A 57,671-nucleotide genomic window follows, 5' to 3' on the forward strand; every position below is an offset into this window, starting at 1 on the left:
CAAAGAAGGTCTGCTTGCTGTGGGCGAGTACGTGGAAAGGAGCAATTTGGATGGACTCGGTCGATTCGACGTTCCAACAGTATTTCTGAAATACTTCGTTGAAAGTCTGGACATTTGCCAGTTTGCTTTCATATTCTTTTAGCCAGCCGGCCAATTCTTCGTTATCTTTCGCTGCTGCTTCCAGTTTGCTTTTCAGCATCCCTCGGTCCACTAGTGCATTTTCCGACACATGGGCATACTGGCTGCTGATCAGTTCCTTCGCTTTTAAATTCCACGGCATGATTTCCGCGTCCAATAAAACATAATCCGTTTCGTGTTGCTCAAAATAATTGATTCGCTCCAATTCATTATTCAACTGATGTACCATCTTAGCTTCGGTTTCCCCGTCAAAAAAGCGTTTGCCGGTGCGTGTATAAATCGTTCCTAAAGAAGCGATGCCGGTATGCTTTTTCGCGGCATCTGTGTCTTTGAACAAAAACAGGATTGCGCGGCTTCCCATGTGTTTTTTCTCGGCCACCAGGCGCTGAACCCCATGGCTCCGGTAATAATCGATTGCTTCTTTCGGGTGCTCCAAATAGCCTGCAAGCGATGACGGTTTTGGCGTCGGGCTCATTGTCGGTGGAATGTAAACCAATTGCTCAATCGGCACAGTGAAATGGGAAACGGCGTCTATCGCCGGTTTAACAATATCCGACGGCACTTTCACTTCCCCGACATCTTCAGTCAAGACGGAGTAGCCATGGAGGAATTTGCTGATATTCGGCGGATTCAGCCGGTTTTTTTCCCATTCTGCCAAGGGATTGTCAACAGTTCCTGTATAAACATCTTTCGCTTTTACGGACACAAAATCCCTTTCCGGGTATCGGTATGCCGTCAATTCGCCGCCGAAAACGACACCTTGGTCAATATTGATGGTGTTGTTGATCAACAATGGCTTCGGTTTTGGATCATGGCCCCAAACAATCAGGAGATTCCGGCTGTGCGAAACGGTCCAATCTTTTCGAACCGGTTTTCCATTTTCATTGAAACCACCGGTATCGCCGTAACGGCAAAAATCACTGATGGCCTGGGATTGCTTGCCGATAAATGCATCTTTAATGCCGGCATGGGCAGCAGCAAGAACCGGTACGCCATTTTTATGAATGACGTAATGAGAAGGAGCGTTCAAAAGAAACTCTTTTAACTGCTGCTTGAGTTCCAATGTTTTCTCGCTTCCCGCCTCTTTTTCATACTGGACAAACTCTTCTTCCACTTTCTCATCCCCGTGGCTGAGAACCACTTGCCGCCCATCCAGCCACCGGGCGATTTTCCATCCGTGATTGCTGTCAATCATATAAGCGAGCCCTTCTTCGACATGCCGAAGGAAAAATTGCAAAGTCCGGACTGATTCCGGTCCCCGGCTCATGACATCGCCGACTGATAAAAACCGCCTGCCGAAAGGATGCACATACAAGCCCTCCGGATTTTCCTGATAGCCGAGCTTTTCCAGTAATTCGACAAACTCTGCAAAGCAGCCATGGATATCCCCAATCACATCAATGCCGTCCTGCAACTCGATGTCCAAAGGATTGACATGCCTGAAAAGCTCCAGCCCTTCCGTCTCCTTGATCGTATACACCGAGGCAAATCCTTCTTTTTTGATAAACCGCTTTTCATTTCTGAATACTTGCGACTGCTGTTTGATCCGCTTTTTCCCTCGCGGCTGGTCGCGCTGCTCATCCCGCTCCAACAGCACCCGCTCCGGAATATCAAAGACAAGTGCGGTAATCGGCACATGATTTTTTTGGGCCAGCGAAATAAACCGTTTCCGGTCGTCTCCCCAAAGATGCGTGGCATCGACCAGGACCAGTTTGTTCAGCCGGCACCGGGCTTCGATCAACGCATCCATCATTTCAAATGCTTCCGTTGAGATTTCCTGGTATTCATCCATCAGCGCTGCAGCTTCATCTTGCGGACGGTTGCGCCAATCGATAAAGTCCTTGTCGCTGACCAGCATGCGGAAGTCATCGGAGCTGATGATTTCAGATGGCAAAATTTCTTTTTGGTCCACAAGCTTTCTTAGTAATGTCGTCTTCCCACTATTGGACGGGCCGACCAATAACACGATACCGGCATGCGGCAAGCCGATTCTCATAGCTGGTTCACCTTCCTTTTAAAAACACACATTTGTGTCGGCTGTCCTTGAAGTTCCTGTTCTTCCCCAATCCCTGAAAACTCCAGTTCATAGTGGCCCTGATGATTTCGTTCGCTGCACCAGTCCTGAAATTCCTTCCGTGTCCACTCAAAACGGTGGTCGTCATGGCGAAAATGGTCGTCCATATCATAAAGTTCGTTGTACTCACGGTTCGGCGTAGTAATGATCAAAGACTCAGGTGCGTAAGCGTGTAAAATCGTGTCCAATGCTTTAGGCAGGCGCTCTGCATCAATGTGCTCAATCACTTCACATAAAATGATCATGTCTTTTCCTTTCAGCCGCTCGTCGTAATAATACAGCGACCCCCACAAAGTTTCCGGTTCTACAAACCCAGCTTGTTCTTTCGCTTTTTCGAAACGGCGGATGGCTTTCAGCGTTTCAGTCTGAGAGGGTTCCACGGCGAGCAGTTCCTGGATGCCGTCCATAAACCCCAGTTGAACGGCCAGTTTCCCTTCGCCTGAACCGAAATCCACTACGCTTTTCGGCTTTAGGCGGCTGGCTGTTTCGATGATTTTTTCGTAGCGCATATCATTCAACCGTGCCTTTTTTACCGGTTCTTCTATCAGTTCATTGGCAGCCGGTTTTTCCACCAGGCTATATACCTCTTTAAACCGGAGAGCCTGGCGGTAAATCAATTCCCGGAGCGGATGCTCTTCCAGCCACCCTTCCCCGTACCGTTCAAGCTTATCGATTTCTTTTTCATCAATAAAGTAATGTTTGTAATTGTCTATGACCGGAATCAGGACAAATAAATGGCGAAGGGCATTTTGCAGCGTTTGATGTCCTGTCAATGTAAGGGTCCGAGCGGAACTTTTTTCTTTTAAATCAAAAGAATAATGAATCTCCGGACGTGAAATTGCGACTTCATATCCCATCGGTTGAAACAGCCCTTCCAATTGCTTATCAGAGAGAGAAGAAGACACCGGACCGAACTCAAGTGCCAGCGGGAATCGATGGCCGACCCATTCGCTGTATTCTTCGTTCGGCTGGCCATTCAGTGCGGTGCCAAGAGCTGAGCGGATAAACGAACAGAAAATGCTTGAAACGGCAAATTCCCGATCGTTGATATAATGCGTGATGTCATAAGAGTTGGATTTGTTTTGAAGCATTTCGAGCGGATCCGGTGTGACAAAGATGGTCGCTTCAAGTTCTTCGTCGTTGAACTTGCTGTAAAACATCCGCACCAAGTGGCCTTTTTGATTTCTTTCATATATATTATTCGGGTTCTTTGCCAACAAATAAGAAACCATTTTGGCATTTTCCCCTGTAGCACGAATCGTCAATTGCATAGTAAACGCTCCTTCTATAAACCAATAGTCCTTTTTAATATTCCAAATATATCATAAGAACAGGGAATAAATTGATATTTTTCAAATCCATTCAATAAATAAATCGGTTTCTTTACAGCGGATTCCATAAAAAAGAGCAGGAAACAGTCTTATCCTGTTCCCCGCTCCTTATCATTTACTTTATCTGCTGTTAATGAGGCCGCTTTTGTAAATAGCAGGTGAAATTCACCTCTTTCACATCTTCTTTTATGGGACCTCTGACAAATTTAACGCTTCTTTTATGACAAGCACCGAGTGTTTTCAAAATCATCTTTTTTTCTGCTTAGCTATTTTTTGGCCTTGCCCCAAGCGCTCTTTCCATTTTCCCAGGACGAATAGCATCTGGATAATTGCTTCGTGCCAATTGGAAGATCTCACTGACCAATTCCTCCAATACCTTTACGCTTTCCTGCGGATCTCCCAGCAATACTAATGCAAAGCGTTCCGAACTATTTTCCGGCAAAATGTTCATTTTCCCGAGTGAATGGTTCTGCCATTTAAAAGCTGGATGGTGGACGAATTCCCCGTTCAGCGCAAACAGAATGCCCATTAGTTTAATTTCCACTGCCACAAAAGTTTGGTACAGCATCAACCAGTCGTGCCGCGCTATGAGTGCTTCGCGGTTCTGCCACCGGCTGCCGAGTTCGGCATTTTCCTGAATCATCGCTGTAGCAAGATCTTTCGGATACTGCTCAATTTGCTGCTTCAGTTTTAAAATCGGCTTTATCCCTTCAATCGGCACACCGTCTTGAAGAGTTGCGAGCAGCACTTGCTTATCATAGTCTGTTTCAAACTTCGCCGTGACATCTTCAATGTATTGAATGGCTGTACTTGATAGGAAACTGCTGATTTCCAGTTTGACAGTTTCAACCGTATAGGTTTCAGCCCATTCATCGTCTTCATAGGGATGAAAGTCAAGAAGCTTGCCGGCGAGCCTGGCAATCGGCTCTTTCCGGTCCCTGTCAGCCGGAGTTTCTTTCCAAAAAATAAACAGTTCGATGTCCGAGAATTCGTCATGCAGCCCGCGCGCAACGGATCCGCCGAGCAAAACAGACTCAACTTTCGGATTTTCTATATAAATTGCAGTTGCTCGCTTTGCCAAATCCATTAACTTCATTTGGTTTTCTCCATTTCTTGTTTATCTCTCTCATCAATTAATATGATTTTGCCCAAATGACGAGCTGCTCCGCTCCTTCGCCGCAGCAGACGCAGGTTTCTGACAGGCGTTCCTGCTCGAACGGAATGCAGCGGGATGTCGCCTGTGTTTCTTCTTTTATGCGGTCTTCACACGCTTGTTTTCCGCACCACATCGCTTCGATAAATCCGCCTTCTTTCGCCAGCATGTCTTTAAATTGTTCCATTGTTTTTACAGCATGAGTTTTCTTGATCCGGTGCTGCAGGGCTTTGTCATACAGATTCTTTTGGATATCTTCCAGCAGCCGCGCGAGCTCCGTCTCCAAATTCTGCTGTTCAACCGTCAATTTCTCGCCGGTGTCTCTTCTGACTAACACCACTTTGTTTTCTTCGATGTCCCGTGGCCCGATTTCCAGGCGGACCGGGATGCCTTTCATTTCCGATTCGTTGAACTTCCAGCCCGGCTTTTTATCGCTGGCGTCGATGCCGACGCGGAATTTCGATTTTAATGCCTGTTGCAGTTCATATGCTGCATCCAAGACGCCTTCTTTGTGCTGGGCAATCGGCACAACCAGCACTTGAGTCGGCGCGACAGCTGGAGGCAAAACCAGCCCTTTGTCATCGCCGTGCACCATAATCATGGCGCCTATGATGCGCGTAGTGAAGCCCCACGAGGTCTGGTGGACCGTCTGCAGTTTGCCTTCCCGGTCCAAAAATTCAATGCCAAAGGCTTTTGCGAAACCGGTGCCTAAATTATGCGAAGTTCCGGATTGCAGCGCTTTGCCGTCATGCATCAAACTTTCAATGGTATATGTGTATTTCGCACCGGCGAATTTCTCTTTTTCCGTTTTCTGGCCTTTAACGACCGGAATGGCCAGCACCCGTTCACAGATGTCCGCATAAACTTCCAGCATTTTTACGGTTTCTTCGTGGGCATCCTGGTCCGTTTCATGGCATGTATGGCCTTCCTGCCATAAGAATTCAAGCGTCCGCAAAAACGGCCGGGTGGTTTTTTCCCAGCGGACGACATTCGCCCACTGGTTGTATAGCTTTGGCAAGTCGCGGTATGAATGGATGATGTTCTTGTAATGCTCGGCAAACAGCACTTCTGAAGTCGGGCGGATGCACAAGCGCTCTGCTAATTCTTCATCGCCGCCGTGCGTCACCCAAGCCACTTCAGGTGCAAAGCCTTCGATATGGTCTTTTTCTTTTTGCAGCAGGCTTTCTGGAATCAGCAACGGCATATACACGTTTTCATGTCCGGTTGCTTTGATTTCCGTATCTAATGCATTCTTGATGTTTTCCCAGATGGCATAGCCATATGGCCGGATGATCATTGATCCCCGCACGCTTGAATAATCGACCAGTTCCGCTTTCAATACCACGTCTGTATACCACTGCGCAAAATCCTCGTCCATATTTGTAATTTGTTCCACCATGTTCTTCGCCATATACATTCTCCTTTTCGATTTATTAACTGAAAATCTTTTTTAGTAAGTAGAAAAGCTCTTCGCTTTTTCCATATATCTGAAAAAATCTTCTTTATAAAATACGTTTAATATACAGGCCTGTTTTTCTTTTGATTCCAGGGCTTTGTGTTCTTCAGGAAAATCTGCTTCCACACTTAATCGGATAAAAGGAAGCTTTTCCTGTGCTTTTTGTGACCGGAGATTCACTTTTCTTGCACCGGCAAAAACATAATCCAACTCGAGTTGTTCAAACGCAATTTCCAAGATGGCTATTTTAGATGCCAAATTGTACCCCAGTCCCCAATACTCGTATCCAATCCATGTGCCCACATGGCAGATTTTTTTCTCCGGATCGATAAACATCAGTTCCGTCAATCCAACTAAATCGTTTTGTTCATTAACTATTACTTTGGAGACGGTTCTACCTTCAAACTCTTCTTTTAGTACTCTTTTAATAAATAATTTCGTATCTTCTACTGTTCCATTCGGCAATCCCAGTGCGTTCTTCACTGCCGGAAAGGAAGATAAGTTAAAGATTTGTTCGCTATATTTTAAATCATGATTCACTAAACGGATTTTTTGCACCTTATTCTCCTCCTCCCCCAAGCTATGATTCATTTGAACAGACAGGAATTTGTAAGACAAAAAAGCCCTGCTCAAAATTAGGGACCCAGAAGGCGGTACCACCCTAATTCAAAGCAAAGCTTTACTCTCGAACATGATAACGGTATGAACCGCTGCATTTTTCAACGCAGGATATGAAAGGCAGGTTCAATAGCTTCCTTTGGGTTCCTCTCACCGACCGGGACCCTCTCTGAAAAAGAAACGTCTATTTACTAATCCTTAAAATTTCTGATTCTGCTATTTATATTTTAATTAGCTTAATTGAAATAGAATATTTAGTCAATAAGATTTAGTATAGGATTAAGAGATATTCTGTTTTCAAGAAAGGAAAGGGGTAAATGATGAAAGCGATACTTTTTGATTTTGATGGCACACTGGCCAATACGCTGCCCGTCTGCGATGTGGCTTTCCAGCATGTCTTCAGAAAATTTGACGGGCGCGAACTTTCTTCTGCTGAAGTCCGGGCGATGTTTGGCCCATCCGAAACGGGCATTATCCGCAAAAACCTCAAATATGCCGATAAAGATGAAGCGATCGAACAGTATTATGCCAAATACTTGGCACACCATACTGAACTGGTCGAGCCCAATCAAGAAATTCACGACTTGCTGCTTTTACTGAAAGAACAAGGGATGAAGCTGGGGATTGTCACTGGCAAAGCGAGAAGAAGCCTCGACATCTCTCTCGAAGCGCTGGGCTGGGAAGGATTGTTTGACGCCATCATTACGGGAGACGATGTGGAAAAGCCGAAACCGGATCCGGAAGGTGTACTGAAAATCTTAGGGCAATTAAATATTGCCAAAAATGAAGCGATTTTCATTGGCGACAGCGATGCGGATATACTGGCGGGCATTGAAGCAGGCGTCCTGACAATCGGCGTCCAGTGGCTGCCGGACTATCAGACTTTGGAATTTTCCGCTGCACCTGATTTTCATTTCAAAACGATTAATGATTTCAAGGAAGCATTAGAAAGGGGATTCAAATGAGTACAAAATGGCTCGAATGGGCGCAAAGAATTCAGTCGCTGTCCCAGGCAGGACTGGCTTATTCCAAAAACGTCTACGATTTGGAGCGCTTTGAAGAATTGCGCGATATCAGTGTGGAAATTTTAAAAGAGCATACCGAAATGGAAATGGAAAAAATCAAAGACTTGTTCGCAACCGACACCGGCTATCAGACACCGAAACTGGATATCCGCGGAGCCGTTTTCAAAGACGGAAAAATTTTGATGGTCCATGAAAAAATCGATGACTGCTGGTCTTTGCCTGGTGGCTTTTGCGACATCGGCCTTTCCCCCGCAGAAAATATCGTAAAGGAAATCAAGGAAGAATCGGGGTTTGACGTAGTACCGATGAAACTTTTAGCCGTTCTGGATATGAAGAAACACCCGCACCCTCCCCATGCTTTCCATTATTATAAAATCTTTATCCAGTGCGAAATTGTCGGCGGAAATGCCGCAAACGGCGTGGAAACCCAGAATGTGGAGTTCTTTGAAGAAGGCAAGCTGCCGCCATTGTCCATCAACCGGAACACCGAATCGCAAATTCAGTTATTATTTGATTTTTGGAGAGATCCGGGCAAGGTAGCGGTGTTTGATTAAGGTGATTTCCATGCAGAAGGAAAATATTTACTTTTCCTTCTGCTGAAATCTCGCTATCCCTTTAATCCAACAGGTTCCCCATTACAAGTGTATGATGGAATTTTCCATCTGAAAGGAGTTTGTCGTTCTTCAATACCCCTTCTGTTTCAAATCCCAGCTTTTCATAAAGCCTCACCGCTTTTTGATTTTCTTCTAGGACATACAGAACGATCTTTTGGATGCCGTTTGATTTGGCCCATGCAATCGATTCGTTCAACAAGTTCTTTCCGATGCCGTAGCCCCAATAGTCGCTCAGTACCCCAACGCCAAACTCCACTTTATGCAAGGAGCGCTTCAAATGGCTGCCTTCACATCTTGAAAAACCCAGAATCCGGCCCTGGCTTTCAGCGACCAAAAACAAATTCCTTGGATGATTCGCATCTTCTTCGATCAACCGTTCAAATCCGGTTGCGTTAATAAACCCTTCCCCCTTTTCCCGGTCCATGTTTTCTGTTTCTCCATCGATTTGCAGCCGAACTAGAGACAATTGCTCCGCATCCCCCACTTGGGCCGGCCGAATTGTATACTTCCTATCCTTCACCTGGAATACCTGCATGTCCATAAACATTTCGCCCCTTTTAATCTTAATAAAAAATAACCACACTCCATTCCTTGATCAGGAACGGAGTGTGGTTAACCGGTTGTTTAATATTTATTGCCTTTATCTCCGTGCCGTTCCAGCAATTCTTCAAACGACAAGTTTTTTTCGCGCTGCTGGCGTTCGAACACTCGTTGCGCTTCCCGTTCTTCTTCGCGCTGCTGTTCTTCTTTCAGCAATTCTTTTTTGGTGGCTTGCAGCTTTGCCAGGATATCTTCCGGCAACTGGCTGTTTGCTTCTTCTTGTTTCTTCGGTGCCGTCTTCTTTGCTGCTTTTTTCTTAGCCATACTGGTTCTCTCCTTAAGGGCGTTTTACGATGGTCGCTACGCCTTGGCCGCCGCCGATGCATAGTGTCGCAAGACCGGTCTTCGCATCGCGTTTCTGCATTTCATGGAGAAGCGACACAAAGACGCGGGCTCCGCTTGCACCAATCGGATGTCCAAGGGCAATCGCGCCGCCGTTGACATTCAGGATGTCGTGGTTGAATTTCAATTCCCGGTCGACCGCAATCGACTGGGCAGCAAATGCTTCGTTTGCCTCGATCAATTCGATGTCTTCAAGCGATAAATCGGCTTTTTTCAAGGCATTTTTCACTGCCTGGACAGGTCCGATCCCCATCACCGACGGATCGACTCCGGCATTGCCGTTCGCAACAATCGTCGCCAGCGGTGTAAGTCCGAGTTCATCTGCTTTCGCTTTTGACATCACGACTACTGCCGCTGCGCCGTCATTGATGCCGGAAGCATTGCCAGCTGTGACGCTGCCTTCTTTTTTGAATGCCGGACGCAATTTGCCTAATTTTTCAGCAGTGGAATCGCGTTTTACGTATTCATCTGTTTTAAAGATTACGGGCTCGCCTTTGCGCTGCGGGATTTCGACCGGCACAATTTCATCGTCAAACTTGCCTGCGTCGATAGCCGCTGCGGCACGAGCCTGTGAGCGGGCTGAAAACTCATCTTGTTCTTCACGCGTTATTTCATAGCGGTCACATAAGTTTTCCGCTGTAATCCCCATATGGTAATCGTTGAACGCACAAGTCAAGCCGTCAACAAGCATGCTGTCGACTACCTTTTGGTCGCCCATGCGGAAGCCGCTTCGTGCATTTTCGAGCAAATACGGTGCCTGGCTCATGTTTTCCATTCCGCCGGCAACCACGATTTCCGCATCCCCTGCATAAATCGCCTGATACGCCAAGTGAACCGCTTTCAGCCCGGAACCGCAGACTTTATTGATCGACATGGCTGGCACCGTGTCCGGAAGCCCTGCTTGGATGGATGCTTGGCGTGCCGGGTTTTGGCCGAGTCCTGCCTGCAGCACATTGCCCATGATCACTTCCGAAACTTGTTCAGGTGCTATTCCCGCTTTTTCAACGGCTTCTTTAATGACAATCGCCCCTAGTTGGGTAGCGGGTACATCTTTTAACGCTCCCTGGAACGATCCGATTGCTGTACGAACGGCACTGACGATAACGATTTCTTGTGACACTTTGTTTTCCCCCTTGTTTGGTTGTTTACCGGTTGCTCTTTTCTCCCTCTACTGGCTAAAATGGTAGCAGGAGGGATACTATGTTCATTTTACCAAATAGTGCAACGATTATCGAGGTCGGACCAAGAGACGGACTTCAAAATGAAGCGAAAGTGGTTTCAACCGAACACAAATTGCAATTTATCGAGAGTTTGCAGCTGGCGGGCGTCCAGGAAATGGAGCTGACGTCTTTTGTTTCGCCAAAATGGGTTCCCCAAATGGCTGACGCCAAAGACATTATGGCCAACGTGGAAAAAACCGGACGGCAATTTGTTCTGACGCCGAATGAAAAAGGCATCAATGCTGCACTCCAATCCGGAGCCCGGGCAGTTGCCGTATTCGTCGGGGTGTCGAATACGTTCAACAAAAAAAACATCAATAAAACGACAGATGAAAGCATGGAAGCGCTTAAACCGCTTATCCTTCAATTAAAACAAGACGGTGTCTTTGTCCGAGCCTGTATATCAACAGCGTTCCACTGCCCTTTTGAAGGGGCGATCAAACCGGAAGACACACTTTCGCTATGCCGGCAGTTTGTCGGCTGGGGCGTGGACGAATTAAGCGTTGCCGATACAATCGGCATGGCAACGCCGGCAGAAAGCTATGAATTGTTTTCACAATTAAAAGAAGCGTTTCCGGACGTATTGATGACGGCCCATTTCCACGACACACGCAAAATGGCATTGGCCAATATTTTTGCGGCGCTTCAAGCAGGCGTGGACCGGTTTGATTCATCTGCCGGCGGACTTGGGGGCTGCCCGTTTGCACCCGGCGCTACCGGAAACGTCGCAACCGAGGATGTCGTCAATATGCTGCACCAGATGGGCATTGAAACGGGCATCGACCTCGACCGATTGTGCGAAGCTGTCCAAAAAATTGAACCTTATGTATCGAATCCGGTTGATACCGGCATGTATCGGCTTTATAAAAATCGGGCCTAAGAGGAGCAAGGGGATATGAACAAACGTTTTTGGCAAGTTTCAGCCATTGTGTCAAGCGGGCTTGCTGTTGCAGTCGCCGGAGTCGGCATTGCCGCCAGCAACCGGTTGATGTACGTGAAGAAAAAAGACGAAAGCCTCATTTTAGAGCGGGAAACTACTGCTAAACGCTACGATGAAGTCTGGTACGCACAGGTTAAAAAAAGCGAACGATGGATCGAGTCGGAAAACGGCTATCCCATCAAAGCGATTTTTCTGGAGCCGCACAACACAAATCGTTATGTCATTATCTGCCACGGCGTTACTGAAACGAAAGTGAACTCGTTTAAATATGCCCGCATGTTCGAACGGCTCGGCTTCAATTCCGTCGTTTACGACCATCGCCGCCACGGCGACACCGGCGGCAAAACCACCAGCTTTGGCCATTATGAAAAACTGGATTTAAAAGCAGTTGTTGAAGCGCTGAAACTGCACGCCGGCCCTGACTTGGTATTCGGTATACACGGCGAATCGATGGGAGCGGCGACAACGCTCCTCTATGCCGGCATGGAAGACAACGCGGCTTTTTACATTGCCGACTGTGCCTATTCGGATATTTCCAAGCAAATTCTGCATGTCATGAAAACGACTACGCCGCTCCGCACTTCACTGGCGTTGAAACTGGCAGCCGTATTCATGAAACTGCGGGACGGCTACTCGATCAGCACAGTATCGCCGATTGATGCTGTTCCGAAAATCGAAAAGCCGGTCCTTTTCATCCATAGCGTCAATGATGATTTTGTCTTGCCGGAAATGTCGCAGGAAATGTATGAGGTAAAAAGCGGTCCCAAAGCACTCAAAGTGTTCGATGAAGGGACACACGCCCAGTCGTTTAACAAGAATCCCGAAGAATACGAAGAAACAGTGGCGGATTTTTTAATGGAAAACGGGCTGTTGTCGCCCGAAACGCAAAAAAGCACTCATTGAGAGTGCTTTTTTCATATCCGCTTTATTTCCTTTTATTGAGCACCAGCTTTAACCCAGCTTCCCCTTCTGCGCCAATGAAAAATTCAACGACCGGTCCGGTTCTGGCTACTCCTTTTACATGCAGTTCAATCGTGTCCAGGCTGTAGCCGGACAATCCCTTCACCATCTCATTGATTTGGTCCATCGACACAGGCAGCACTTTCCCCGCTCCTGCCGTAGTGAAACTTTCTTGTTCTTTGCTGTCTTCTTTTTCAATCACCGGCATGTAAAAGACGAACTCTTCTTGTTCAGGCATACGATTCCCTCCCATTTCTGAAGTTCTTTCAGTCTCCTTTTACCTGTTTGGCGCTCCATTGAAACGTTAAGCGACTTTTAATCGGCCAAATGTCTTGGCGCCCTCCATTTTTGGCCATGAAAAAAAGCACTCTATGTGAGTGCTTTTTATTTTTTAGCTGGTTTTCCAGGTTTAGTTGATGCTTTATTCATTTGAGCCATCATTTGGTTGATTTTTTTCTGAGACGGTTTTTGTCCCATTTGCATCATCATGATTCGCAGCATTTCTTCGTTGATTGGTGGATTGTCTTGCAAATATTTCATCATGTATCGGCGAGCGATATAGAATCCAAGTGCAACACCTGCGAGTAAAGCCACGATTACGATTAAGATCCAAATCCATGTATCCATTCTTGTTACCTCCTTCGTGTTGCGTAAATAAGTAGTGCACCACAATGGATTATACTATAAATCCGTTCCTGTGACCATAAGATGAAAATAATAAAAGCGGAAGCAATCTTCCGCTTCCGCTTTTCTGTCATATTATTGTTCGTTGATCAAATTCTTGACTTTGTTGACCACGTTTTCCGGAGTAAAGCCGAATTCTTTCATGATGCGCTCGCCCGGTGCACTTGCACCGAAGCGGTCGATGGAAAGGATATCGCCTTCGTCGCCTGTGTAGCGTTCCCAGCCGAATGAAGATCCCATTTCGATCGCCAAACGTTTTTTCACTGTTTTCGGGATGACGGACTGTTTGTATTCTTTGTCTTGTTTCTCGAAACGGTCCCAAGACGGCATCGATACAACAGAAACCGAAATTCCTTCTTCAGCCAACTGCTTCTGTGCCGTTACAGCAAGGCTGACTTCAGATCCGGTCGCAAGAAGCAATGCTTGCGGATTTTCTGCAGGAGAAACCACATAAGCACCTTTTTCCACGCCGCTTTCTGAAAGCTCGCCTGAATGCTCAAGCACTGGCAAGTCCTGGCGGGAAAGAACAAGCAAAGTTGGAGTTGTTTTTGCAGTCAATGCCAACTTCCAGGCTGCTTTTGTTTCGTTCGCATCTGCTGGACGGACAACGCTCAAATTCGGCATTGCACGAAGAGATGCAAGATGTTCAACCGGCTCGTGAGTCGGTCCATCTTCCCCAACCGCTACGCTGTCGTGTGTAAATACAAATGTTACCGGAAGGCCCATCAGTGCTGCCAAGCGGATAGCCGGGCGTACGTAATCGCTGAACACGAAGAACGTGCCGCCGAATACGTGAAGGCCGCCGTGAAGCGCCATGCCGTTTAACGCAGTACCCATCGCAAATTCACGCACTCCAAACCAGATGTTGCGTCCGGCTGGGTTTTCAGCGTCAAAGTCGCCTCCGCCTTTGATATTGGTTTTGTTTGATCCTGCAAGGTCCGCACTGCCTCCGAAGAACGAAGGAACCGCTTTGGCAATGGCATTCACCATATCGCCAGAAGACGCACGCGTCGCTTGCTTCTTGCCAACTTCATATGTCGGGAATTCCGCATCGAAGTTTTCAGGAAGTTCACCTTTGATCGCTTTTTGAAGCTGAGCCGCAAGTTCCGGATGCTCGGATTCGTACTGTTTGTAAAGCTCGTTCCAAGCTGCCTCCGCTTTGCCGCCAAGCTCATCAGTTGCTTGTTTGAATGTTTCATAGACTTCTTCAGGAACGTGGAAGTCCTGGTCGAATGTCCACTTGTAGTATTCTTTAGCCAGTTTCATTTCGTCTTCGCCAAGTGGTGCACCGTGCGCATCCGCTTTACCGGATTTGTTTGGAGCTCCGTAGCCGATTACGGTTTTCACTTCAATGATTGTCGGTTTGTCGGATGACTTTTTAGCCTGAGCAATTTTTTCAGACAAATCGTCCAATTCATTGCCGTCGTTAACACGCATATAGTTCCAGCCGTAAGACTCGAAACGTTTTTGAATGTCTTCCGAGAAACTCATGCTCAAGTCGCCATCAAGCGAAATGTCGTTGCTGTCATAAAGGACAACCAATTTGTTTAATTTCAAGTGGCCGGCAAGTGAGATCGCTTCACCAGCAACACCTTCCATCAAATCCCCGTCTCCGCATAAAGCGAATGTGTGGTGGTCAACGATGTCCAGGTTTTCTTTGTTGTATGTAGCTGCTAAATGGCGTTCTGCCATTGCCATGCCGACTGCCATCCCGATTCCTTGTCCAAGCGGGCCAGTAGTGGCTTCTACACCTTTCGTGTGGTGGTATTCAGGATGTCCAGGTGTTTTGGAATCCCATTGGCGGAAGTTTTTGATTTCGTCCAATGACAAGCCATATCCGCTTAAGTGAAGCAAGCTATATAGAAGCATCGATCCGTGTCCAGCCGATAACACAAAACGGTCGCGGTTGAACCAGTCCGGATTGCTCGGATTATGGTGCATGTGTTTCGTCCATAAAGTGTAAGCCATAGGAGCAGCGCCCATTGGCAATCCAGGGTGGCCTGAATTAGCTTTTTCGATAGCATCTATGGAAAGTGTGCGAATCGTAGTCACTGCAAGTTGATCTGCATGGTTTGACATAAAAAAAACATCCTCTCGTATACAAAATTTCATCCCTTTCTAGTGTAGTCAACAATAGAAAAGAATACAAATAAAAAAAGAATAAGTATTAATTTAAATACTTATTCTCGCGGATATTTTTAATTTTGTCAGGCGTTACATCGTCGCCGTTCGGATCGATCACTTTTACGTTTTCAATTGTTCCGCGCATCGTTTTGCGGAAAACCTGCAAATATTCTTCCCGCAAGGAAGATTGCTCTTTTGCTTCTTCAACTGACAAGCCAGCAGTTTTCGATTTACGCGATAATTCGTTGATTCGTTTTAATTTATCTGGAGATAACATCAAATACCACCTTTCTTCTTTCATATCGTACAAAAGAAGAGGCGTTTCTGCAATATATTAGCCCTGTTTCATCTGTTCAAATTCTTTGTAGCGGCGATGGACGGTTGCTTTGCTGGCCTTGTAGCCAAACCCTTGCAAGGTGACCGCAATCTCATGGAAAGTTAATCCGTTTTCTTTTAGGCTGACAATTTGGTCAATCGGCAAATCAAGGCGTTCCCGGCCTTCCGGATTGCCTTTGCCTTTCAAGTTTTTTTCAGGTTTATAGCCGTTTTCGACTGCGCGCTTCATGCCGCGCTTGATTTTGGCATTATGTATTTTCCGTTGATATTCTTCTACAATCGCTAAAATTTCCAGCACCATATCGTCCATATCGTTTAACGCGATCGGACCCCGGTCGGATAAGGTATACACTTCAACCCCATATTTTTTCATGACATGCAAAAGAGCAATGCGGGCATGGCCTCGCCCAAGACGGGTTTCGTCCTGGACAAAGACCGCATCGATTTTTTCAGTCTTGATGCAATTCAGCATTTCGAGCAGACCTTCCCGGTCCATTTCATAGCCGCTATGCTGATCGGAAAAAATTTGGTCAACGATATACGATTGTTCAAATGCAAATTTCAGCAATTCTTCTTCTTGTCTTTCGAGCGAAGTTTCTTGAGTGTCTTTCGTGGTACTGACTCGGCAATAGATTAACGCAGTCTTTTTCATTCTGCGTCACCTGCCAGCTTGATGGTTTCATCTGGGGCATATTTTAGTCGATCACTGGGAATCTTAATCGATTGACCGGCGACGATTTTCGAAGTAGTTAAACCGTTTTCCTTCATAATTTCGTCAATCCATTGCTGATGGGGAGTTTCGCCGCTGAAAGATTCCGCAAGTGTCCATAAAGTATCGCCTTCTTCAATTTGTACATGGCTCATTTGAGCTTCTTCGTTATTGTGGTTCACCACGGTAAAAAGTGAAAATATAAGAATCAATGTAAATAATGCAGTAAAATAAGAATTTTTTTGGATAATTGTCATATGAACCGCCTCCTAGGAATGTGTGTTCGGAATATATGTTCTTATGTTAATGCGAACAGGTGTTTTTGTCAACAAATAAATTCGAACCTATGTTTGCATTTCATAGCCCAAGTTGATATACTATGGGTAGAAAAACATAACTGAACAACTAAAAAGAGGTGAAACTGTTGAAAAAAGTATCGAAACGCCAAGAAGATATTTTGACTTTCATAAAAGACGAAGTTCGGGCAAAAGGCTATCCGCCTTCCGTACGTGAAATTGGAGAAGCAGTTGGCTTGGCATCAAGTTCGACTGTCCATGGCCATTTGGCAAGATTGGAAAGCAAAGGCTTAATCCGGCGCGACCCGACAAAACCAAGAGCAATTGAAATTATCAGCACAGACGACGCGTTAATTGAAAAAAATCCTGTATTGCATGTGCCTTTGATCGGTAAGGTTACTGCCGGCTTGCCAATTACAGCAATTGAAAACGTGGAAGAATACTTCCCGTTGCCGCAAAGCTACGGCACAGAAGAAGACCATATCTTCATGCTGGAAATTATGGGTGAAAGTATGATCGAAGCAGGCATCCTGAACGGGGACTACGTTGTTGTACGCCAGCAGCAGTCCGCAAACAATGGCGACATTGTTGTCGCAATGACAGCTGATGACGAAGCAACCGTCAAACGCTTTTTCCGCGAAGAAGGCTACTTCCGTTTGCAGCCTGAAAACTCATCGATGGATCCGATTATCGTAGACCAAGTTTCCATTTTGGGCAAAGTGGTCGGCGTCTACCGCCAAATTCATTAAAAAAGAACGGCTTTTACTTAAGCCACTTAAACGCATAATGATTTAAACGAAAAAACGCTGAGAAGCCATTCTCAGCGTTTTTCTATTTAGAAGGTCTCTGGACTCTTTATTTTTCACACGAAAACACCAGCATGACCGGGATGCGCCGGCGCCGCTGATACTCTTCCTCGCTGTTGAATGATTGGCGGTTTGGTTCCCCTTCGCGCAAAGCTGTAACTTTAAATCCAGCTTTTGTTAAGGCTGTAAAATAAGTTTCAATTGTCCGGTGGTGCTTGACGACAATTTTATCAATCCACGGTTCTTTTCGTTCACCTTCGATAAAATAGTCATCTACCAGCCAGTTTCCCCTTCTTTCTCCCGAAAGTTTGCTGGCAAAGGATGAAGTCGTCAAAGGATGCTGAATACTGAACAGGAAATGGCCTTGTTCTTTTAAGCTTGCGTGCACTTTGGCAAATAATTTCTCGACATCTTCTATATAGTGTATGGCAAAGCGGGACGTCACTACATCAAAACTTTTCTTTGGAAAAGAGTATTCTTCCATTGTCCCTTGAAAAAGAGTGCCAGAGGTCTCTTTTAAGGATTTCTTCGCCAATAAGGCCATGGCTTCAGAACCTTCGACTCCTTCGTAGGAGGCTGCTCCGACAGCCATCAGTTCACGCCCGAAAGCGGCATCTCCACAACCCAAATCCAGGATGCGCTTCCCTTTCACATCTCCTAGCAGTTCGTAGATGATCGGCTTTTCAATTGCATTGTTCGGGCTTTCCTGCCGTCCTCTGCGTTTTAAATAATTCGATAAAAAATCAGTTTGGTTATATACACTGGAACCTTTGAATTCCATTGCAGCAATCCCCCTTTAGTTTTCCATCCCTTTTTTGGCTATAAAAAAAGCATGCGCTGCGAGAGCGATGCTGGTTTTATCAAGATTCATTGACAACGATATATTTCACAAGATTAATCGTGATCCGGTATATTTTATTGCTCGCTTCATCCACTACATCATATGTACCGTTCGAAGGGATTTTGGCTAAAGCAGATTCTTTGTCTACAGCTTGTACAGAAAGAACAATCGTATTGCCTTGGTCGAAATAAAATTCCACTTGAAATGTTTTCATTTGGTGACCTCCTCTGTTAGTGCTTTGAGACGCTCTCTTAAGTGTAACACACCTACCGATTATTGCTGATTATATATTTCCTTATACGCAATAACTTTCAGGGCTAGCATTTCTTCTTCGGTCAGCTTCCCTTCCAGTTTCTGCACGGCTTCCTGCGGCGTCATGGTGCCGTTCTGTACTTCAGTGCGTATGGTATTCAGTTCGCTCATGCCAACTTTCTGAACTAGTACCCGGGTCGCCTGTCCTGTTGTATTAAATGGCAAAGAGCTCTCATCCGCAGCTTTCGCCTCTTCGATATAACCCGAGAGTTCCGGATCACTTTCCACATATTCCTTAACTTTGTCCAGCTTGCCGCTGCTTTCCATTTGCTCGGTTGCCTCATTTACGATTTTTTCCGATGCCATATTTGTACCAAGATAATAAACAGCAATGGCGCCTATAGAAAACACAACGAGCAGTACAATCAAAACTTTCAATATTTTCATCACTGAATCCTCCAATTTGTCTTTGCTATTAAGACGCTAATCTATTAAAAAAGTTACAGTCCCTTAAATAGACAATACCCTGAACCTGGACTCTTTTCTAGAAAAGGATCCAGTTTCAGGGTGTTGGGGGTCAAATCTCACTTAATTTTCGTTCTTCAGTTTCCGCTGCTCAGCTATCCACCAATCAATATGGTCTAAATCGAAAAAGATCATGTCTCCATATGCCTGGCTGTGCGGAATCTTTCGTTGGGCCATAAAGTGCTGCACCCGCTCTTCGGTCATTGGGTAACCCACTGTTTCCATGTATTCCAGCAGGCTTTTTATCCCTTGTATCTTTTTCATTTAATCACCCCCACAAAATCCTCCTGGCACTCATGCCACAGAAAATTCAGTACGAGTTACTAACTTATTAAAAGGGTACTTTTATTCATACCCGATATGCAGCTTTTTTAACCTCCTCTTCTCGAAGTGGTCACCGGTTCCGTGTAATTCTTGATTTTCACTAGTTTAATGTCGGTTTTATTGAACATATTCAATTCGCCAAAGACGTCTTCAAATTGGACGATGTTTTCAGAAAGAGCCATTGCTGCGACGTGTTCCCTCGTTTCTGCTTCTACCGTTCTTTCGACAGCAAGCCCTTTTTCCAAAAAATACTGGACTACAAACTTCTTCACGGTCTCACCTCCTCTTTAAACTTTCTTCAGTCATTCACTTAAATCCTTTAAAAGTTGACGAATTTCAGTGATTTTCATCATCCGGAAAGAAAGCCATCAGTTTTTGCTGATACAAAAACCGCCAGCAAGAATCTGCCAGCGGTGCTGCTCTGAATATCTTCAATAATTAATTGCCTAAATTCTTAATTTGTTCAATGATGCTGGTGATTTCCTGAAGAGATTGGAATGCCTGGTTGTTTTTCAGCGCCTCTGAATTGAGTTTGCCGCCCTCTATGTTCTCCAAGTACAAGTCGATGCCTTCCATTGCGCGGTTGTTCTGGTTCACTACTTGCTGATGCAAGTCCGCCCCGATTTCAGGCGCCTCCAGCTCGTTGAATTCTTCGATATTCACTTTCATTTCTTCCAGCTTTGTTTCCAGTTCTTGGGCAGCCTGTTCGTCATTGACTGCTCTTTTGGCCAAGTCCGGCACTTCTTTGCCAAAAGCTGTGGCCTCGTTTGCATATTCGGAAGCTTCCGTGGCGTAATTCAAGGTATTGTTGACCCCTTCAAGTGCCGAACAGCCGCTGAGCAAAATGCTGCTTGCCATTAAAAGTGCTATAGTTGTCTTTTTCATGTTGTGCCTCCTGCGCGTACTGACTTATTGGCATCAGTATAACACGGCGCTGGCTATCTTTCTAAGATTGGCGGACACGGAAATGAACTATGACAAACAAAAAAAACCGTCGGAGCCATAAAGCTCCAACGGTCTATTTATTAATACATCTTCAAGTATTGCTCGCGTTCCCATGGGTGTACGGCAATGCGGAACATGTCCCACTCAATTTCTTTTGCTTCAACAAAGTTGTTCAGGATGTGCTCGCCAAGAGCTTTTGTCATCACTTCGTCGCTTTGCAGTTCTTGAAGAGCTGCATACAATGTTGGCGGAAGGTCTTGGATGCCGACAGCTTCGCGCTCTTTTTTGTTCATTGCATAGATGTTGCGGTCAACTGCTTTTGGCGGTGTCATTTTCTTTTTGATGCCGTCAAGGCCAGCGCTTAACAGTACAGCCATTGCCAGGTAAGGGTTTGCTGCCGGGTCAACAGAGCGCACTTCTACACGAGTTGACAAGCCGCGTGAAGCCGGAATACGGATCAATGGGCTGCGGTTTTGTCCAGACCAAGCTACGTAGCAAGGCGCTTCGTATCCTGGAACCAGGCGCTTGTAAGAGTTGACGGTCGGGTTTGTTACCGCCGTAAATCCTTGTGCGTGCTCCATGATGCCTGCAAGGAATTGGTAAGCTGTTTCGCTTAGTTTCAATTCGCCGTCTTCATCCAGGAACGCATTCTCGTTGCCTTTGAACAAGGAAACGTTCATGTGCATTCCGGAACCGTTCACACCAAATAATGGCTTCGGCATGAATGTCGCATGCAATCCGTGTTTGCGGGCAATGGTTTTAACAACCAATTTAAATGTTTGGATGTCATCACAAGCTTTGACTGCATCTGCGTATTTAAAGTCGATTTCGTGTTGTCCTGGAGCCACTTCGTGGTGGGAAGCTTCAATTTCAAAGCCCATTTCTTCTAATTCCAATACGATATCGCGTCGGCAGTTTTCGCCAAGGTCCATCGGAGCCAAATCGAAGTATCCGCCGTTGTCATTCAACTCTAGAGAAGGTTCGCCGCTCGCGTCCAATTTGAACAGGAAGAATTCAGGTTCTGGCCCAAGGTTGAAATGAGTGAAGCCCAATTCTTCCATTTCTTTCAAGACACGTTTCAAATTATTGCGCGGATCTCCTTCAAATGGAGTTCCATCTGCACGGTAGATGTCACAGATTAAACGCGCCACTTTTCCTTTGCCTGTGATCCAAGGGAAGACAACCCAAGTATCCAAGTCAGGGAATAGGTACATATCCGATTCTTCGATGCGCACAAATCCGTCGATGGAAGAACCGTCGAACATCATTTTGTTATCAAGTGCTTTGTCTAGTTGAGATGTTGGAATTTCCACGTTTTTGATTACTCCAAGAATGTCTGTAAACTGTAAACGGATGAAATTAACTTCTTCTTCTTTTACTAATCGTTTAATGTCTTCTTTTGAATATTTCCCCATGTTTTTTCCACTCTCCTATGTAAGTTTTTATAATTACCCATTTCCTTTGAAGAAACGGGATAAATCACCTTGTCTAAGGCCGCCTCGTTCATACGACCTGGTTCCTTGCAATTCCTCGCGCAGAATTTTTCGCAGCTCGGCATCGCTTAAGTTTTTCGGTTCTGCCATTTCATTTTTTGGCTGGTTTCTCATATCAAAGATTTTCTTGATTCCTGCGATATTGAGTCCTTGATCCAAATGATCCTTGATCTCCAGAAGAGTATCCACGTCATTTAACGAAAACATGCGCTTGTTTCCTTCTGTCCGGGCAGGGCTGATCAACTCGTGCTCTTCATAGTAACGGATTTGGCGCGCTGTAAGTTCCGTCAGCTGCATGACAATGCTGATGGGAAGAAGCGGCATCGTCCGGCGAACCCGATTCGTCATTTTTTTCACCCTTTTCACTTATTACTACTCTTTCAGTATAAGATATGTCAGATAATCTGTCAACACCATGTAAGGTAACCTAACACAATAAAAGTCCCGCATTGTTAAATGCGGGACTAAGCTTACAGCAATCCGCTGTTTTTTAAGGTCTCCACTGAATTTAATACGGCAATTTTTACATGTTCATAAGTTAAGCCGCCTTGGATAAAAGCGGTATAAGGCGGACGAATCGGGCCATCTGCCGTCAGTTCGATGCTAGATCCCTGGACAAACGTGCCTGCGGCCATGATGACATCGTCTTCATAGCCCGGCATGTAGGCCGGCTCCGGTTTGAACTGCGCATTGACCGGCGAACTTGCTTGGATGGTCTGGCAAAAAGCGATCATTTGCTCAGCGGTCTTGAATGACACGGACTGGATCAAATCTGTCCGTTTGGCTGAATAATGAGGCGTGGTGTGCATACCGACGGATTCAAGCAGAGCAGACGTGAAAATAGCGCCTTTTAACGCTTGCGATACAATATGCGGAGCCATGAAAAATCCCTGATACATATCAGGAAGCGCATTTAAAGAAGCTCCTGCCTCTCCTCCTATACCCGGAGAAGTCATCCGGTAACCGCATTTTTCGACTAAAACTTTTTTTCCGGCAATATAGCCGCCGATTTTCGCCATGCCGCCGCCTGGGTTTTTGATCAGCGAGCCTGCAATTAAATCCGCTCCCGCTTCAATCGGTTCGCGCTCTTCGACAAATTCACCGTAGCAATTGTCGACAAAAATAATGGCATCGGATTTCAGCACACGGATTCTTGTCACCATGTCTTCGATTTCATCTACTGTAAATGAAGGACGTGTGTCGTAGCCGCGCGATCGCTGGATCGCAATGACTTTCGTTTTCTCGTGGATTGCCGATTCCGCAGCTGCCCAGTCAATTTCATTGGATTCAGTCAACGGGACATGCTGGTAGCTGATGCCGAAGTCTTTCAGCGATCCCGTATCTTGTTCGCCTCCGGAGACAATGGAATCGAGCGTATCGTAAGGCTTGCCGGTAATGTACAACAATTCGTCCCCCGGGCGCAACACGCCGAATAAGGAAATCGTGATGGCGTGCGTACCCGAAATGATTTGCGGGCGCACTAGTGCCGCTTCCGCACGGAAAACATCGGCATACACCCGTTCCAACGTATCGCGGCCTTCATCGTCATAGCCGTAGCCGGTCGACGGATTGAAATGATGGTCACTGACTTTTTGGCGATGAAAGGCATCCAGCACCTTCTTTTGATTCAGAAAGGCAATATCGTCTGCATTTCTTAGTTCGTTTTGTATGGTTTCTTCTATATCTCTGATCATCGTTTGCATCTAATTCTCCATTCTCGTGTACTTACTTATCTATTATGCAAGGAAACTTGAAAATGCGTCAAATTCTGCTACAATTCATAGAGTTGAAGAGATTGGGAGGATGCCAAAATGGCGTGGGAAGTATTAAGTGCTATCGGGACGATTGCTTTTGCGGTGTCCGGCGCTATTATCGCAATGGAAGAAGAATACGATATTTTCGGAGTGTACTTGTTGGGCGTGGTGACGGCATTTGGCGGAGGGGCAATCCGGAATTTGCTGATTGGGGTTCCGGTATCGGCTCTTTGGGAACAGGAAATGATGTTCCAGCTGGCGCTCGCATCCATTACATTGGCCTTTTTGTTTCCAAACCGGCTGCTCGGCCCGTGGAATCGCTGGGGGAATTTTTTTGATGCCATCGGCTTGTCTGCTTTTGCCATCCAAGGTGCCTTATACGCCGTGGATTTGAACATGCCGGTGTATGCCGTCGTTGTGGCAGCCGTCTTGACCGGCTCCGGCGGAGGCATGGTACGGGATCTGCTGGCCGGCCGGAAACCGCTGGTGCTAAGGGCGGAAATTTATGCTGTCTGGGCAGCCATTGCCGGCATATTGATCAGTTTCGATATGATCCAGACCGATCTCATATTGTATGGGCTGTTCATCTGCATTACAACTTTGCGCATTCTGTCTTATCTTTATAAATGGAGGTTGCCGACACGCAAAATCCACTCCGTATGAATAAACAAAAGAACGGCTCAGCGTAAAAGCTGGGCCGTTCTTTTATTTACGCGATGGTTTCACCGCTCCAGTTCATCATGCCGCCTTCAACATTGACCGTTTCCACGCCGTTCGTCTCCAAAAAGTCGCACGCCATCGCACTGCGGCCTCCTGCTTTGCAAATGATGTGAACCGGTGCAGATGCATCCAGTTCTTCTATGCGTTCCGGCAATTCGCCAAGCGGAATGTGTTTGGCACCCGGCACCATGCCGTATGCCACTTCTTCATATTCACGGACGTCAATCAATTGGATTTCCTGTCCGGCTTCTACAATTTCAAGCAAATCATCGGTTGTAATGGATTTCATCTGTTATTGCCTCCTGCTTTAAATGGCTTTCCTCTGAAAATGTTAACCGCCAAAAGCGGTACTGTCAAATAATGCGCCGCTTTATTCCGCGGCCGTTCACTCCATTTTTGTTCCAGATAACAAAAAACCAGCCGGAAGTTTTTCCGGCTGGTTTACCAGTTATTCCTGATGCTCAATCGGCACCGCTTTAGCAGGCGAGAAAGTGGAGATTGCATGTTTGTAGATCAATTGCTGCTTGCCGTCTGTTTCAACCAGCACCGTAAAATTATCATAGGATTTAATGGTCCCTTTCAATTGGAAACCATTCAATAAAAAGACTGTAACAAAAATATTATTTTTACGCAGCTGATTCAAATAAACGTCTTGAATGTTTACTGGCTTCATGAATATCCCCCTCATAACCTCTTATCTGGATTTTGTTGTTCTATAATTCCAATTCGACGCTGGCGGTCTTTTTCCTGCATAAAGGCTTCTATTTTGCGAATGTTTTTTCCCGGATTTTCCAATGCGTCAATCCAGAAAATCGGCAGCTTGTTGCGGAAATACGTAAATTGGCGTTTGGCGTATTTCCGCGAGTTTTGCTTCAGTAAATCCACCGCCTGCTTCCAATCCAATTTGCCATCCAAATAGTCATAGATTTCTTTATAGCCGATGGCGCGGATTGACTGCGCATCGCGGATTCCCCGTTCACGCAACAGTTGGACTTCTTGCAGCAACCCCTTCTCAATCATGATATCTACCCGCTGGTTGATCCGGTCATACAAAATATCCCGCGGCATATCAAGGCCGATGATCACTTCGTTGTACATCGGCGACAGCGCCAAATTGCGTTCGCTTGTTCCATGGCCGCTTTTGATGATTTCAATGGCACGGAGAACCCGCCGCGTATTGTTCGGATGGATGTCCGCTTTGGGATCCAGCTCCAGCAATTGCGCATGCATGTGGAGCGGCCCGTGCTCAGCCAGTTCCGCACGCAAAGCAGCACGCAGGCCCTCATCCGCCTGTTCTTCCGCAAAGCGGTAGTCAAACAGCACCGCTTGTACATACATACCGGATCCGCCGACAATGATTGGCAGCTTCCCGCGTGATTTGATTTCCTCAATTTTTTCACGCACCAGTTTCTGGTATTCCGCAACCGAAAACGATTCGTCCGGATCCTTGATGTCCAAAAGATGGTGCGGGATTCCACGCATTTCACCAGGTTCGATTTTTGCTGTGCCAATCGACATCTCCCGGTACACCTGCATGGAATCCCCGTTAATAATTTCACCGCCAAGCCGTTCCGCAAGTTCCAGGCTAAGTGCTGTCTTGCCTGAAGCGGTCGGGCCGACAATGGCTAATACGTCAATCATTTGCCAACATCCATTCTAAAATTGTTTCGAAATGCTTTTCTTTATCGGTTTCATGCAGCAGCTCGTGCCGCGCATCTTCCGCGAGATAGACGGCAACATTCGACAAACCGGCTCCTGTGTATTGTTTGGCAGCTTTGAAAATGCCTTTGCCATTTCCGCCAACCGGATCATTCGAGCCGCTGATCAACAGCATCGGCAAGTCTTGGCGGATTTTCCCAACTTCCGCATTTTTATGGATCAAAGCGAGGCCGGTAAACAAATCCACGTAAAACTGATTGGTCGATGGAAACCCGCACATTGGATCCGCCTCGTACTTGGCCACTTCGTTCCGGTCACGGCTGAGCCAGGCAAAGGACGATTCCTCATCTTTAAAAGGTTTCATAAAGCTGCCGAATGTCATTTTCCCGAGCAGTGCGCTTGGCTGGTCCTTGCCCTTGGCTTTCGATGCCATAAGAGCGGCAACGAGCCCTGCTTTTCCTGCAGCGCCCGGATCGCCGCCGCTTCCGGATAAAACGACGCGGCTAATATCTTGGCTGTGCAGCTGAATATAGCGCCTTGTTACAAAAGAGCCCATGCTATGACCAAAGAGAATCAATGGCAAAGGGCCAATCTGATTTTGCACGACAGCGATCACTTCTTCGACATCCTTAACCACCCGGTCAAAACCTTTTTGTTCCCCGAAATAGCCTTGCACGCCGTTGCGCTCAGCGGTTCTGCCGTGCCCGCGCTGGTCGTGCCCGGAAACAGCGAATCCATGCGATGCCAGGAACTGCGCGAACTCTCCATAGCGTGCAATATGTTCTGCCATGCCGTGAACAATATGGACATGCCCAACTGGCGCTTCCGGTTCGTAGAGTTCATAGTAAATTTCGTGGCCATCGTATGCTTCTAAAAAAGCCTTCGTGATTTTCAAGACTGCACCCCTTCTCTGAACCGGGTCGCGGTGTCAATTTCCCGCTGCAGTTCTTCCCGGTACGCTTGCTGCTGCTGCGGCGTATACCCCAATATACGGCTCATATAATGGTGTACGCCTTCTTTGTACTTCAAGACGTCTTCCATATGGAAGTACAAATCCCCCGTTCTTCTGACAAAGAAATCGGCAGGCGTGAGCGCCATCTCTTCTTCAACCGCATACTCGACAACAGCAGCCAAAGTTTTGGGAATGCTTTCTGGAATTGCATCCGGAAGCTTGCTGTAATGCTTGAACACTTTTTTGGCGTTGGTGCCGAAAAACTGGGCAAACATCTGCCCTTCTTCAGGCGACAACCCAAACTCCTCGGCTTCCAAAGCGGTTTGATGGACAAAACGCGGATATTCCTTCGCCCCGCCAAAATCTCCTCCGGATAACGGAAGGTTTTTGGTCGAACTTTTTCCGTACTTCTTGCCGTTCTGTTGTTTCAGTCGCTTCGCTACCAAATCGGTGATCGTTTCAGCCATTTTCCGATAGCCGGTCAGCTTGCCGCCCGCTATTGAAATCAAGCCTCTATCCGACTCCCAGATTTCATCTTTCCGAGAGATTTCAGAAGGGTCTTTCCCTTCTTCATAAATCAGCGGCCGGAGCCCTGCCCACGTAGATTCAATATCGTCCAGGCCTAAGTGGACAGAAGGAAACATTGAAGCCACTGCGCCGATCAAATACTCTACGTCTTTTTGAGTCGCTGCCGGCTCCGCCGGGTCCTCCTCATAGAAGGTGTCGGTCGTTCCAATATACGCTTTGTTGTCCCGCGGAATCGCAAAAATCATCCGCTTATCCGGGGCATCGAAGTAGACCGCTTGGCGAAGCGGCAATTTGCTGCGGTCCACGACAATATGGACGCCTTTTGTCAAACGGAGCTGTTTGTTTCCACCTGCCGAATCGAGCTCTCTTACACCGTCGACCCATGGCCCCGTGGCGTTGACCACTTTTTGTGCATTGATCGCAAGCGTTTTGCCGGTAACTGTGTCCGTCGCTTGGACGCCAGACACTTTTCCGTCTTTGTAAAGAAAGCCGTCCGCTTTCATGTAATTGATGCAAACCGCTCCGAGTTCGGCCGCTTTCTTCAAAACTTCCAGCGTCAACCGCGCATCGTCAGTCCGGTATTCCACATACGTCCCGCCGCCAAGCAAGCCTTCGCTTTTGACCAGCGGTTCACGCTTCAGCACTTCATCCGGCGACAACATCACACGCCGTTCCCCTTTTTTGACGCCTGCCAAAAAATCATAAAAGCGCAAGCCAAAAGAAGTCATCAGCGGGCCGAATGTGCCGCCCTTGTGGAACGGCAGGAGCATTTGCTGAGGTTCAGTCACATGGACCGCATTTTCATAAACGATTTCGCGTTCTTTGCCGACTTCTGCCACCATCTTGACTTCGTACTGCTTCAAATACCGCAAGCCGCCGTGAACAAGCTTTGTTGAGCGGCTGGATGTGCCGGCTGCAAAATCCTGCATTTCGACCAACGCCACTTTCATGCCGCGCGATACGGCATCTAATGCGATTCCGGCACCTGTAATGCCGCCTCCGATTACGAGCAAATCAAATTCGCGAAGGGCCAATAAATTCATTTGCATACTCCGCTGTTTGGCTGAAAACATTCCGCTTCCCCCTTTGCAGTTGAAAAGAGCCGCTTTTTCAAGCGGCCGGGCTTGTATCCCTTATGATAACTCTCCCCTTTTACATAACCCGTTTAAACATTTTCTCCACATCGTACGTTTTGAAATGGATGATTACCGGTCGGCCATGCGGACAAGTGAACGGCTGCTCTGCCAGTTTCAAATCGGCCAATAAGCGTTCCATTTCATGTTTCTGCAAATAATGGTTGGCTTTGATGGAGCGCTTGCAGCTCATCATGATGGCGGCATCTTCCCGCAGTTTTTTCACATCGACTTTGCGTTCGTTCAGCACTTGCTCAATCAAATCCTCGATGACTTCCTGTTCGAAACCGTTCGGGAACCAGGTCGGATATTCGCGGACGATAAAGGAGGTATCGCCGAACTCCTCCAAAAAGACGCCGCTTTCCGCCAATACATCCAGTGCTTCTTTCAAGCGCAAGGCTTCGTCGCGGCTGTAGTGGAACGTCAGCGGCAGCAAAAGCGCCTGGCGTTCACTGGTATCGACGTCCCCGACTTTTTCGCGGAAGAACTCGTATTTAATGCGTTCCTGCGCGGCATGCTGATCGATCAAGTAAAAACCATCGGTGCTTTGCGCCACGATATACGTGCCGTGAATTTGCCCCACCACTTCCAGTTCTGGAAATTGGGGGCTTTCTTCTTCAAAAGGATCTTCAAAACGGTGTTCCGGTGGTTCAGGGATTTGTTCAGGTTCCGCTTCAGGGATTGGCGGCTCGGCAATTGCCGGCGGTTCAGCATCATTTGCACCGGGTACTTCGATTGCTTCCAGCTCAGGCATCGGATTGAACGTTCGAGCAGGAACAGGTGGAGCATATGAACGGGAAGACTGGATGTCAGGCTCCTTCACCGTATGCGTTGTTTTCCACAAATCGAGCTGTCTGCTCGGTGCTTGCTTCGGCGCTTTCGGCTGTTCAATGATCGGCGCCCGCACCGCTCCGCTGATTGTCCGGCGGATGGTTTCATGGATCAGATCCATCAATTCTTTTTCCTTGCTCAGGCGAATCTGCTGTTTCGCAGGATGAACATTGACATCCGTCAAATAAGGATCGCCTTCAATGTTCAAAATCGTGATCGGCTGGCGTTCGAGCGGAAGGAACGTGTGATACGCCTTATGGACCGTATTAGCGATGGCGTAATGCTTGACCCAGCGCCCATTGACGAACAGCGAAATATAATTTTTATTGGCGCGTGTCACTTCTGGAAGGGAGGTGTAGCCCGAGATTTTGTAGTCATGGGACTCCGCTTCAAACGGAATCATTTTCTTGGCAATCGACACACCGTAAATATCCGAAATGACCCGTTGGATTTCGCCGCTGCCGGATGTCTGCAAAATGGTTCTGCCGTCATGGACCAATTTGAACGAAATCGCCGGATAGCTGAGCGCCAGCCGGTTCATCAAATCAATTGAATGGCCAAGTTCGGTCTGCAGCGTCTTCAAGTATTTTAAACGCGCCGGTGTGTTGAAGAACAATTGATCAATTTTAATATCAGTGCCTTTTCGGAGCGAACCTGCCCGGTGCTCGATCAAGCGCCCGCCTTCCATTTGGACAAATGTCCCGTTTTCCCCGTTGGAGGTGTGGAGCGTCACTTTTGATACCGATGCAATACTGGCCAAAGCCTCACCGCGGAACCCGAGCGTCCTGATCCGGAAGAGGTCATGTTCATTGGCGATTTTGCTGGTGGCGTGGCGGGAAAAGGACAATAATGCATCTTCCGAGTCCATGCCGGCTCCGTTATCAATGATTTGGATAGAGGTGAGTCCGGCTTCAACCAGCAGCACTTCGATTGCTGTCGAGCCCGCATCAATGGCGTTTTCCACTAATTCTTTGACGACCGAAGTCGGCCGTTCAACCACTTCACCGGCAGCTATTTTATTGGATAACGGTTCATCCATCAATCGAATGACTCCCATATTCTCACTCCTTTTTGCTTAACTTGACTTGCAGGTCGTTCAATAATTGCAGGGACTGCAGCGGCGTAATAGCCGCAATGTTGACATCTGCAATCATTTGCAGCACTTCTTCGCTTTCGGTGTCGCGGTCGTCGAAAAACGACAATTGCTCCACTTGGCTCACATGCTTTTTGTTTTCGGCTTCAAAGCTGACCAACAGTTCACGTGCACGCGCTAAAATCGGCTGCGGCAATTCGGCCAGTTCTGCTACATGGATGCCGTAGCTTTTGTCCGCCGGCCCTTTTTTCACTTTATGCAAAAATACCACTTTGCCGGACTGTTCCATCGCGGCCACATGGACATTGCTCAATTTATCAAGCGACTGGTCCAGTGCCGTCAATTCATGGTAATGCGTTGAAAACAAGGTATTGGCGCCGATGTTCTCGTGGATGTATTCAATCATTGACTGCGCGAGCGCCATGCCGTCATAAGTGGATGTGCCCCGCCCAATTTCATCGAACAATAGCAGGCTCCGTTCCGTCGCATGGGTAATGGCGTACTGCGATTCGAGCATTTCCACCATGAACGTACTTTGGCCGGACACCAAATCATCCGCTGCACCGATGCGCGTAAAGATCTGGTCGACAATCGGAAGATTTGCCGATTCAGCCGGCACGTAAGATCCGATTTGCGCCAGCACAATCGTCAAAGCGACTTGGCGCATATACGTACTTTTACCCGACATATTGGGGCCGGTAATGAGCAGCATGTTCTGGTTGTCGGTCAATACGCAATCGTTCGGCACATAATGCTGCTTGTTCAGCATTTTCTCGACGACCGGGTGGCGTCCTTCAATAATGGAAATTTCCCGTGAGTCATTGAACACCGGTTTTACAAAGCGGTATTTCTCTGCCACATTTGCAAAGCTCATAAAGACATCGAGTTCACTGAGCGTGGACGCCAATTGCTGAATGCGGCCGATGTACTGCTTCACTTCTTCGCGGATTTTCACGAACAACTCGTATTCCAGGTTCAAGCTTTCTTCTTCTGCGGTCAAAATCAGCGTTTCCTTTTCTTTCAGTTCCGGCGTGATGTAGCGTTCCGCATTGGCAAGCGTCTGCTTGCGTTCGTAGCGCTCCAAATCCGCCAGATGCATATTGGCTTTGGAGATTTCAATGTAATAGCCGAAAATGCGGTTATAGCCGATTTTCAACGATTTGATGCCTGTCCGCTGGCGCTCTTCCTGTTCAAGCTGGGCGATCCAGTCTTTGCCGTTTCGTGAGGCATACCGGTATTCATCCAGTTTTGCATGGAAGCCGTCCCGGATGACGCCGCCTTCTTTCGAAGACAGCGGCGGATTTTCGCTGATGGCGCCAAGCAATTCGCATACTTCGCCGCAGCGGTCGAGCTTGTCGCTGAAATTGGCGAGTGTGCCGTGCCCTGAATTGGCGAGTTCGGAAATGATCGCCGGCACTTTTTCAAGCGAACTTCGGAGCTGGGCCAAATCCCGCCCGCTGGCGCTGCCAAAAGCAATCCGCCCGCTGAGGCGCTCCAAGTCATACACTTCTTTTAACAGTTCTTGAAGCTCTACTCGGACAAAATATTGATTGATGAGGGATTCGACGAGCTGCTGCCGCTTTTCAATCAAATGGCGGTTTGCCAACGGCTGATGCAGCCATTGCTTCAGTTTCCGGCTGCCCATAGCCGTGACGGTCTCGTCCAATAGCCATAAGAGCGTCCCTTTTGTTTCGCCGCCGCGGATCGACTGCAGCAATTCCAGGTTGCGCTTCGAATGGAAATCGATCGACAGCAGCTGTCCGTTTTCATTAAACGTGAACGGCTGAATATGGTCGAGCGACTGCTTTTGCGTCCGTGAAATATACGTCAACAGACGCTGGATGCTGAGCTTGAGGTCATCCGGGCATTCAGCCAACAATCGTTCGTCCGCCGTGTAGACAAAATCCATCGGCTCAATCGACAGCACCAGATCCTGTGATTCTTCGTTCAGCAATAAAAACAATTGATCGGAAACAACGAGTTCTTTGATATTCAACGACTGCAATTCCTGCAGCAGCGCGTTTTCTGTTCCTGCTATGTAAATGGCGCTCGCTTCCCCGGTGCTGATGTCGACATACGACAAGGCAAAGCCATCTGCCATCTGTTCAGCCGCAGCCAAAAACATATTCGATTTGGAATCGATGCTTTTGCCTTCGGTATGCGTGCCTGGCGTAATCAAGCGGACGACTTCCCGCTTGACCATGCCTTTCGTGGTTTTCGGGTCTTCAACTTGTTCACAAAGCGCCACTTTATGGCCTTTGGAAATCAGCTGATCGATATAGTTTTGCGCCGCGTGATGCGGAACGCCGCACATCGGAATGCGGTCGTCGCCGGTGCCGCCCCGGCTCGTCAGTGTGATTTCAAGGATTTGGGACGCCTTTAAGGCATCGTCGTAAAACATTTCATAAAAATCGCCCAGGCGGAAAAACAGGAATGCGTCCTGGTAATCGGATTTCACTTGCAAGTATTGTTGCATCATTGGTGTAGGTGCCATTTTTTTACCTCTTTCGCGAACTTTTCGTCTTCTTTCCATTATAACAAAAACAAAGGGAGAAAAGAAAAAACTGAAAGAGCCGCAGCTCCTTCAGTTCTCTTCCATTATTTTTCTTATTGTCCAGCTCCAGCGCTTGTCGGAGCTGAACGGCCATTTCCGCTTTTCTTATTGTCCAGCTCCGGCGGCCAGCCCCTCGAGGTCGCTTCGGCCTTTCGGAAAATGGCCAAGAACGCCATTTCCTCAAGTCCTCCAGCGCTTGTCGGGGCTAAACGGCCGCCTCCGCTTTTCTTAAGACAGTTTCGTCGGTTTGCTGGCTTCTACTTTTGAGCCGGTTTCGCCGCGCAGAATGTCTCCGCCGGTTGAAGTGATGATGTTGTTTGTCACTTGGTTCGCAATGGCTGTAGAAACCATTTGCAGAAGTGAGTTGACATCGCTTTGCGATTGCTTGAACTCTTGGACAATCGGCACTGCGTCAATTTCTTCTTCAATTTTCTGGATCTTGCCCTCAATCAGGCCTAAAGCGCGTTCTTTTCCATAAGCCTGGAAGTTGACTGCCTGTTTTTGAAGGCTTTTCAGGGAAGCGATTTTCTCACGGACTTTTTGGTTTTCATTTATTTGCGCTTCTGCGCGCTTAAAGAATTCCACTTCTTCTGTTTCGGCAATCATGTCTGCCACTTCGCGTGCTTTTGCGATAATTTCTTCTTTTGAATACGTCATCTTCTTAGACACCCACTTCTTGGCCATGCCCGGCTTCGACTAGTTCACCGTTCAATGACCATGTTTTTGTTGTTGTGATTTTAACCTTTACCAATTGGCCGACGATCGACTTCGGCCCTGCAAAATTGACCAATTTGTTTTTGGCTGTATAGCCGGATAACACATCGGGATTTTTCTTGCTTTCGCCTTCAACCAGGACTTCGACGATTTGCCCTTTGTAAGCCTTCATCGCGTTCAAGGCATATTCGTTCACGACGGCGTTCAAACGCTGCAGCCGCTCTTTTTTCACTTCCATCGGGACATTATCGGCCATTTTCGCGGCCGGCGTACCTTCACGCGGAGAATAGATATACGTAAAGGCCATTTCAAAACCGACTTCTTTGAACAGAGAAAGCGTTTCTTCAAACTGCTCGTCTGTTTCGTTCGGGAAGCCGACAATGATGTCCGTCGTCAATGAAACATTCGGAATGGCTGTCCGTATTTTCCGGACCAATTCCAAATAATGTTCCCGTGAATATTTGCGGGCCATGATTTTCAACATGCTCGTCGAACCTGATTGTACAGGCAAATGGATGTGGTCGACAAGGTTTCCGCCTTTTGCGAGCACCTCAATCAACTGATCATCGAAATCACGGGGATGGCTAGTGGTAAACCGGATGCGCGGCAAATCGATCGTCCGCAGTTCATCCATCAAATCCCCCAGCCCGTACTTGATATCGGTGAAATCCTTGCCGTATGCATTTACATTCTGCCCGAGCAGCGTAACTTCCTTATACCCTTGCGCTGCTAAGTGGCGTATTTCCTGGATGATATCTTCCGGACGGCGGGAACGCTCTTTTCCCCGCGTATACGGAACAATGCAATACGTACAGAATTTATCACAGCCGTACATGATATTCACCCATGCCTTGATTTTTCCTTTTCGCACTTTCGGCAAGTTTTCAATGACATCGCCTTCTTTTGACCAAACGTCGATGACCATTTCTTTCGACAAATACGCTTCGTTTAAAATCTCAGGCAGCCGGTGGATATTATGCGTGCCAAAAATCATATCTACTTGATCGTAGGTTTTCAGGATTTTGTTGACCACGGATTCTTCCTGCGACATGCAGCCGCAGACGCCGATCAGCAAATCCGGTTTTTCCAGTTTCAAAGGTTTCAAATGCCCCAGTTCCCCGAACACTTTGTTTTCAGCGTTTTTCCGGATGGCACATGTGTTCAGCAAGATGACATCTGCCTCCTGGACTGAATCCGTAAGAGAAAAGCCCAGCTGCATAAAAATGCCGGCCATCACTTCCGTGTCGTGCTCATTCATCTGGCATCCATAGGTGCGGATGTAAAACTTACGGCCTTCGCCCATCCCTTCAAAGCGGGGATCGATTGTAAAGTTATCAAAATAGGAAACTTGTTCTTTCCCCCGTTTTTTCGCTTCCTTCAACGAAGGCGGCGTATACACGCTTTGAAAATACTGGCTGTAGTCTTTTTCAGCCTTGTCATCCGATGGTGAAGCCTTCACTGGGGTGGATTGCAGTCGCTGCTCCTCATTCATGAAAAAACCCCTTTCAATCATCACTTTATTATACTGAATGGACCTGCCACTCTACAAGGCAGGCGGTCTAATTGTCGGAGAATCGACATAGACCGGCTATTAGTTTTGGAATGGGTAATCGTCGTTAATGTAAACCCGTTCAAAAGACAGCGCTTTTCCGGTTTGGTCATCGACTTCCGTGAAAAAGCCGCTGACGACGGAGCGTCCGCGCTTTGGCACTTCAAAGCGGGTCGGCATATTCGTTTTGAAGCGGTAAAGCACCGATTCTTTTGTCATCCCCAGAATTTCATCATAGGGCCCTGTCATGCCGACATCGGAAATATAGGCGGTGCCGTTTGGCAGGATTCGTGCATCTGCCGTCTGCACATGTGTATGCGTGCCGACAACGACCGAAGCACGCCCGTCCAAATGCCAGCCCATGGCAATTTTCTCGCTGGTCGCTTCGGCGTGGAAATCGACAAAGACCAATGGTGAAATCGCTTTGGCTTCCGCAATCAACTCATCCGCTTTTTGGAACGGATCGTCATGCGGCGGCAAAAAGACCCGTCCGTGCAAGTTGATCACCGATAAGGTTTGGCCATTTTTTGTAACGGTAGCCATGCCGCGTCCCGGCGCTTCCGGCGAGAAGTTGGCCGGACGGATCAAGTAATCTACGTCATCGATAAAATCAAAAATTTCTTTCTGGTCCCACGTATGGTTGCCCATCGTAATGACATCAACGCCCATGAAGAGCAGGTCCTGATAAATCGCTTTTGTGATGCCGCGGCCGGCCGCTGCGTTTTCTCCGTTCGCAATGACGACGTCCGGTGCATATTTTCTCTTTAACCTTGGCAAATACGACTCCAGTGCATCTCTGCCAATCGATCCGACGATATCTCCAATAAATAAAATTTTCATTTTTGCTCACCTTTTTCCATAAGAAAAAGGCTTCTTTGAATAGACATTCATCGAAGCCTTACTCTTATTATTTTGCATATTCAACTGCTCGTGTTTCTCTGATGACCGTCACTTTGATGTGTCCAGGATAGTCAAGCTCTTCTTCAATCCGTTTCCGGATATCGCGTGCCAGACGATGCGCTGTCATATCATCAATTTGTTCCGGCCGGACCATGATCCGGATTTCGCGTCCCGCTTGAATGGCAAATGATTTCTCAACGCCTTCGTACGATTCGGAAATTTCTTCGAGTTTTTCGAGTCTGCGAATATAGTTTTCGAGAGTTTCGCTTCTTGCCCCTGGACGTGCTGCAGACAAAGCATCTGCGGCTGCGACAATTACCGAGATAATGGATGTCGCTTCTGTGTCCCCGTGGTGAGAAGCAATGCTGTTGATCACAACAGGATGTTCTTTGTATTTTGTGCCAAGCTCTACACCGATTTCAACATGGCTGCCTTCGACTTCGTGGTCGATGGCTTTGCCGATGTCATGCAGCAGTCCGGCACGTCTTGCCAAGGTAACGTCTTCGCCAAGTTCCGCAGCCATCAAACCGGACAGGAAGGCAACTTCCACGGAATGCTTCAGGACGTTTTGTCCATAGCTCGTACGGTAGCGAAGGCGGCCCAGGATCTTGATCAAATCCGGGTGCAAATTGTGGACGCCTACGTCAAACGTTGTTTGTTCACCGATTTCACGAATTTGCTCATCCACTTCACGTCTTGACTTCTCAACCATTTCTTCAATGCGAGCCGGGTGGATTCGGCCGTCAGACACCAGTTTTTCAAGTGCCAAGCGGGCCGTTTCGCGGCGGATTGGATCAAATCCAGATAAAATGACCGCTTCAGGCGTATCATCGATGATTAAATCGATGCCCGTCAAGGTTTCAAGCGTTCGGATGTTGCGCCCTTCGCGTCCAATGATGCGGCCCTTCATCTCATCGTTTGGCAAGTTGACTACAGAAACGGTGGTTTCCGCTACGTGGTCAGCTGCAAATCGCTGCATGGCCAATGACAGGATGTTTTTCGCTTTTTTGTCCGACTCTTCTTTCGCGCGCGCTTCTGTTTCTTTGATCATTGCCGCAATATCGGTTGAAAGTTCATTTTCAACTTGCTGCAGGATGATCGATCTTGCTTCTTCGCGTGTCAGAGACGAAATGCGTTCCATCTCGGACTGCTGCTGGCGGACTAATTCCTCCGCTTTGCTCTCCATCTGTCCAATATGCTGTTGTTTTTCTGCGAGTGCTTCGTCTTTGCGTTCCAGACTTGCCTCTCTTTTGTTTAAAGCATCATCCTTGCGATCCAAATTTTCTTCTCTCTGCAACAACCGATTTTCTTGTCTTTGAAGTTCTAATCGGCGTTCCCGAATTTCAGATTCTGTTTCAGTACGCAATTTATGATTTTCGTCTTTCGCTTCCAATAGCGCTTCTTTTTTCAGGGCTTCTGCTTCTTTTTTCGCATCTTCAACTATTTGCTCCGCAGAATTTTTCGCGCCTGCGATATTGGAGTCGTTTGCTTTTTTCAATGCATAATATCCAACAACTACACCGACGATGATACCAAGCAAAGCGAAGATGATCTCTGTAATACCCATTCGGACACCTCCTCTTGCTATTCTGTTAACTTGTTCAAAAAATCGAAATAATAAAACCATTGTTCTACATCAATCGTTGTAAAAATAGTAAATTATACAATTTTAATTGTATAGTTGGTCTTATGTCGTGTCAACCCATTGAGAAGCTTGAAAAGCGCACGGACATGCACATTGCATGAATGCATGGGGGCTTTAACAGCCCATCCCGGCTTTTTCTCCATGCATAATTCCCGCCTTGTCCTAACTCCTGCCCTTAAATGAATGGATATATAGAAAAAGCTGCCCAGCTAAAGCTAGGCAGCTCTCAGATTCAAAACACAGCTGGCTGTGCTTCTATCTTATTCTTCGTCGTCAATAAGCAAGTTAAATTCTTCCGGTTCCTCTTTATTGGCTGCAATTGTGTAGTTGGCTGCTGCCATACCAAAAGATTCGCGGATTTTGTTGGAAATTTCATTGCGCATTTCCGGATTGTTAAGAAGGAATTGCTTCGCGTTTTCGCGTCCTTGTCCAATGCGTTCTTCGTTGTAAGAATACCAAGAACCGCTCTTCTGGATGATATCCAGTTCAGAACCGATATCCACAATTTCACCTTCACGGGAAATCCCTTTTCCGTACATAATATCCACTTCAGCTGTACGGAACGGCGGTGCTACCTTATTTTTTACAATCTTGATCTTTGTTCTGTTACCGATAATATCCGTGCCGGATTTCAATGCTTCTGCACGTCTTACTTCCAAACGGACAGATGAATAGAATTTCAATGCCCGGCCGCCCGGAGTTGTTTCCGGATTCCCAAACATTACACCGATTTTTTCGCGGATCTGGTTGATGAAGATAAAAATGGTGTTTGATGTGTTGATGACGCCTGAAAGTTTGCGAAGCGCCTGGGACATCAAACGGGCTTGCAGACCCATATGGGAGTCGCCCATTTCGCCTTCAATTTCCGCTTTTGGCACAAGTGCCGCTACAGAATCGACAACTACGATATCGATAGCGCCGCTTCGTACCAAAGCTTCCGCAATTTCAAGTGCCTGTTCGCCTGTATCCGGCTGAGACAAGAGCAGCTCATCAATGTTAACGCCTAATGCTTTGGCGTACATCGGATCTAACGCGTGTTCAGCATCGATGAATGCTGCTGTGCCGCCGATTGCTTGTACTTCTGCGATTGCATGAAGCGAGACAGTCGTTTTACCTGAACTTTCAGGGCCGTAGATTTCGATTACCCGTCCACGCGGATATCCGCCTATTCCCAGTGCAGTGTCAAGGGCCAATGAACCACTTGAAACCGATGATACGTTACGGTCGCTTTTCTCGCCTAATTTCATGACCGAACCTTTACCAAATTGCTTTTCTATACTCTTTAACGCCATGTCTAACGCTGCTTTACGGTCGCTCAAAAGAAATCCTCCTCTAATTAAAACCAATTTTTCTACCTGTCTCTAGTATACTAGGTTAATGAGAAATACACAAGAAAAAAGCGAACGTTTATTCGTGTTCGTGTTTTCAAATGTCATTTTTGCAAGCCCTATAAAGAGCAAATTCCCGTTTTGAGCATAAAAAAACACGCAAAATTAAATTTTGCGTGCATTTCCTTCTGTCAGTGTTCGTATAATATAGGACAAAGCTAATTTTACCGCTCGCAACCGGTTCGTGTTGCGCATCCCCGATAACTGAAGACGGTAAGCCATGGTGCCGTCTTCTGTGGCAATGCCGATCCACACCGTTCCCGCCGGCTGGTCGCCGTGCCCATCCGGTCCTGCAGCTCCAGTCAAACCAACCGCAATATCCGTACCAAATTTCCGGCGCACCGCTTCAGCCATCACAATAGCGGTTTCTTCGCTGACAACGCCGTATTCTTTCAGCAGTTCAGGCGCTATCCCCAACTGTGCGATTTTCATTTCTTCATTGTAAGCAATCACGCCGCCCGTAAGAACCGCACTGGCGCCCGCTACTGCAGCCAGTTCCGATTGGAAAAGGCCGGCTGTCAGGCTTTCGGCAGCGGAAATGGTCTTGGACTGTTCTTTCAGGAGTTCAATTGTCTTCGAAGCCAGTGAATCATTGTCGTAGCCGTACAAATACTGCCCGACCCGATCCAAAATTTCCGTTTTTGCCTCGTTGATCAATTCCCATGCCTGCTCTTCCGAGTTTGTCTTCGCTGTAAGCCGGAGCATGACTTCTCCGTCTGATGCAAGCGGTGCAATGGTCGGATTGGTTTGCCGGTCCAAAAGGTCCTGGAGACGGTCTTCAAGCTCCGCTTCTCCAATGCCGTAAAACCGCAGCACGTGGGACAAAATAACATCCGCCTGGTTTAAAAGGCGGGCCAGTTTCGGTTTTGCTTCAAACTGGAACATCGGCTCCATTTCCTTTGGCGGGCCTGGCAAGAGGATATAAGCCCGTTCCTCTGTTTTGTAAAGCATCCCGGGAGCCATGCCGTGGTGATTGGCCAGTACTTCGCTTCCCTTTAGAACAAGCGCCTGTTTTTTGTTATTCTCGGTCATGACGCGTCCGGCGCGTTCAAAAAACGCCACAATTGACGTGAGCGCTTCCTCATTCATTTCTAGCGTTGTGCCCAAATGGCGGGCAATCGTTTCCTTAGTCAAATCGTCTTTCGTCGGGCCAAGTCCGCCTGTAAAAATGATCAAATCGGCGCGTTCTTCTGCGATCTGGATTACGTCTTCCAAACGCCCCGCATTGTCTCCGACCACTGTATGGTAATAAACATTGATGCCAAGCTCAGCCAGATGGCTGGATAAAAAACGGGCATTCGAGTTGGTGATTTGTCCAAGCAGCAGTTCAGAGCCTACTGCAATAATTTCTGCATTCATTGTAACCCCACCCCTTTATTTAAAGCTGATTATTTGGAAGCAAGCAATCCTCTGCGGTTGGCATAGAAATAATCCCAGCCGGACCATACGGTAAAGATCAGTGCTATGTACAGCATGATTTCTCCGAATGGAATGTTCACTAAAGTGAAAATGGTATTATGAAGCAATAACGCGGAAATCGCCAAAATCTGCGCAGTCGTTTTGATTTTGCCAAGACTTCCGGCAGCAACAACTTCCCCTTCACCGGCAAGCACTAAGCGCAGTCCCGTTACCGCAAACTCACGGCTGATAATGATGATAACGATCCATGAAGCAGCAAAATCAAGTTCCACCAAAATAATCAAGGCTGCCGACACGAGCAATTTATCAGCAAGCGGATCCAGGAACTTCCCGAAAGTGGTTACCAGGTTGTATTTGCGTGCATAATAGCCATCGACCCAGTCTGTCAATGAGGCAAAGATAAAAATCAATCCGCCGATAAAATGGGAAACCGGCATGTCCGCTCCGAAAAGCGTCATGTTCCCCCAGTTAAAATCGACTAGCATAACGATCATGAAAACAGGAATCAATAAAATTCTGGAAATGGTGATGCGATTTGGAATGTTCATCTTGTTTCTCCTTTCAACCTATCAAGCAAAATAGCCATCAAAAGATGGCTATTCCGCTTCTGCAAATCGAATAACGATATTTTGTGTTGTTGCATCGAGCTTGTATTCAACCGGCACGCCATTAATGGCCAACTGGACATTTGCAGCTTTGCCTAGGCGCAGTTGGACTTGCTTCAGCCCGCTGACATCCAGCTTTTCTGTAGCGCCAGCTGCCATGGTATCCGGCTTAAGCAGCTCTTTCTGGTTTGAATCGGCTGCCTGCACCCAGGAAGGGCCGCCGACGACTTTAATGACCAATTCTCTTTTAGCTGGACCTGAAAAATCGTATGTGGTCGTTTGTCCAGCAGGCTTCCCTGCTTTAATGGTGGCTTTCGGTTCCTTGGGTTCCTCTTTTTTCGGAGTTTCCACAGGTTTTTCCACTTTCTCTTCCGCCGGCTTTTCAGCAGGTTCCGCTGGAGTCTCCTCCGCCGGTTCTTCATACGGCACGCTACTGTCGTTTGCCGCGCCTTCTTCGATCGGGTCGTTTTTATCCAAGTTCGAATAAAAGAAAACCACCACAGCCAATACCGTGACAATAAACAATGCCGCAATCACTTTCGGCATGATTTCATTCGTTCGGTTGGACGATTGGCTGGCAAACGTCTGCCGCCGCGAAGGCGTAGGAGGTGTATAGGGATCTTCTTTGATGGCCGGGATCTCCTCTTTGTATTGTTCGAGCAGTTCACCTGGATCCAGCCCTACCGCTTCGGCGTATTGCTTGATAAAAGCCCGCGAATAAAAAGGGCCCGGCATCATGCTGAAATTGCCTTCTTCGATCGCTGCCAAATAGCGTTTCTGAATTTTCGTCGCTTCCTGCAAATCCTCTAAACTTATTCCCTTTGCGATTCTCGCTTCTTTCAAGCGAGTACCTAATTCATTCAATGCTTTCACCTGCCTGTTTAGAAGTTGAAGCCGCCGAACATATCCGATTGGTTTTGATCCCCCATGAAGTTGTTCCGTTCCAACACTTCATAGGTTATTTTTTCATCCGGATGATGGCGCAATTCGATAATGTAATCGAAGTCTTCAATATTGTATTCGGATTGCTGGACAAACATATCGGGATGTTCCACCACTTTAATGGTCGGCATGCGCATCATTTCGCGCACCAGCTGCTGATGGCGCTCATCAGCAGAGCGCCGCGTCACAATGCCATCCAAAATAAAGATATTGTTTGAATTGTGTTCATCGCCCATCAAACTGTTCCGCACCGTTTGTTTGATCATGGTGGACGATAGGAAAATCCATTTCTTATTGGCGCTGACGCTTGCCGCAACAACGGATTCCGTCTTTCCGACACGCGGCATTCCACGGATGCCGACCAGTTTATGGCCTTCTTGCTTGAATATTTCAGCCATGAAATCAACCAATAACCCCAGCTCGTCGCGGACAAAGCGGAACGTTTTCCGGTCATCGGCATCGCGTTGAATATAGCGGCCATGGCGGACAGCTAAAATATCCCGAAGTTTAGGTTCGCGGAATTTCTTCACGGCAATCGTCTCGATGGTTGAAACGATTTGCTCGAAGCGTTCCAGCTGAACATCGTGTTCCGCCCGCAGAAGCATTCCCCGCCTTCCTTGGTCGACACCGTTGATGGTCACGATGTTGACGCGGAGCATTCCGAGAAGTGAAGCTATATCCCCTAATAAACCCGGACGATTCACTTGAATTTCGTATTCAAAATACCATTCTTTCATTCATCATCCGACCTTTCACATTATGTATATGGCGCGCTAAAACCCTATCTCTTATGATAGCTGATTTGCTACAGCAAGAAAAGGGGCAATAAAAAAAGGGGCAGGCCTTAAAACTAAGGCCCATTAACCCCTTCACTACTATTTACTCATGCATAAAACCGATGAAGATAGACAAAAGACCCTTGCCTGAAAATTACATATGCCAGCCGCCGTTGACGTGCAGCGTTTGTCCGGTTATATAATCGGCTTTGCCGCTTACCAGAAAATCAGCCGCATCGGCTATGTCCTGAGGAGATCCCAAGCCCAGCGGGATTTCTTCTGAAATGGCCAGCAGTTCTTCTTCTGAAAAAGATTCATTCATTTTGGTTTGGATAAAGCCCGGGGCAATGGCGTTGACACGTGTGCCAGAAAGCGCCATTTCCTTCGCATACGCTTTGACAAAAGCTGACTGCGCCCCTTTGACCGAGGAATAGACCGTTTCCAGCGCCGCTCCTGTTTCTCCCCAGATGGAAGAAACAAACACCACATAAGTTTTAGGGTGGCGATGGAAAAAAGGGGAAATCAGCCGGATGGCCGAAACCGGGTTGCGGACATGGACACGCCACAAAGCATCCATTTCGTCTTCTGTCGTATCAATCAGCATTTTCACTAAAGCATGGCCGCTCGCGACAACGATGCAGGCCGCGTCAAACACTTGCTCTGCCAATTTCCGGGCCCCGTCGTCTTTCGCAAAATCCGCCTGTACCCCGATAAATTCCTGGCGTGGATGCTTTAAAGTTAGCTCATCCACCAATGCCGATATCGGCGCAGTATTCCAATGAAGATAAAGCGACCAGCCGGAGCCGGCAAGCTGACGCGAAATCGCTTGCCCAATTTCTCCGGAAGCCCCCATTATCAAAGCGAAGCGTTTCACACAGTTTCCTTCTTCGGAGACAGGATGGTAAAGACCGAACGCTGGCTTTCTGCGCTGACTGTCGCAAACGCCGCCTGGAGATCCGGAACTTCCAATGCTTCCAGGAACGGCACTACGTCAAACAGGTTCATGCCGTTAAACGCATAGCGGGTAAACTGGTTAGCAATATACTCCGGTGAATTTAAAGCTCTCAGGAAAAAGCCGATTTTTTTGCGGCGTACGCGGTCGAGGTCCGCTTGGCCAAATGGCCATTTTTCCATTGCGTTATCTAGTGTGTGCTGAATTTCCCGGGCCAGCACTTCAGGTTCAGCTGTATCAGAACCGATCAACGCATAGCCGAATCCATTTTCCAAAGAGTAGTCGAACGAATACGATTCATCAATCCAGCCGCTTTCATAAGCTTGGTGATAAAAATCGGAAGTGCGGCCGAAAAGAAGCTCATATGCCAATTGCGCAGCCAGCTCGTGCTTCAGCATTTCATCTCCTGATAAGTTCAGGGCTTCCGGTTTGATGCCGACAAAGACTTTCGGTTTTTGGACGCTCATTTCCAAGGTCCGTTCTTTGACGGCCGCTTCAATCGGTTCATCCGGATACATGCGCACGATTTCTTTCGGCTCTTCAAAGGTTTTTTGGCTTTGGTTTGCTTTGATGAAATCCATCATGCTTTCCGGCTCCACAGCGCCGACAATGAACAGCACCATATTCGATGGATGGTAGAACGTGTTGTAGCACGTGTATAAATGCTCGGCTGTGATGTCCTGAATCGAATCCACTGTACCGGCAATATCAATTTTTACAGGATGGTTTTTGTACAAATTTTCGATGATGCCAAAATAGAGGCGCCAGTCGGGCTGGTCATCGTACATAGTGATTTCCTGTGCAATGATGCCTTTTTCTTTTTCAACGGTCTTTTCCGTGAAATATGGGCTTTGCACAAAGTCCAATAAAGTACCGACATTTTCCGTGATTTGGTCAGTAGCTGAGAACAAGTACGCCGTCCGTGTAAAAGACGTGAAGGCATTTGCCGATGCGCCTTGTTTGCTGAATTGCTGGAACACGTCGCCGTCTTCTTTTTCGAACATTTTATGCTCCAGGAAATGGGCGATGCCATCCGGCACTTTGATCGGTTCCTCTCCACCGAACGGCACAAAATGGTTGTCGATGGAACCGTATTTTGTCGTAAACGTAGCAAACGTTTTGGAGAACCCTTTTTTCGGCAGGATGTAAACTTCCAGCCCGTTTGGCAATTGTTCTTTGTATAATGTTTCATCCAATTGGTCAAAATGTACTTTATTCAACAGAATCATCCTCCTTGCCTGATAGGAAGTACGTCATTTCCAAGGACAATTGCTGTGCTGCCTGTGCAATGTCTTCTTTCGTGATGGCCTTCCATTTGCTGATCAAATAATCCGGCTCAAATGCTTCCGTCAGTTCCATGTACTGGTCATAGATATCAATCTGGCCGCGCGCCGAATCAAGCGCTTCTCTCAATTGGTTGACGAGGAGTGCTTTCGTCTGATCAAGTTCCGTATCGGTGATATTGCCTTTTTTCACTTCTTCCAATTGTTCCAGCACAAGCTTCACTGCTTTTTCTTCCAGTTTCGAATCAATGCCTGCCAATACAAACATCAAACCGAACTGGGAAGCGTATGAACTTGAAACGTAATAAGCCATGCTTTCTTTTTCACGGATATTCACAAATAATTTCGAGTGCGCATAGCCGCCGAGCACGCCATTCATCAATTGCATCACTGGGAACTTCTCGTCGCGGAAAGTAATCGGCGTATAGAAAGTCATATGAAGCTTTCCTTGTTTCATCTCCTCAAATTCAACTACACGGGATTGGGCTGGCTGCACCAATTCTACAGCAGGAGCATCAACGGAAGTTTCCCGGTCTTCAAATTTGAAATACTCTTTCAAGTACGCTGAAATGGTTTCGGCCTGGATATCGCCTACCGCGTAGATTTCAATTTCATTGTCATGGATCATCGCTTGATATTCTTCAAACAGTTTTTCGTTTGTTACGCGTTCCACTTCTTCAAGCGTTCCATTTGCCGGAATCGAAGCTGGATGTTCTGGCAATGCCAGTTCCAGCATGCGCTGCTGCGCATATCGCGTTTTCTCATCAAAAATCGATTCGATGCGCTGTTTCACTGCTTCTTTCTCACGGTTGAAAATCGTTTCTTTGAAAAAGCCGTTTTCCAAATTCGGCTTAAACAAAACGATGTACATCAAATTCAAAACCTTTTCGAGTACCCCTTCTTCTGACAGGTACTGGTCGTTTACCGTTTCTACGTTCAGCGTTACGATATGTTCGTTGCCTCTTTTGGAAGAATCTATGTAAAGAGATGTGCCGTATAAATCGTCAAGCACCATACGAAGTGCTGTATGAGAAGGGTAAACTTCGTTGCTGTGCTGCAGGACATTCGCCAGTATCGACCGTGCAGACGCTTTTTCTTTTGTTAATTTATCTTTAAACTTCAACGAAAAATTGATCGTTTTAAATTGCGTCGTTTCGTTGACATGCACATTCACGCCTTTTGCAATATTCATCGTTTGAAACATATGGAAATCCCCTCTCTTCGTTCATAGTCTAACTATACCGAACCTTTTCAGCTAAATGCAAATAATGAAAAGCGGAAACGGCCGCTTAGCTCTGAAAGGCATAAGACAAACTGGCGAAGCGGCGCTTTTTGCCGCACAGCCAGGATGGCTTATGACCCGAGGAGCTGGCCGTTGCAGCTAGACATGAAAAGCGTAGGGGACCGTTTAGCCCCGACAAGCGCTGGAGGACTTGTGGAAATGGCCATTCAGCTTTTTAGGCAAATAAAAAAAGAGCCGTCGAAACGGCTCTTTTTTGTTTTCTCATCGCTGTCCTTTGATGTACGGAATTCCGTTCGCTTTTGGTGCATTGGCACGGCCAATGAACCCTGCTAAAGCCAGGATGGTCAGTACGTAAGGCAAAATCAGCAAGAAGACGTTTGGAATATCTTGAATATATGGAATGGATGGCCCGACAATACTCAAGGATTGGGCGAATCCGAAGAACAACGCTGCGCCCATCGCGCCAAGCGGATGCCATTTGCCGAAGATCATCGCTGCAAGCGCCATGAACCCTTGGCCGTTGATTGTCGCGTGGCCAAAGTCGCCAGAGATGGTCTGCGCATAGATGGCGCCGCCGATTCCCGCTAAAGCACCGGAAATCATAACTGCCACATATCGCATTCTCGCTACATTGATACCCATTGTATCCGCAGCCATCGGGTGTTCGCCGACAGAGCGAAGACGCAGGCCGAATGGCGTTTTGTAGATTACAAACCAGGCAAAAATCGCAACCGCGATTGCCAGGACAGATGTGTAATAAACCGAGCTGAAGAACATCGGCCCGATCACAGGGATATCAGACAAAACCGGAATATCGTTGCGCGAGAAACGTTCTGTGATAAAGTCCGTCTGACCTTTGCCAAAAATCTTTTTCACTAAGTACAACGCCAATGCGATGGCCAGTAAGTTGATGGCAACACCGGATACCGTTTGGTCTGCACGGAACGAAATCGAAGCAACCGCATGGACAAGTGATAGCAGCAAAGCCGCAACCATTGCCGCAATCAACGACAGCCAAGGTGTAGCGTTGCCGAATGTATCTGCAAAAAACAAGTTAAACAATATGCCCACAAAGGCACCAATGACCATCAAACCTTCGAGGCCGATATTGATGACACCCGATCTCTCGGAAAATACACCGCCGATAGCAACTAAAATTAGCGGAGCTGCATAAAATATCGCTGAAGGAACGATGAAATACAAAACTTCTAAGAAACTCATATTACTTCGCCTCCTTCTTCTTAGCCGCACGCAGCAGGAACAAGCGAATGACATATCCTGATGCCACAAAGAAAATAATTACGGCAATAACAATTTCAACAATTTCCAAAGGAATGCCAGCAGCGTTCGGCATATTCAGCGCTCCGTATTTCAAGGAACCGAATAGTGTGGCTCCGAAAATAACGCCAAGCGGTGTGTTCATGCCCAGCAAGGCAACGGCGATCCCATCAAATCCAATACCGGTAAATCCGGCTTTCGAAGATACGTACTCAAATGTTCCCAGTGCTTCCATTGCGCCGCCAAGACCGGCGAAAGCTCCGGAAATAACCATTGCAAGTACAATGTTTTTATTGACATTCATGCCGGCATATTGAGAGGCATTATGGTTAAAGCCGACTGCTTTTAATTCAAAGCCTAAAGTCGTTTTTTCCAAGATGAACCACATCACCCCGACCATTACTAATGCAAGGATAATTCCGTAGTGAAGACGGGAAAATTCCGTCAGGTTTTCAAAAAACTCAGAGCGCAAAGATGCACTCGCAAAAATCGATTCGGTGCGGTCTCCGCCGCCTGAAACAGTTTTAATCAACGCATTCGTCACGTGAAGCGCAATATAGTTCATCATGATTGTAACGATAACTTCGTGTACATGGAACTTCGCCTTTAATAGCCCCGGCACAAATCCCCAAAGCGCCCCCGCTACCGCTGCCGCCAAAAGAGCCAATGGCAAGTGGATGATTTTCGGCAATTCAACCGCTACGCCGACGTATGCCGCTGCAAACCAGCCGACGATCAATTGCCCTTCCACTCCGATATTGAACAGTCCGGAACGGAAGGCAAAAGCCACCGCTAACCCGGCAAGTAGATACGGCGTAATCTGCCGCAATGTTTCCCCGACGGTATATAAGTCTCCAAAAATCCCGTTCCATAAAGCAAGGTAGCCGTCGACTGGATTGTATCCACTGACCAGCATAATAATCGCTCCAACGATTAACCCTAAAATAACGGAAATGACAGGGACCAGTATATTTGTTGCTTTAGTCGACATGCTGATCCTCACCTTCTCTTTCTAATCCTTTTTTCGATCCTTCACGGACGTGATGGCCAGCCATCAACAATCCCAATTCTTGTTCAGTCGTTTCTTCCGGTTTTACGATATCGACGATTTCGCCGTCATGGATAACCGCAATGCGGTCAGACACGTTCATGACTTCATCCAATTCAAACGAAATCAATAGTACCGCTTTTCCATTGTCCCGCTGCTCGATCAGGCGGCTGTGGATAAATTCAATCGCCCCCACATCCAATCCTCGAGTCGGCAAGGCTGCAATTAACAATTCGGGATTGCGGTCCACTTCACGGCCGATAATGGCTTTTTGCTGGTTCCCGCCTGACAACGCCCGAGCCGGTTCATGAGGCCCTTGTGTGCGGACATCGTATGCGGCAATAATCTCTTTTGCTTTTTGATCAATCTTGTCGTAATCGATAATCCCGCCTTTGGAAATCGGCGCAGTGTAGTAGGTCTGCAAGGAAATGTTATGGCCAATCGGGAAATCCAGGACCAGACCGTGTTTGTGGCGATCCTGCGGAATATGCCCGACGCCGGATTCCGTCACTTTTCTCGGTTTCATATTCGTAACATCTTTTCCATGAATGGTGATGAGCCCGCTTTTCACTTTGCGGAGCCCGGTAATCGCTTCGATCAATTCCGACTGTCCATTGCCATCGATTCCCGCAATTCCGACAATTTCACCTTGGCGGACATTCAAATCGAGGCTTTTCACCATTTCAACGCCGCGGTAGTCTTCGACAACCAGCTTTTGAATGTTCAAAATAACATCTTTCGGATTTGCAGGCGTTTTAACCGTTTTAAATTCCACTTGCCGTCCAACCATCAATGAAGCCAGTTCAGCCGGACTCGTTTCAGAAGTCGTCACGGTTCCCACGCCCTGCCCTTTGCGGATAACCGTCACCCGGTCTGAGACATCCATGATTTCTTTCAATTTATGGGTAATTAAAATAATCGATTTTCCTTCGGCGATCAGGCGTTTCATGATTTGGATCAATTCGACGATTTCCTGCGGCGTCAAAGAAGCCGTCGGCTCATCGAAAATCAAAATTTCTGCGCCTCTGTACAAGGTTTTCAGGATTTCCACCCGCTGCTGCATGCCGACTGAAATGTCTTCAATGACCGCATGCGGATCAACGTTCAATCCGTATTGTTCCGACACTTCCTTTACCCGTTTTGCTGCGTCTTTTTTATTGGTGATACCGAATTTGGTCGGTTCACTTCCCAATATGATATTTTCAGTGACAGTGAAATTTTCGACCAGCATAAAGTGCTGATGCACCATGCCGATTCCTAAATCATTCGCCACGTTTGGATTTGTTATATCGACTTTCTTGCCGCGCACCCGGATTTCTCCGCCATCCGGCTGGTATAAACCGAAAAGCACATTCATCAAAGTCGACTTGCCTGCTCCGTTTTCACCCAATAATGCGTGAATTTCGCCCTTTTTCAACTGCAGGGTTATATTGTCATTCGCAACAAAATTCCCGAACACTTTGCGGATATTGAGCATTTCGATTACATGTTCCACTGTTTCCACTCCTTCGAAAACTGCTGACTTCTTATTTTTTTAATTAATACAGGAAAGGCTTTTATCGCTAAAAACCTTTCATCTATTATTAATTTTCCAAAAATAGACGAAAAAAAATCATAAAGACCGGATTCCCCGGTCTTTATGATGACCGTATCTAATGTGCTTATTTCACAGTTTCTGGTACAGTGATTTCGCCGCTGGCGATTTTCTCTTTGTACTCATCGATTTTAGCCATAACGTCTTCAGGGATTGCTCCGCGTGAATCTGCAAGGCCTACACCGTCTTCAGCCAAACCGTAAGTGATTGTTTCGCCGCCAGGGAAGTTGCCTTCTTTGGCTTTGTTTGAAATATCAATAACCGCTTTGTCTACGCCTTTAAGAACAGATGTCAATGTTACGTTCGTGTCGCCGACTTGTCCTTCGTCGTACTGGTCAGCATCTACGCCGATAACCCAAACATTCTCGTCCGGATTTGCTTCTTTGCGTTCTTTAGCTTCAGTGAACACACCGTTTCCTGTACCGCCAGCTGCGTGGAATACGATATCTGCGCCAGCAGAGTACATGCGGTTAGCTGTTGTTTTACCTAATTCTGCTTTATCAAATGCCCCTGTGTATTGAACGTCTACTACAACAGACGGGTCTGCCGCTTTAACGCCTTCAAGGAATCCTGCTTCAAAACGTTCGATAACTGGAATTTCCATCCCGCCAACAAATCCGATTTTCTTCGTTTCTGACATCAAAGCTGCTGCTACTCCTGCAAGGTAAGCTCCTTCTTGCTCTTTGAACAATACGCTTGCTACGTTTGGCGCATCAACAACTGCATCGATGATTCCGATTTGAGCTTTCGGCTGTTGTTCAGCAATTTCTTTTACCGCGCCTTCCATCAAGAATCCGATGCCAAAGACTACGTTAAAATCGCGGCGGATCAAGTTGTTCAGGTTTGTATTGTAATCAGCATCAGAAGCTGATTGCAGATAGTCAATTCCACCGTCACCTTTTTTCAGGCCGTTTTCTTCACCAAATGCTTGCAGTCCTTCCCAAGCGGATTGGTTGAATGATTTATCATCCACACCGCCGACATCTGTAACCATAGCAACCGAGAAATCGCTTTTCTCTTCGCCGCTTCCAGAATCGCCAGTTGAAGTGCCTTCCTCACTGCCGCAAGCAGCCAGCATAGTTCCTGCAGCAAGCATCATCGAAAGACCCAGACCAAATTTACGTTTTGTCAATGTAATAACCCCCAAGGTAATTTTTTCATATTAGCAGGAATTTGCCGTTTTACACACGTTTTCGAACTACATGGAAACTGAATTTATCAGCCCGGAAGTAATTCTTTGAATAAAGCACCACACGATCGTCTTCATCGTAATGGAGCTGTTTTAACTCAAGTAAAGCTGTTTCCGGATCACATTCCAAAATCGGCGACGCTTGATCATGATAGCCGACTGGATCGATAAAGGTGACCGCATACGAAATGCGGACATCCCCGGATTCCTCTATTGCAGAGAAAATGGAACTTTCCTTGCGCCCGAGAAAATCAGCCGGCAAAAAACTCGAAGGAACTTGATCGATGCAATAGACGACCGGTTCTCCGTTGGCTGTTCGGACGCGTTCAATAGTAATGACTGTCTCATCGGCTCCAAAATGAAAGCGTTTTAAATCATCCTCGGAAGGAGGAGCCTCAGAAGTGCTTAAGTAAATCACACCCGGCTCCATTCCAACTTGCCGGATCATGTCCGACACACTTGTCAATTGTTCGATGCCCGATGAAAAAACGGGCTTCGGGTTGACGAATGTACCGACGCCATGACGACGGACAATGATATTATCCTCTTCCAACAACCGCAGCGCTTCTCTCAAAGTCGCGCGGCTGACTCCCAGTGTTTTTGCCAATTCGAATTCGGAAGGCAACTTCTCTTTTTCTTTGTACAATCCGGCAGCAATATCCTGCTTCATCCGATCGATCACTTGAAGATACAGAGCACGATGATCCGATTTTATTGTCATGCGATTCACCACCAATGACAGAGATCAGACATCTGATGTAAAACATTCCTACTAATCAAAATTACTATAACACTTATTCAAAACTAAATAAATAGTCTTTTGTCGAATTTCGCGAATTTTCATTCCAAAACTTTTAGCAGGTGTAATCATATCGTCACAAAAAACGCTTGATTTTTTAATAGTCTTCCTGCTTTGGAACTAAAACCGTACGGGGCTTACTGCCCTCATAAGGACCAACTACGCCGCGCTGCTCCATTTGGTCTATGATGCGGGCAGCCCGGGAGTACCCGACGCGGAAGCGCCGCTGCAGCATGGAAACCGATGCTGTCTGCATTTCCGAAACCAATTGCACCGCTTCGTCGTAAATCTCGTCCGTGTCATCATCAATCGCCGATTCTTCCACTTCGGTCGGAATCATGTCTTCCTGGTATTGAGCTTTTTGCTGTTCAATTGCAAAATCAACCACTTTTTCCACTTCCGAGTCCGACAAGAACGCGCCTTGCACGCGCACCGGCTTCGATTTGCCGGCGCCGAGGAACAGCATGTCGCCGCGGCCCAGCAATTTCTCCGCTCCGCCCATATCGAGAATTGTCCGGGAGTCAATGGCAGATGAAACAGCAAACGCAATCCGGGACGGGATGTTCGCCTTGATGACGCCTGTGATGACGTTGACGCTTGGGCGCTGTGTAGCGATGATCAAATGGATGCCGGCAGCACGCGCCATCTGTGCCAAGCGTGTAATGGCATCTTCCACTTCATTTGAAGCGACCATCATCAAATCCGCCAATTCATCGACGATTACCACGATAAATGGCAATTTCGGATGCTTTTCCTCGTTTTCTTCATTGAAAATTCGAACATACTCATTGTAGCCTTCGATGTTCCGTGTTCCGGTATGCGAAAACAATTCGTATCTTCTTTCCATCTCTGAAACGATTTTCTTTAGTGCCTGTGCAGCTTTTCTTGGGTCTGTCACAACAGGCGCCAACAGATGCGGAATGCCGTTGTAAACATTCAGTTCAACCATTTTTGGATCGATCATCATCATTTTCACTTCATGCGGCTTCGCCCGCATGATGATGCTGGTGATGATGCCGTTGATGCACACCGATTTCCCGCTTCCCGTCGAACCGGCAACGAGCAAATGCGGCATTTTATTGAGTTCGGTCATGACGGCTTGGCCCGTTACATCCCGGCCGAGGCCAAACAGCAATTTCGATTCCGGTTTGTCGTTTTCCTCGGATTCCAGCACTTCCCGCAAACTGACAATTGCCACTTCGGAATTCGGCACTTCGATGCCGATAGCAGACTTGCCTGGAATCGGCGCTTCAATCCGGATATCCCGTGCAGCCAAAGCCAGTGCCAGGTCGTCGTGCAACGCCACGATTTTGCTGACTTTAACGCCGGTATCCGGCAGCACTTCGTATTTTGTGACCGCTGGCCCTAAATGGACTTGCGTCACTTTGGCGCGGACGCCAAAGCTTTGGAATGTTTTTTCCAGCTTTTTCGCATTTTTCTGGATTCCCGAATACTCGCCGCTTTGGTCGGAGTGCGGCGGCAATGTCAATAAATCGAGAGGCGGCAACTGATATTCTTCGTTTTCCATTTCTTCTCCGGAAGACAAAGTCACTTCGCCGGTTTCTGTGTCGACTTGCTCTACAGGAGCCGCTTCCGCTTTTTTCGGCCGGACGTTCTCTGTGAACGCTGAAATGATCGGCTCCTCCTGCTCCATCACGTGAACCGTTTCTTCTTCGTCAAATTCCAGTGCATCATCCACTTCGATCACTTGTTCAGGCTGCTCTTTCTGGCGCGGTGCCGGCAGGCGTTTTTGTTTTGGCTTGCTTGGTTTTAAGCGAGCAACAGCAGATTCCAGTGCCGGACGCAAACTCGGCACTTTTTCCGCAATATACGGGGCTGCCGTTTTGCCGGTCAAAATAATGGCGCCGATTGACAGCAAGATAAACGCTACAATCCAAGTACCCGCTGTGTCGAACAGCACATGGAACATCGCATAAAGCACTGCTCCCAACAATCCGCCGCCGCTTGCCGTATAAGTTTCCCAAAGCGATCCGGTGACTTGTGTCGAGCGCATGGTTTCCGCTATTACATTGCCTGAAGTGATTGGCAAAATCGATCCTGCCGCCCAAATCAAATGGCAGATCAATAGAATACCGGTAATGAGAAATACAGAGCTTGCCGCAATTTTCATGCGCGGTTTCGGCCATTGCCGTTTCACCATGATATGGACTGCCAACAGCAGCAAGAGAATTGGCACAAAAATCGCCAAATACCCCGTCAATAACTCAGCTGTATTCAATAATATCTTCCCGATCACTCCAAGCTGAAAAGCCATGAGGACCGCAACACCAATCAGCAGTAACCCGATCACTTCATACCCGATCATGGACATCGGCTGTTTTTTCTTTTTGGCTGCCGGCTTTTTCCGAGCAACTGTTTTCGTTTTTTTCTTTGCCTGTGCCCGTGGCATATCGATCCCTCTTTCCCTTAAAATTGAAAAAGGATTTCCACCGAGTAGTTCGGTATGGAAATCCTTTCACTTTCTGTCTCTTAGTATTCCATGATAATCGGAATAATCATCGGACGGCGTTTTGTTTGCTGGAATAAATAAGAATTCAACGTGTCCCGAATTTCCTGTTTGATATTATTCCATTCAAAAGCGTCTTTTACTACGTATTTTTCAACAATTTTGCGGACCAATTGAGTGGACTCTTCCATTAGCTGCTCGGATTCGCGGACATATACAAATCCGCGGGAAATCATTTCCGGTCCGGAAGCAATTTTCTTCTCTTTGCGGTTCAGCGTAACAACAACGATAAAGATGCCGTCCTGTGACAGGAGTTTCCGGTCGCGAAGGACAATGTTGCCGACGTCGCCGATGCCGATGCCGTCAATCAGGACATTCCCAGCCGTAACCCGGCCGCTCATGCGGACTTTCCCGCCTTTGTATTCCACAATATCCCCTTTATCCGCGATAAAGATATCAGATTTGTGCATACCGATTTGCTGAGCCAATTTGGAATGGGCAATCAGCATTTTGTATTCGCCTTGAATCGGGATGAAGTATTTCGGCTTCATCATGTTCAGCATCATTTTCAAGTCTTCCTGGCTGCCGTGTCCGGAGACGTGGACTTTTTTGCTGGAAGTCAACACATTGGCGCCGGCTTTTGCTAATTTGTTCATCGTCTGGAACATTTGGACTTCCATGCCCGGAGACGGAGTGAACGTGATCATAACCGTATCGGTGTCTTTGATTTTTACGTCTTTGTGCTGTTTGCGCACCATTTTGTCCAAAGCTTCCAAAGGTTCCCCTTGGTTGCCTGTTACAATGATGACGACTTCTTCATCGCGGTACTGTTCCAGCTCTTTAATGGAGATGACGGTTTCTTCGTCGACTGCCAAGTAGCCAAGGCGCAAGCCGACTTCGTAGCTGCTCTCCAGGCTTTTGCCTACGACTGCCACTTTTTTGCCTGTAGCTTTGGCATTATCAAATACTTGCTGGATCCGGATAAAGTTGGATGAATACAGCGATACTAGAATACGGCCTTCAGCCGCTAAAAATGCAGACAACAAGTGATCGGAAACGACCGTTTCAGGTGTTGTGTGCCCTGGGCGTTCCGCTTCAGTGGAATCGGATAACAAGATCAAAACGCCATCTTCGCCCAATTTCGCCATTTTGGCGATATCCGGCTTATAGCTTCCTTTTGCCGACTGGTCGAATTTGAATTCTCCTGTGTGGACAATTGCCCCTTCAGATGTGTGGAAGACAATTCCAAGCGCATCCGGAATGCTGTGTGTTGTATGGAAAAACGTCACATGCGTCTTATCGAAGTTCATGCGGCTTTTGTTCGTTACTTCGAAAAACTTCACATGTTTCAATGAACCCTGTTCTTTGATATGTTCTTTTGCCAAGGCAATCGTCAGCTTCGAGCCGTAGACCGGTGCCTGGATTTTTTTCAATAAGTAAGCAATGGAGCCAATCGCGTCTTCATGGCCGTGCGTCAGGAAAATCCCTTTCACCCGGTCTTTGTTTTCTTCCAGGAAAGAGATATCGGGAATGACAATGTCAATGCCCAGCATTTCATCTTCCGGGAACATCAACCCGCTGTCCACTACAAATAAATCTTCATCAATTTCAATGACGTACATCGCTTTACCGATTTCGCCGACTCCGCCAAGCGGGATTACTCTAATTAATTCGTTTTTTATTTTACTCAATATATTTCCTCCTATAATTTACCCGTACACATCCATAGACCTTATTATACGGGAATACAAGGAAACAGTCCAAAGAAAAAATAAACCGGAGCCTAGTCCGGTTTATCGTGTCGGGTTTTTTATTCGATTTTTTGTTTAGACAATGCCTTGTTCAATCATCGATTCAGCGATTTGGACCGAATTCAGTGAAGCGCCTTTGATCAAGTTATCTGATACGACCCACAGATGGAAGCCTCGTGGATTATCCAAATCCTGGCGGATCCGGCCGACAAAAACTTCATCAAGCCCTGCCGCCATCAACGGCATTGGATACACCTGGTTTGATGGGTCGTCCATCAGTTCTACACCCGGAGCTTCAGCAATGGCTTGCTTGACTTCGTCAAGGGTCGGTGCAGCTTCCAGTTCAATATAAACCGACTCCGAATGGCCCGTGACTACCGGAAGGCGCACGCATGTCGCTGCAACAGATAAAGTATCGTCGTGCATGATTTTCTTCGTTTCATTGATCATTTTCATTTCCTCGAACGTATAGCCGTTTTCGGTAAATTGATCAATTTGTGGAATCGCATTAAAAGCGATCGGGTAATGGCGTTCAGCGGACTTCACCGGCAGCACTTTCGCATCTGCATTCGGTGCGTTGTCAAAGTCTGCTGCCTGATCCTTCAATTCGTTGATGGCATTGATGCCGGCACCCGATACCGCCTGATACGTGGAAACGACAATTTTATTAAGGCCAAACTTTTCTTTCAAAGGCTGCAAAGCGCAAACCATTTGAATCGTTGAACAGTTCGGATTGGCGATGATCCCTTTGTGCTGTGCGATATCGGTTGGATTGACTTCCGGCACGACTAGCGGCACTTCTTTGTCCATCCGGAACGCGCTCGTATTGTCGATGACGACTGCCCCTCGTTTAACTGCTTCCGGCGCAAATTTCTCCGAAATGCTGCCGCCTGCGCTGAACAACGCGATGTCAATGCCTTCAAATGATTCCGGCTTTGCTTCTTGGACGGTATAGGTTTCCCCTTTAAATTCAATTTCCTGCCCCGCTGAACGGCTCGACGCCAGAAAAACTATTTGATTGATTGGAAAGTTTCTTTTCTCAAGCTGCTCTTTCATTTGTTGTCCTACTGCACCCGTTGCTCCCATAATTGCTACGTTA

At 47.1% G+C, this 57,671-nt stretch carries 56 protein-coding genes and 1 other annotated feature (1 of these 57 cut by a window edge); of the genes, 6 read left to right on the plus strand and 50 right to left on the minus strand.

Annotation, left to right across the window (positions count from 1 at the left end):
• From BLQ32_RS05990 to BLQ32_RS06010, 5 genes are all read right to left on the minus strand, one after another.
• Positions 1-2,134: the 5' portion of a polynucleotide kinase-phosphatase gene (locus BLQ32_RS05990; RefSeq protein WP_074509458.1), read on the minus strand. 458 nt of this gene lie to the left of the window's left edge; only the first 2,134 of its 2,592 coding nucleotides appear in the window; its start codon is at positions 2,132-2,134; its stop codon lies beyond the left edge, outside the window.
• A complete protein-coding gene (locus BLQ32_RS05995) occupies positions 2,131-3,483 on the minus strand; it encodes a 3' terminal RNA ribose 2'-O-methyltransferase Hen1 (protein ID WP_074509459.1) in 1,353 nt (450 codons plus the stop codon). The genes BLQ32_RS05990 and BLQ32_RS05995 overlap by 4 nt, the downstream gene beginning before the upstream one ends.
• Before the next feature lie 322 nt (positions 3,484-3,805).
• Positions 3,806-4,639, minus strand: a complete 834-nt coding sequence (locus BLQ32_RS06000) for a nucleotidyltransferase domain-containing protein (RefSeq protein ID WP_074509460.1) — start codon at positions 4,637-4,639, stop codon at positions 3,806-3,808.
• A gap of 37 nt (positions 4,640-4,676) precedes the next feature.
• On the minus strand, positions 4,677-6,107 hold the full coding sequence (gene proS, locus BLQ32_RS06005) for a proline--tRNA ligase (RefSeq protein WP_074509461.1): 1,431 nt from the start codon (positions 6,105-6,107) through the stop codon (positions 4,677-4,679).
• 39 nt (positions 6,108-6,146) lie between these two features.
• Positions 6,147-6,710, minus strand: coding sequence for a GNAT family N-acetyltransferase (locus BLQ32_RS06010; RefSeq protein WP_074509462.1), 564 nt, complete (start codon positions 6,708-6,710; stop codon positions 6,147-6,149).
• A 76-nt stretch (positions 6,711-6,786) separates the two neighbouring features.
• Positions 6,787-6,984: a binding site (T-box leader), on the minus strand.
• Between the two features lie 103 nt (positions 6,985-7,087).
• Here BLQ32_RS06010 and BLQ32_RS06015 point away from each other — a divergent pair.
• Complete coding sequence (locus BLQ32_RS06015) at positions 7,088-7,735, plus strand: HAD family hydrolase (RefSeq protein WP_074509463.1); 648 nt, start codon at positions 7,088-7,090, stop codon at positions 7,733-7,735.
• Positions 7,732-8,349 (plus strand): NUDIX hydrolase, encoded by a 618-nt coding sequence (locus BLQ32_RS06020; protein ID WP_074509464.1) that lies wholly within the window; start codon positions 7,732-7,734, stop codon positions 8,347-8,349. Before BLQ32_RS06015 ends, BLQ32_RS06020 begins: the two co-directional genes overlap by 4 nt.
• Before the next feature lie 61 nt (positions 8,350-8,410).
• Here the strand turns inward: BLQ32_RS06020 and BLQ32_RS06025 are convergent, their stop codons facing one another.
• The 3 genes from BLQ32_RS06025 to BLQ32_RS06035 form a co-directional block, all read right to left on the minus strand.
• Positions 8,411-8,956 (minus strand): GNAT family N-acetyltransferase, encoded by a 546-nt coding sequence (locus BLQ32_RS06025; protein WP_074509466.1) that lies wholly within the window; start codon positions 8,954-8,956, stop codon positions 8,411-8,413.
• 77 nt (positions 8,957-9,033) lie between these two features.
• Positions 9,034-9,273, minus strand: a complete 240-nt coding sequence (locus tag BLQ32_RS06030; protein ID WP_036806475.1) for a DUF3886 domain-containing protein — start codon at positions 9,271-9,273, stop codon at positions 9,034-9,036.
• A 13-nt stretch (positions 9,274-9,286) separates the two neighbouring features.
• Positions 9,287-10,471: an acetyl-CoA C-acetyltransferase gene (locus BLQ32_RS06035; protein WP_053165732.1), complete on the minus strand. Its 1,185-nt coding sequence runs from the start codon at positions 10,469-10,471 to the stop codon at positions 9,287-9,289.
• An 80-nt stretch (positions 10,472-10,551) separates the two neighbouring features.
• Here BLQ32_RS06035 and BLQ32_RS06040 point away from each other — a divergent pair, with 80 nt between their 5' ends.
• Positions 10,552-11,451, plus strand: coding sequence for a hydroxymethylglutaryl-CoA lyase (locus tag BLQ32_RS06040; RefSeq protein WP_074509468.1), 900 nt, complete (start codon positions 10,552-10,554; stop codon positions 11,449-11,451).
• A 15-nt stretch (positions 11,452-11,466) separates the two neighbouring features.
• Positions 11,467-12,414: an alpha/beta hydrolase gene (locus BLQ32_RS06045; protein ID WP_074509469.1), complete on the plus strand. Its 948-nt coding sequence runs from the start codon at positions 11,467-11,469 to the stop codon at positions 12,412-12,414.
• 22 nt (positions 12,415-12,436) lie between these two features.
• On the opposite strand, the gene BLQ32_RS06050 is transcribed toward BLQ32_RS06045, so the two are convergent.
• From BLQ32_RS06050 to yneA, 6 genes are all read right to left on the minus strand, one after another.
• Positions 12,437-12,709: a hypothetical protein gene (locus BLQ32_RS06050; protein WP_053165729.1), complete on the minus strand. Its 273-nt coding sequence runs from the start codon at positions 12,707-12,709 to the stop codon at positions 12,437-12,439.
• Between the two features lie 146 nt (positions 12,710-12,855).
• On the minus strand, positions 12,856-13,098 hold the full coding sequence (locus tag BLQ32_RS06055) for a YneF family protein (protein WP_036806491.1): 243 nt from the start codon (positions 13,096-13,098) through the stop codon (positions 12,856-12,858).
• A 132-nt stretch (positions 13,099-13,230) separates the two neighbouring features.
• Positions 13,231-15,234, minus strand: coding sequence for a transketolase (gene tkt, locus BLQ32_RS06060; protein ID WP_074509471.1), 2,004 nt, complete (start codon positions 15,232-15,234; stop codon positions 13,231-13,233).
• 88 nt (positions 15,235-15,322) lie between these two features.
• Positions 15,323-15,556: a DUF896 domain-containing protein gene (locus tag BLQ32_RS06065; RefSeq protein ID WP_036806497.1), complete on the minus strand. Its 234-nt coding sequence runs from the start codon at positions 15,554-15,556 to the stop codon at positions 15,323-15,325.
• Positions 15,557-15,613: 57 nt separating this feature from the next.
• Positions 15,614-16,267 carry a YneB family resolvase-like protein gene (locus BLQ32_RS06070; protein ID WP_074509473.1) on the minus strand — a complete coding sequence of 218 codons (654 nt, stop codon included), beginning with the start codon at positions 16,265-16,267 and terminating at the stop codon, positions 15,614-15,616.
• Complete coding sequence (gene yneA, locus BLQ32_RS06075) at positions 16,264-16,581, minus strand: cell division suppressor protein YneA (protein ID WP_036806503.1); 318 nt, start codon at positions 16,579-16,581, stop codon at positions 16,264-16,266. Before yneA ends, BLQ32_RS06070 begins: the two co-directional genes overlap by 4 nt.
• Before the next feature lie 167 nt (positions 16,582-16,748).
• On the opposite strand from yneA, the gene lexA reads away from it, so the two are divergent.
• Entirely contained in the window at positions 16,749-17,369 is a 621-nt protein-coding gene (gene lexA, locus BLQ32_RS06080; RefSeq protein WP_036806506.1) for a transcriptional repressor LexA, read from the plus strand.
• Positions 17,370-17,475: 106 nt separating this feature from the next.
• Here the strand turns inward: lexA and BLQ32_RS06085 are convergent, their stop codons facing one another.
• From BLQ32_RS06085 to BLQ32_RS06125, 9 genes are all read right to left on the minus strand, one after another.
• Positions 17,476-18,207, minus strand: coding sequence for a class I SAM-dependent DNA methyltransferase (locus BLQ32_RS06085; protein ID WP_074509474.1), 732 nt, complete (start codon positions 18,205-18,207; stop codon positions 17,476-17,478).
• A 79-nt stretch (positions 18,208-18,286) separates the two neighbouring features.
• Complete coding sequence (locus BLQ32_RS06090) at positions 18,287-18,481, minus strand: hypothetical protein (protein WP_036806512.1); 195 nt, start codon at positions 18,479-18,481, stop codon at positions 18,287-18,289.
• Positions 18,482-18,540: 59 nt separating this feature from the next.
• Positions 18,541-18,966: a hypothetical protein gene (locus tag BLQ32_RS06095; protein ID WP_074509476.1), complete on the minus strand. Its 426-nt coding sequence runs from the start codon at positions 18,964-18,966 to the stop codon at positions 18,541-18,543.
• Between the two features lie 141 nt (positions 18,967-19,107).
• Positions 19,108-19,308: a hypothetical protein gene (locus BLQ32_RS06100; protein WP_036806518.1), complete on the minus strand. Its 201-nt coding sequence runs from the start codon at positions 19,306-19,308 to the stop codon at positions 19,108-19,110.
• A 107-nt stretch (positions 19,309-19,415) separates the two neighbouring features.
• Entirely contained in the window at positions 19,416-19,640 is a 225-nt protein-coding gene (locus tag BLQ32_RS06105) for a hypothetical protein (RefSeq protein WP_074509478.1), read from the minus strand.
• A 166-nt stretch (positions 19,641-19,806) separates the two neighbouring features.
• Positions 19,807-20,253, minus strand: coding sequence for a DUF6376 family protein (locus BLQ32_RS06110; RefSeq protein ID WP_074509480.1), 447 nt, complete (start codon positions 20,251-20,253; stop codon positions 19,807-19,809).
• Between the two features lie 140 nt (positions 20,254-20,393).
• Positions 20,394-21,728 (minus strand): type I glutamate--ammonia ligase, encoded by a 1,335-nt coding sequence (gene glnA, locus BLQ32_RS06115; protein WP_036806527.1) that lies wholly within the window; start codon positions 21,726-21,728, stop codon positions 20,394-20,396.
• A gap of 33 nt (positions 21,729-21,761) precedes the next feature.
• Complete coding sequence (locus tag BLQ32_RS06120; protein ID WP_036806530.1) at positions 21,762-22,154, minus strand: MerR family transcriptional regulator; 393 nt, start codon at positions 22,152-22,154, stop codon at positions 21,762-21,764.
• A 122-nt stretch (positions 22,155-22,276) separates the two neighbouring features.
• Positions 22,277-23,509: a methionine gamma-lyase family protein gene (locus tag BLQ32_RS06125; protein ID WP_074509481.1), complete on the minus strand. Its 1,233-nt coding sequence runs from the start codon at positions 23,507-23,509 to the stop codon at positions 22,277-22,279.
• A gap of 108 nt (positions 23,510-23,617) precedes the next feature.
• Between BLQ32_RS06125 and BLQ32_RS06130 the strand changes: the two genes are divergently transcribed.
• A complete protein-coding gene (locus BLQ32_RS06130) occupies positions 23,618-24,223 on the plus strand; it encodes a trimeric intracellular cation channel family protein (protein WP_074509483.1) in 606 nt (201 codons plus the stop codon).
• 46 nt (positions 24,224-24,269) lie between these two features.
• Here BLQ32_RS06130 and BLQ32_RS06135 read toward each other — a convergent pair whose 3' ends face one another.
• The 27 genes from BLQ32_RS06135 to BLQ32_RS06265 all read right to left on the minus strand — a co-directional run bounded on the left by BLQ32_RS06135 (position 24,270) and on the right by BLQ32_RS06265 (position 57,658).
• Positions 24,270-24,569, minus strand: coding sequence for a rhodanese-like domain-containing protein (locus tag BLQ32_RS06135; protein WP_036806539.1), 300 nt, complete (start codon positions 24,567-24,569; stop codon positions 24,270-24,272).
• A 159-nt stretch (positions 24,570-24,728) separates the two neighbouring features.
• Positions 24,729-24,953 carry an RNA chaperone Hfq gene (gene hfq / locus BLQ32_RS06140; RefSeq protein WP_036806542.1) on the minus strand — a complete coding sequence of 75 codons (225 nt, stop codon included), beginning with the start codon at positions 24,951-24,953 and terminating at the stop codon, positions 24,729-24,731.
• A gap of 11 nt (positions 24,954-24,964) precedes the next feature.
• A complete protein-coding gene (miaA, locus tag BLQ32_RS06145) occupies positions 24,965-25,921 on the minus strand; it encodes a tRNA (adenosine(37)-N6)-dimethylallyltransferase MiaA (protein WP_074509484.1) in 957 nt (318 codons plus the stop codon).
• Entirely contained in the window at positions 25,914-26,834 is a 921-nt protein-coding gene (locus BLQ32_RS06150; protein ID WP_074509486.1) for an alpha/beta fold hydrolase, read from the minus strand. Before BLQ32_RS06150 ends, miaA begins: the two co-directional genes overlap by 8 nt.
• Positions 26,831-28,492 carry a glycerol-3-phosphate dehydrogenase/oxidase gene (locus tag BLQ32_RS06155; protein ID WP_074509488.1) on the minus strand — a complete coding sequence of 554 codons (1,662 nt, stop codon included), beginning with the start codon at positions 28,490-28,492 and terminating at the stop codon, positions 26,831-26,833. Before BLQ32_RS06155 ends, BLQ32_RS06150 begins: the two co-directional genes overlap by 4 nt.
• 79 nt (positions 28,493-28,571) lie before the next feature.
• Entirely contained in the window at positions 28,572-30,440 is a 1,869-nt protein-coding gene (mutL, locus tag BLQ32_RS06160) for a DNA mismatch repair endonuclease MutL (protein ID WP_074509490.1), read from the minus strand.
• A gap of 4 nt (positions 30,441-30,444) precedes the next feature.
• Positions 30,445-32,970 (minus strand): DNA mismatch repair protein MutS, encoded by a 2,526-nt coding sequence (gene mutS / locus BLQ32_RS06165; RefSeq protein WP_036806554.1) that lies wholly within the window; start codon positions 32,968-32,970, stop codon positions 30,445-30,447.
• A gap of 288 nt (positions 32,971-33,258) precedes the next feature.
• Positions 33,259-33,687 (minus strand): YlbF/YmcA family competence regulator, encoded by a 429-nt coding sequence (locus tag BLQ32_RS06170; protein WP_036806560.1) that lies wholly within the window; start codon positions 33,685-33,687, stop codon positions 33,259-33,261.
• 4 nt (positions 33,688-33,691) lie between these two features.
• Positions 33,692-35,236 (minus strand): tRNA (N6-isopentenyl adenosine(37)-C2)-methylthiotransferase MiaB, encoded by a 1,545-nt coding sequence (miaB, locus tag BLQ32_RS06175; RefSeq protein WP_074509492.1) that lies wholly within the window; start codon positions 35,234-35,236, stop codon positions 33,692-33,694.
• 99 nt (positions 35,237-35,335) lie between these two features.
• Positions 35,336-36,133: a TIGR00282 family metallophosphoesterase gene (locus BLQ32_RS06180; RefSeq protein WP_074509494.1), complete on the minus strand. Its 798-nt coding sequence runs from the start codon at positions 36,131-36,133 to the stop codon at positions 35,336-35,338.
• 67 nt (positions 36,134-36,200) lie between these two features.
• Complete coding sequence (rny, locus tag BLQ32_RS06185; protein WP_036806568.1) at positions 36,201-37,760, minus strand: ribonuclease Y; 1,560 nt, start codon at positions 37,758-37,760, stop codon at positions 36,201-36,203.
• A 338-nt stretch (positions 37,761-38,098) separates the two neighbouring features.
• The gene (recA, locus tag BLQ32_RS06190) at positions 38,099-39,157 is read right to left on the minus strand and encodes a recombinase RecA (protein ID WP_036806571.1); all 1,059 of its coding nucleotides are present in this window, start codon (positions 39,155-39,157) and stop codon (positions 38,099-38,101) included.
• Between the two features lie 174 nt (positions 39,158-39,331).
• Entirely contained in the window at positions 39,332-40,585 is a 1,254-nt protein-coding gene (locus BLQ32_RS06195) for a competence/damage-inducible protein A (protein ID WP_074509496.1), read from the minus strand.
• Between the two features lie 29 nt (positions 40,586-40,614).
• Entirely contained in the window at positions 40,615-41,193 is a 579-nt protein-coding gene (gene pgsA / locus BLQ32_RS06200; protein ID WP_074509497.1) for a CDP-diacylglycerol--glycerol-3-phosphate 3-phosphatidyltransferase, read from the minus strand.
• 48 nt (positions 41,194-41,241) lie between these two features.
• On the minus strand, positions 41,242-42,114 hold the full coding sequence (locus BLQ32_RS06205) for a helix-turn-helix domain-containing protein (protein ID WP_074509499.1): 873 nt from the start codon (positions 42,112-42,114) through the stop codon (positions 41,242-41,244).
• A gap of 17 nt (positions 42,115-42,131) precedes the next feature.
• Positions 42,132-42,929, minus strand: coding sequence for a YmfK family protein (locus BLQ32_RS06210; protein WP_036806583.1), 798 nt, complete (start codon positions 42,927-42,929; stop codon positions 42,132-42,134).
• Between the two features lie 193 nt (positions 42,930-43,122).
• On the minus strand, positions 43,123-43,842 hold the full coding sequence (ymfI, locus tag BLQ32_RS06215; protein WP_074509501.1) for an elongation factor P 5-aminopentanone reductase: 720 nt from the start codon (positions 43,840-43,842) through the stop codon (positions 43,123-43,125).
• Positions 43,839-45,140, minus strand: a complete 1,302-nt coding sequence (yfmH, locus tag BLQ32_RS06220) for an EF-P 5-aminopentanol modification-associated protein YfmH (RefSeq protein WP_139150507.1) — start codon at positions 45,138-45,140, stop codon at positions 43,839-43,841. Before yfmH ends, ymfI begins: the two co-directional genes overlap by 4 nt.
• A complete protein-coding gene (gene yfmF, locus BLQ32_RS06225) occupies positions 45,133-46,407 on the minus strand; it encodes an EF-P 5-aminopentanol modification-associated protein YfmF (protein WP_074509504.1) in 1,275 nt (424 codons plus the stop codon). Before yfmF ends, yfmH begins: the two co-directional genes overlap by 8 nt.
• A 300-nt stretch (positions 46,408-46,707) precedes the next feature.
• Entirely contained in the window at positions 46,708-47,667 is a 960-nt protein-coding gene (locus BLQ32_RS06230; RefSeq protein ID WP_036806598.1) for an ABC transporter permease, read from the minus strand.
• A gap of 1 nt (position 47,668) precedes the next feature.
• Complete coding sequence (locus tag BLQ32_RS06235) at positions 47,669-48,715, minus strand: ABC transporter permease (RefSeq protein ID WP_074509506.1); 1,047 nt, start codon at positions 48,713-48,715, stop codon at positions 47,669-47,671.
• On the minus strand, positions 48,705-50,267 hold the full coding sequence (locus tag BLQ32_RS06240; RefSeq protein WP_074509508.1) for an ABC transporter ATP-binding protein: 1,563 nt from the start codon (positions 50,265-50,267) through the stop codon (positions 48,705-48,707). Before BLQ32_RS06240 ends, BLQ32_RS06235 begins: the two co-directional genes overlap by 11 nt.
• Before the next feature lie 166 nt (positions 50,268-50,433).
• Positions 50,434-51,498, minus strand: coding sequence for a BMP family lipoprotein (locus BLQ32_RS06245; protein WP_074509510.1), 1,065 nt, complete (start codon positions 51,496-51,498; stop codon positions 50,434-50,436).
• A 49-nt stretch (positions 51,499-51,547) separates the two neighbouring features.
• Positions 51,548-52,276, minus strand: coding sequence for a GntR family transcriptional regulator (locus BLQ32_RS06250; RefSeq protein ID WP_053166452.1), 729 nt, complete (start codon positions 52,274-52,276; stop codon positions 51,548-51,550).
• 175 nt (positions 52,277-52,451) lie between these two features.
• Entirely contained in the window at positions 52,452-54,764 is a 2,313-nt protein-coding gene (locus tag BLQ32_RS06255; protein ID WP_074509512.1) for an FtsK/SpoIIIE family DNA translocase, read from the minus strand.
• 80 nt (positions 54,765-54,844) lie between these two features.
• Positions 54,845-56,512, minus strand: coding sequence for a ribonuclease J (locus BLQ32_RS06260; RefSeq protein WP_036806616.1), 1,668 nt, complete (start codon positions 56,510-56,512; stop codon positions 54,845-54,847).
• A gap of 135 nt (positions 56,513-56,647) precedes the next feature.
• The gene (locus tag BLQ32_RS06265) at positions 56,648-57,658 is read right to left on the minus strand and encodes an aspartate-semialdehyde dehydrogenase (RefSeq protein WP_244890326.1); all 1,011 of its coding nucleotides are present in this window, start codon (positions 57,656-57,658) and stop codon (positions 56,648-56,650) included.
• Between the last annotated feature and the right edge of the window lie 13 nt (positions 57,659-57,671).

The sequence above is a fragment of the Planococcus glaciei genome (genome assembly GCF_900099655.1).
Classification (GTDB): Bacteria; Bacillota; Bacilli; order Bacillales_A; family Planococcaceae; genus Planococcus; species Planococcus glaciei.

What these genes read in the sequence shown, in the direction of transcription:
- BLQ32_RS06135 (WP_036806539.1), bottom strand. Translation starts at nt 24,569, where the DNA reads ATGAAATCCATTACAACCGATGATTTGCTTGAAATTGTAGAAGCCGGA.
- BLQ32_RS06210 (WP_036806583.1), bottom strand. Translation starts at nt 42,929, where the DNA reads ATGAAAGAATGGTATTTTGAATACGAAATTCAAGTGAATCGTCCGGGT.
- BLQ32_RS06065 (WP_036806497.1), bottom strand. Translation starts at nt 15,556, where the DNA reads ATGTTATCTCCAGATAAATTAAAACGAATCAACGAATTATCGCGTAAA.
- proS (WP_074509461.1), bottom strand. Translation starts at nt 6,107, where the DNA reads ATGGCGAAGAACATGGTGGAACAAATTACAAATATGGACGAGGATTTT.
- rny (WP_036806568.1), bottom strand. Translation starts at nt 37,760, where the DNA reads ATGGGTATTACAGAGATCATCTTCGCTTTGCTTGGTATCATCGTCGGT.
- miaA (WP_074509484.1), bottom strand. Translation starts at nt 25,921, where the DNA reads ATGATTGACGTATTAGCCATTGTCGGCCCGACCGCTTCAGGCAAGACA.
- BLQ32_RS05995 (WP_074509459.1), bottom strand. Translation starts at nt 3,483, where the DNA reads ATGCAATTGACGATTCGTGCTACAGGGGAAAATGCCAAAATGGTTTCT.
- hfq (WP_036806542.1), bottom strand. Translation starts at nt 24,953, where the DNA reads ATGAAGCCAGTAAACATTCAAGACGTTTATTTGAATCAGCTGCGTAAA.
- BLQ32_RS06265 (WP_244890326.1), bottom strand. Translation starts at nt 57,658, where the DNA reads ATGGGAGCAACGGGTGCAGTAGGACAACAAATGAAAGAGCAGCTTGAG.
- yfmF (WP_074509504.1), bottom strand. Translation starts at nt 46,407, where the DNA reads ATGTTTCAAACGATGAATATTGCAAAAGGCGTGAATGTGCATGTCAAC.
- BLQ32_RS06095 (WP_074509476.1), bottom strand. Translation starts at nt 18,966, where the DNA reads ATGAAAATATTGAAAGTTTTGATTGTACTGCTCGTTGTGTTTTCTATA.
- BLQ32_RS06170 (WP_036806560.1), bottom strand. Translation starts at nt 33,687, where the DNA reads ATGACGTATTCAAAAGAAGAAATTATCGCAAAAGCACGCGAAGTGGCA.
- BLQ32_RS06000 (WP_074509460.1), bottom strand. Translation starts at nt 4,639, where the DNA reads ATGAAGTTAATGGATTTGGCAAAGCGAGCAACTGCAATTTATATAGAA.
- BLQ32_RS06255 (WP_074509512.1), bottom strand. Translation starts at nt 54,764, where the DNA reads ATGCCACGGGCACAGGCAAAGAAAAAAACGAAAACAGTTGCTCGGAAA.
- BLQ32_RS06180 (WP_074509494.1), bottom strand. Translation starts at nt 36,133, where the DNA reads ATGAAAATTTTATTTATTGGAGATATCGTCGGATCGATTGGCAGAGAT.
- BLQ32_RS06110 (WP_074509480.1), bottom strand. Translation starts at nt 20,253, where the DNA reads ATGAAAAAGACAACTATAGCACTTTTAATGGCAAGCAGCATTTTGCTC.
- BLQ32_RS06045 (WP_074509469.1), top strand. Translation starts at nt 11,467, where the DNA reads ATGAACAAACGTTTTTGGCAAGTTTCAGCCATTGTGTCAAGCGGGCTT.
- BLQ32_RS06250 (WP_053166452.1), bottom strand. Translation starts at nt 52,276, where the DNA reads ATGACAATAAAATCGGATCATCGTGCTCTGTATCTTCAAGTGATCGAT.
- BLQ32_RS06025 (WP_074509466.1), bottom strand. Translation starts at nt 8,956, where the DNA reads ATGTTTATGGACATGCAGGTATTCCAGGTGAAGGATAGGAAGTATACA.
- tkt (WP_074509471.1), bottom strand. Translation starts at nt 15,234, where the DNA reads ATGTCAAACCATGCAGATCAACTTGCAGTGACTACGATTCGCACACTT.
- miaB (WP_074509492.1), bottom strand. Translation starts at nt 35,236, where the DNA reads ATGAATGAGGAGCAGCGACTGCAATCCACCCCAGTGAAGGCTTCACCA.
- BLQ32_RS06155 (WP_074509488.1), bottom strand. Translation starts at nt 28,492, where the DNA reads ATGTTTTCAGCCAAACAGCGGAGTATGCAAATGAATTTATTGGCCCTT.
- BLQ32_RS06195 (WP_074509496.1), bottom strand. Translation starts at nt 40,585, where the DNA reads ATGAATGCAGAAATTATTGCAGTAGGCTCTGAACTGCTGCTTGGACAA.
- BLQ32_RS06125 (WP_074509481.1), bottom strand. Translation starts at nt 23,509, where the DNA reads ATGCAAACGATGATCAGAGATATAGAAGAAACCATACAAAACGAACTA.
- BLQ32_RS06235 (WP_074509506.1), bottom strand. Translation starts at nt 48,715, where the DNA reads ATGTCGACTAAAGCAACAAATATACTGGTCCCTGTCATTTCCGTTATT.
- yneA (WP_036806503.1), bottom strand. Translation starts at nt 16,581, where the DNA reads ATGACAATTATCCAAAAAAATTCTTATTTTACTGCATTATTTACATTG.
- BLQ32_RS06040 (WP_074509468.1), top strand. Translation starts at nt 10,552, where the DNA reads ATGTTCATTTTACCAAATAGTGCAACGATTATCGAGGTCGGACCAAGA.
- BLQ32_RS06015 (WP_074509463.1), top strand. Translation starts at nt 7,088, where the DNA reads ATGATGAAAGCGATACTTTTTGATTTTGATGGCACACTGGCCAATACG.
- BLQ32_RS06055 (WP_036806491.1), bottom strand. Translation starts at nt 13,098, where the DNA reads ATGGATACATGGATTTGGATCTTAATCGTAATCGTGGCTTTACTCGCA.
- BLQ32_RS06120 (WP_036806530.1), bottom strand. Translation starts at nt 22,154, where the DNA reads ATGACGAATCGGGTTCGCCGGACGATGCCGCTTCTTCCCATCAGCATT.
- pgsA (WP_074509497.1), bottom strand. Translation starts at nt 41,193, where the DNA reads ATGAACATTCCAAATCGCATCACCATTTCCAGAATTTTATTGATTCCT.
- glnA (WP_036806527.1), bottom strand. Translation starts at nt 21,728, where the DNA reads ATGGGGAAATATTCAAAAGAAGACATTAAACGATTAGTAAAAGAAGAA.
- BLQ32_RS06085 (WP_074509474.1), bottom strand. Translation starts at nt 18,207, where the DNA reads ATGGAATTCAAAGGTTCCAGTGTATATAACCAAACTGATTTTTTATCG.
- BLQ32_RS06020 (WP_074509464.1), top strand. Translation starts at nt 7,732, where the DNA reads ATGAGTACAAAATGGCTCGAATGGGCGCAAAGAATTCAGTCGCTGTCC.
- BLQ32_RS06050 (WP_053165729.1), bottom strand. Translation starts at nt 12,709, where the DNA reads ATGCCTGAACAAGAAGAGTTCGTCTTTTACATGCCGGTGATTGAAAAA.
- mutL (WP_074509490.1), bottom strand. Translation starts at nt 30,440, where the DNA reads ATGGGAGTCATTCGATTGATGGATGAACCGTTATCCAATAAAATAGCT.
- BLQ32_RS06100 (WP_036806518.1), bottom strand. Translation starts at nt 19,308, where the DNA reads ATGAAAAAGATACAAGGGATAAAAAGCCTGCTGGAATACATGGAAACA.
- mutS (WP_036806554.1), bottom strand. Translation starts at nt 32,970, where the DNA reads ATGGCACCTACACCAATGATGCAACAATACTTGCAAGTGAAATCCGAT.
- BLQ32_RS06070 (WP_074509473.1), bottom strand. Translation starts at nt 16,267, where the DNA reads ATGAAAAAGACTGCGTTAATCTATTGCCGAGTCAGTACCACGAAAGAC.
- BLQ32_RS06090 (WP_036806512.1), bottom strand. Translation starts at nt 18,481, where the DNA reads ATGAAAACATTTCAAGTGGAATTTTATTTCGACCAAGGCAATACGATT.
- BLQ32_RS06230 (WP_036806598.1), bottom strand. Translation starts at nt 47,667, where the DNA reads ATGAGTTTCTTAGAAGTTTTGTATTTCATCGTTCCTTCAGCGATATTT.
- BLQ32_RS06130 (WP_074509483.1), top strand. Translation starts at nt 23,618, where the DNA reads ATGGCGTGGGAAGTATTAAGTGCTATCGGGACGATTGCTTTTGCGGTG.
- BLQ32_RS06030 (WP_036806475.1), bottom strand. Translation starts at nt 9,273, where the DNA reads ATGGCTAAGAAAAAAGCAGCAAAGAAGACGGCACCGAAGAAACAAGAA.